This is a genomic window from Clostridium arbusti SL206, from assembly GCF_000246895.1.
Classification (GTDB): Bacteria; Bacillota; Clostridia; order Clostridiales; family Clostridiaceae; genus Clostridium_I; species Clostridium_I arbusti.
In genome coordinates, this window is record NZ_BAEV01000007.1 from 1 (window position 1) to 57,671 (window position 57,671).

General features: G+C 30.7%; 50 protein-coding genes (1 of these 50 running past the window's edge). 18 read left to right on the top strand and 32 right to left on the bottom strand.

From position 1 onward, the window contains the following. The first annotated feature begins 121 nt into the window (after positions 1–121). Both RH99_RS02400 and RH99_RS02405 read left to right on the top strand, forming a co-directional pair. On the top strand, positions 122–2,353 hold the full coding sequence (locus RH99_RS02400; protein WP_010233601.1) for an ABC transporter substrate binding protein: 2,232 nt from the start codon (positions 122–124) through the stop codon (positions 2,351–2,353). A 304-nt stretch (positions 2,354–2,657) separates the two neighbouring features. Continuing rightward, positions 2,658–5,087 carry a hypothetical protein gene (locus RH99_RS02405; RefSeq protein WP_010233602.1) on the top strand — a complete coding sequence of 810 codons (2,430 nt, stop codon included), beginning with the start codon at positions 2,658–2,660 and terminating at the stop codon, positions 5,085–5,087. Between the two features lie 243 nt (positions 5,088–5,330). Here the strand turns inward: RH99_RS02405 and RH99_RS02410 are convergent, their stop codons facing one another. The 4 genes from RH99_RS02410 to RH99_RS02425 all read right to left on the bottom strand — a co-directional run bounded on the left by RH99_RS02410 (position 5,331) and on the right by RH99_RS02425 (position 8,287). Beyond that, the gene (locus RH99_RS02410; protein WP_010233603.1) at positions 5,331–5,900 is read right to left on the bottom strand and encodes a Uma2 family endonuclease; all 570 of its coding nucleotides are present in this window, start codon (positions 5,898–5,900) and stop codon (positions 5,331–5,333) included. A gap of 164 nt (positions 5,901–6,064) precedes the next feature. Then, the gene (gene mntA / locus RH99_RS02415; protein ID WP_010233604.1) at positions 6,065–6,463 is read right to left on the bottom strand and encodes a type VII toxin-antitoxin system MntA family adenylyltransferase antitoxin; all 399 of its coding nucleotides are present in this window, start codon (positions 6,461–6,463) and stop codon (positions 6,065–6,067) included. Positions 6,464–6,492: 29 nt separating this feature from the next. Further along, positions 6,493–6,975 carry a type VII toxin-antitoxin system HepT family RNase toxin gene (gene hepT / locus RH99_RS02420; protein ID WP_010233605.1) on the bottom strand — a complete coding sequence of 161 codons (483 nt, stop codon included), beginning with the start codon at positions 6,973–6,975 and terminating at the stop codon, positions 6,493–6,495. 409 nt (positions 6,976–7,384) lie between these two features. Further along, entirely contained in the window at positions 7,385–8,287 is a 903-nt protein-coding gene (locus tag RH99_RS02425; protein ID WP_010233606.1) for a DMT family transporter, read from the bottom strand. A gap of 42 nt (positions 8,288–8,329) precedes the next feature. Here RH99_RS02425 and RH99_RS18445 point away from each other — a divergent pair, with 42 nt between their 5' ends. Then, the gene (locus RH99_RS18445) at positions 8,330–8,512 is read left to right on the top strand and encodes a helix-turn-helix domain-containing protein (protein WP_279373122.1); all 183 of its coding nucleotides are present in this window, start codon (positions 8,330–8,332) and stop codon (positions 8,510–8,512) included. Positions 8,513–8,541: 29 nt separating this feature from the next. On the opposite strand, the gene RH99_RS02430 is transcribed toward RH99_RS18445, so the two are convergent. Then, on the bottom strand, positions 8,542–9,585 hold the full coding sequence (locus tag RH99_RS02430) for a DNA polymerase IV (RefSeq protein WP_010233607.1): 1,044 nt from the start codon (positions 9,583–9,585) through the stop codon (positions 8,542–8,544). A 251-nt stretch (positions 9,586–9,836) separates the two neighbouring features. Between RH99_RS02430 and RH99_RS02435 the strand changes: the two genes are divergently transcribed. Then, complete coding sequence (locus RH99_RS02435; protein WP_010233608.1) at positions 9,837–10,784, top strand: AEC family transporter; 948 nt, start codon at positions 9,837–9,839, stop codon at positions 10,782–10,784. Positions 10,785–10,945: 161 nt separating this feature from the next. On the opposite strand, the gene RH99_RS02440 is transcribed toward RH99_RS02435, so the two are convergent. After that, positions 10,946–14,155, bottom strand: coding sequence for a GH32 C-terminal domain-containing protein (locus tag RH99_RS02440; protein WP_010233609.1), 3,210 nt, complete (start codon positions 14,153–14,155; stop codon positions 10,946–10,948). A 606-nt stretch (positions 14,156–14,761) separates the two neighbouring features. On the opposite strand from RH99_RS02440, the gene RH99_RS02445 reads away from it, so the two are divergent. Together RH99_RS02445 and RH99_RS02450 are read left to right on the top strand one after the other, a co-directional pair. Further along, complete coding sequence (locus tag RH99_RS02445; protein WP_010233610.1) at positions 14,762–15,148, top strand: DsrE family protein; 387 nt, start codon at positions 14,762–14,764, stop codon at positions 15,146–15,148. 497 nt (positions 15,149–15,645) lie between these two features. Further along, entirely contained in the window at positions 15,646–15,999 is a 354-nt protein-coding gene (locus RH99_RS02450; protein ID WP_010233611.1) for a DsrE family protein, read from the top strand. A 153-nt stretch (positions 16,000–16,152) separates the two neighbouring features. On the opposite strand, the gene RH99_RS02455 is transcribed toward RH99_RS02450, so the two are convergent. From RH99_RS02455 to RH99_RS02485, 7 genes are all read right to left on the bottom strand, one after another. Beyond that, positions 16,153–16,926: a TIGR03915 family putative DNA repair protein gene (locus tag RH99_RS02455; RefSeq protein ID WP_010233612.1), complete on the bottom strand. Its 774-nt coding sequence runs from the start codon at positions 16,924–16,926 to the stop codon at positions 16,153–16,155. A 50-nt stretch (positions 16,927–16,976) separates the two neighbouring features. Next, a complete protein-coding gene (locus RH99_RS02460) occupies positions 16,977–18,260 on the bottom strand; it encodes a putative DNA modification/repair radical SAM protein (RefSeq protein WP_010233613.1) in 1,284 nt (427 codons plus the stop codon). Positions 18,261–18,604: 344 nt separating this feature from the next. After that, complete coding sequence (locus tag RH99_RS02465; protein WP_010233614.1) at positions 18,605–19,066, bottom strand: hypothetical protein; 462 nt, start codon at positions 19,064–19,066, stop codon at positions 18,605–18,607. Between the two features lie 437 nt (positions 19,067–19,503). Next, on the bottom strand, positions 19,504–19,782 hold the full coding sequence (locus RH99_RS02470) for a hypothetical protein (RefSeq protein ID WP_010233615.1): 279 nt from the start codon (positions 19,780–19,782) through the stop codon (positions 19,504–19,506). A gap of 235 nt (positions 19,783–20,017) precedes the next feature. Beyond that, positions 20,018–20,236, bottom strand: coding sequence for a hypothetical protein (locus tag RH99_RS02475; protein WP_010233616.1), 219 nt, complete (start codon positions 20,234–20,236; stop codon positions 20,018–20,020). A gap of 487 nt (positions 20,237–20,723) precedes the next feature. Further along, positions 20,724–21,188, bottom strand: a complete 465-nt coding sequence (locus RH99_RS02480) for a hypothetical protein (protein WP_010233617.1) — start codon at positions 21,186–21,188, stop codon at positions 20,724–20,726. Positions 21,189–21,326: 138 nt separating this feature from the next. Further along, entirely contained in the window at positions 21,327–21,563 is a 237-nt protein-coding gene (locus RH99_RS02485; RefSeq protein WP_010233618.1) for a hypothetical protein, read from the bottom strand. 579 nt (positions 21,564–22,142) lie between these two features. Between RH99_RS02485 and RH99_RS02490 the strand changes: the two genes are divergently transcribed. The 3 genes from RH99_RS02490 to tatC all read left to right on the top strand — a co-directional run bounded on the left by RH99_RS02490 (position 22,143) and on the right by tatC (position 23,517). Beyond that, positions 22,143–22,454: a twin-arginine translocase TatA/TatE family subunit gene (locus tag RH99_RS02490; protein WP_010233619.1), complete on the top strand. Its 312-nt coding sequence runs from the start codon at positions 22,143–22,145 to the stop codon at positions 22,452–22,454. A 114-nt stretch (positions 22,455–22,568) separates the two neighbouring features. Then, positions 22,569–22,757, top strand: coding sequence for a twin-arginine translocase TatA/TatE family subunit (locus RH99_RS02495; protein ID WP_010233620.1), 189 nt, complete (start codon positions 22,569–22,571; stop codon positions 22,755–22,757). After that, positions 22,738–23,517: a twin-arginine translocase subunit TatC gene (tatC, locus tag RH99_RS02500; RefSeq protein WP_010233621.1), complete on the top strand. Its 780-nt coding sequence runs from the start codon at positions 22,738–22,740 to the stop codon at positions 23,515–23,517. The genes RH99_RS02495 and tatC overlap by 20 nt, the downstream gene beginning before the upstream one ends. Positions 23,518–23,843: 326 nt before the next feature. Here the strand turns inward: tatC and RH99_RS02505 are convergent, their stop codons facing one another. After that, the gene (locus tag RH99_RS02505) at positions 23,844–25,172 is read right to left on the bottom strand and encodes a radical SAM protein (protein ID WP_010233622.1); all 1,329 of its coding nucleotides are present in this window, start codon (positions 25,170–25,172) and stop codon (positions 23,844–23,846) included. A 530-nt stretch (positions 25,173–25,702) separates the two neighbouring features. On the opposite strand from RH99_RS02505, the gene RH99_RS02510 reads away from it, so the two are divergent. Beyond that, complete coding sequence (locus RH99_RS02510; protein WP_010233623.1) at positions 25,703–26,884, top strand: 4Fe-4S binding protein; 1,182 nt, start codon at positions 25,703–25,705, stop codon at positions 26,882–26,884. A gap of 312 nt (positions 26,885–27,196) precedes the next feature. Here the strand turns inward: RH99_RS02510 and RH99_RS02515 are convergent, their stop codons facing one another. The 12 genes from RH99_RS02515 to RH99_RS02570 form a co-directional block, all read right to left on the bottom strand. Further along, the gene (locus tag RH99_RS02515; RefSeq protein WP_010233624.1) at positions 27,197–27,625 is read right to left on the bottom strand and encodes an MOSC domain-containing protein; all 429 of its coding nucleotides are present in this window, start codon (positions 27,623–27,625) and stop codon (positions 27,197–27,199) included. Positions 27,626–27,773: 148 nt separating this feature from the next. After that, a complete protein-coding gene (locus RH99_RS02520) occupies positions 27,774–29,750 on the bottom strand; it encodes a molybdopterin biosynthesis protein (RefSeq protein ID WP_010233625.1) in 1,977 nt (658 codons plus the stop codon). Positions 29,751–29,755: 5 nt separating this feature from the next. Beyond that, positions 29,756–30,988 (bottom strand): molybdopterin molybdotransferase MoeA, encoded by a 1,233-nt coding sequence (locus RH99_RS02525; RefSeq protein WP_010233626.1) that lies wholly within the window; start codon positions 30,986–30,988, stop codon positions 29,756–29,758. Between the two features lie 88 nt (positions 30,989–31,076). Next, a complete protein-coding gene (locus RH99_RS02530; RefSeq protein WP_010233627.1) occupies positions 31,077–31,526 on the bottom strand; it encodes an MOSC domain-containing protein in 450 nt (149 codons plus the stop codon). Between the two features lies 1 nt (position 31,527). Continuing rightward, positions 31,528–32,502, bottom strand: coding sequence for a GTP 3',8-cyclase MoaA (moaA, locus tag RH99_RS02535; protein ID WP_010233628.1), 975 nt, complete (start codon positions 32,500–32,502; stop codon positions 31,528–31,530). A 51-nt stretch (positions 32,503–32,553) separates the two neighbouring features. After that, complete coding sequence (locus tag RH99_RS02540) at positions 32,554–33,624, bottom strand: 4Fe-4S dicluster domain-containing protein (RefSeq protein ID WP_010233629.1); 1,071 nt, start codon at positions 33,622–33,624, stop codon at positions 32,554–32,556. A gap of 64 nt (positions 33,625–33,688) precedes the next feature. Then, positions 33,689–34,396: a TorD/DmsD family molecular chaperone gene (locus RH99_RS02545; protein ID WP_010233630.1), complete on the bottom strand. Its 708-nt coding sequence runs from the start codon at positions 34,394–34,396 to the stop codon at positions 33,689–33,691. A gap of 1 nt (position 34,397) precedes the next feature. After that, positions 34,398–35,387, bottom strand: coding sequence for a dimethyl sulfoxide reductase anchor subunit family protein (locus tag RH99_RS02550; protein WP_010233631.1), 990 nt, complete (start codon positions 35,385–35,387; stop codon positions 34,398–34,400). A 5-nt stretch (positions 35,388–35,392) separates the two neighbouring features. Then, positions 35,393–35,974, bottom strand: coding sequence for a DMSO/selenate family reductase complex B subunit (locus RH99_RS02555; protein WP_010233632.1), 582 nt, complete (start codon positions 35,972–35,974; stop codon positions 35,393–35,395). Between the two features lie 18 nt (positions 35,975–35,992). Continuing rightward, positions 35,993–38,662, bottom strand: a complete 2,670-nt coding sequence (locus tag RH99_RS02560; RefSeq protein ID WP_026038369.1) for a molybdopterin-dependent oxidoreductase — start codon at positions 38,660–38,662, stop codon at positions 35,993–35,995. A gap of 428 nt (positions 38,663–39,090) precedes the next feature. Then, a complete protein-coding gene (locus RH99_RS02565) occupies positions 39,091–40,527 on the bottom strand; it encodes a DHA2 family efflux MFS transporter permease subunit (RefSeq protein WP_010233634.1) in 1,437 nt (478 codons plus the stop codon). 21 nt (positions 40,528–40,548) lie between these two features. Continuing rightward, positions 40,549–41,415 (bottom strand): TetR/AcrR family transcriptional regulator, encoded by an 867-nt coding sequence (locus RH99_RS02570; protein ID WP_010233635.1) that lies wholly within the window; start codon positions 41,413–41,415, stop codon positions 40,549–40,551. Positions 41,416–41,833: 418 nt separating this feature from the next. Here RH99_RS02570 and RH99_RS18450 point away from each other — a divergent pair, with 418 nt between their 5' ends. After that, positions 41,834–43,885 carry an Ig-like domain-containing protein gene (locus RH99_RS18450; RefSeq protein ID WP_010233636.1) on the top strand — a complete coding sequence of 684 codons (2,052 nt, stop codon included), beginning with the start codon at positions 41,834–41,836 and terminating at the stop codon, positions 43,883–43,885. A gap of 100 nt (positions 43,886–43,985) precedes the next feature. On the opposite strand, the gene RH99_RS19460 is transcribed toward RH99_RS18450, so the two are convergent. The 5 genes from RH99_RS19460 to RH99_RS02610 form a co-directional block, all read right to left on the bottom strand. Further along, positions 43,986–45,059 carry an N-acetylmuramoyl-L-alanine amidase gene (locus tag RH99_RS19460; protein ID WP_010233637.1) on the bottom strand — a complete coding sequence of 358 codons (1,074 nt, stop codon included), beginning with the start codon at positions 45,057–45,059 and terminating at the stop codon, positions 43,986–43,988. A gap of 457 nt (positions 45,060–45,516) precedes the next feature. Continuing rightward, a complete protein-coding gene (locus RH99_RS02595) occupies positions 45,517–45,981 on the bottom strand; it encodes a hypothetical protein (RefSeq protein WP_010233638.1) in 465 nt (154 codons plus the stop codon). Between the two features lie 321 nt (positions 45,982–46,302). Next, complete coding sequence (locus RH99_RS02600; protein WP_010233639.1) at positions 46,303–46,590, bottom strand: hypothetical protein; 288 nt, start codon at positions 46,588–46,590, stop codon at positions 46,303–46,305. A 163-nt stretch (positions 46,591–46,753) separates the two neighbouring features. Beyond that, on the bottom strand, positions 46,754–47,575 hold the full coding sequence (locus tag RH99_RS02605) for an alpha/beta fold hydrolase (protein ID WP_010233640.1): 822 nt from the start codon (positions 47,573–47,575) through the stop codon (positions 46,754–46,756). A 343-nt stretch (positions 47,576–47,918) separates the two neighbouring features. Further along, the gene (locus RH99_RS02610; protein WP_243441436.1) at positions 47,919–48,833 is read right to left on the bottom strand and encodes a DUF4351 domain-containing protein; all 915 of its coding nucleotides are present in this window, start codon (positions 48,831–48,833) and stop codon (positions 47,919–47,921) included. A gap of 287 nt (positions 48,834–49,120) precedes the next feature. On the opposite strand from RH99_RS02610, the gene RH99_RS02615 reads away from it, so the two are divergent. The 6 genes from RH99_RS02615 to RH99_RS02640 all read left to right on the top strand — a co-directional run bounded on the left by RH99_RS02615 (position 49,121) and on the right by RH99_RS02640 (position 54,813). Then, positions 49,121–49,759 carry an ABC transporter permease gene (locus RH99_RS02615; protein ID WP_010233642.1) on the top strand — a complete coding sequence of 213 codons (639 nt, stop codon included), beginning with the start codon at positions 49,121–49,123 and terminating at the stop codon, positions 49,757–49,759. A gap of 102 nt (positions 49,760–49,861) precedes the next feature. Then, positions 49,862–50,788, top strand: coding sequence for a glycine betaine ABC transporter substrate-binding protein (locus RH99_RS02620; RefSeq protein WP_010233643.1), 927 nt, complete (start codon positions 49,862–49,864; stop codon positions 50,786–50,788). A 32-nt stretch (positions 50,789–50,820) separates the two neighbouring features. Further along, on the top strand, positions 50,821–51,843 hold the full coding sequence (locus tag RH99_RS02625; protein ID WP_373854696.1) for an ABC transporter ATP-binding protein: 1,023 nt from the start codon (positions 50,821–50,823) through the stop codon (positions 51,841–51,843). After that, entirely contained in the window at positions 51,818–52,495 is a 678-nt protein-coding gene (locus RH99_RS02630) for an ABC transporter permease (protein WP_010233645.1), read from the top strand. Before RH99_RS02625 ends, RH99_RS02630 begins: the two co-directional genes overlap by 26 nt. 83 nt (positions 52,496–52,578) lie before the next feature. After that, entirely contained in the window at positions 52,579–53,496 is a 918-nt protein-coding gene (locus tag RH99_RS02635) for a 4Fe-4S binding protein (RefSeq protein ID WP_010233646.1), read from the top strand. Positions 53,497–53,526: 30 nt separating this feature from the next. After that, positions 53,527–54,813: an O-acetylhomoserine aminocarboxypropyltransferase/cysteine synthase family protein gene (locus RH99_RS02640; RefSeq protein WP_010233647.1), complete on the top strand. Its 1,287-nt coding sequence runs from the start codon at positions 53,527–53,529 to the stop codon at positions 54,811–54,813. Between the two features lie 182 nt (positions 54,814–54,995). Here the strand turns inward: RH99_RS02640 and RH99_RS02645 are convergent, their stop codons facing one another. After that, positions 54,996–56,339, bottom strand: a complete 1,344-nt coding sequence (locus tag RH99_RS02645; RefSeq protein WP_010233648.1) for a gluconate:H+ symporter — start codon at positions 56,337–56,339, stop codon at positions 54,996–54,998. A gap of 875 nt (positions 56,340–57,214) precedes the next feature. On the opposite strand from RH99_RS02645, the gene RH99_RS18455 reads away from it, so the two are divergent. Beyond that, positions 57,215–57,671, top strand: partial view of an Ig-like domain-containing protein gene (locus RH99_RS18455; protein ID WP_010233649.1) — the start only. It continues 1,685 nt past the right edge of the window; the window shows 457 of its 2,142 coding nt (coding positions 1–457); the start codon lies at positions 57,215–57,217; its stop codon lies beyond the right edge, outside the window.

Genomic DNA, 57,671 nt, shown 5'->3' on the forward strand with positions numbered 1-57,671 from the left:
TTATTATCTTTGTTAATTTATTTCAAAATACTGTTTATGCAAAAGGTAATGAAATTGAAAAAACATATTAATTATAAGTTCAAATGAAAACTATGGTAGTTTTATAGGTGGCAATAAATCAATGTCCTGGGAGAATTCAATTATATCATCTATAGATTCAGTTTTTATAGATAGTAAACAAAATATAAATGTAAGTATTCAATATTTGGATTTTAATAATATTTCTCAAGATACATATTCTAAGGATATTTATAATTTATATAAAAACAAATATAAAAATAACAAATTTGATGCTGTTATTACTTTAGATGATTTGAATGATAGTGCCTTTAAATTTATGCTTAAATATGGAAATGAATTATTTCCAAATACCCCTGTTATATTTGGTGGAGTATCTTCTTTTGATAAATCCATGCTTAAGGACCATCCACTTTTTACAGGAATAACAAAGAACCAGGATATCAAAAGTACTATTGACGTTGCCTTAAAACTTCATCCAAAAACAAAAAATGTATTTGTAATTACAGATAAAAGTACATATGGAGTTTCTAGTAAAAATATTGTTAAAAATTTAATACCTCTATACAAAAACAAAGTGAACTTTTTATTTTCTGATGAAAGCGATATATATAAAATGAAAAAAGAAATAAACAGTCTACCTATAGATACTATTGTTTATTTGGGTGCAGCCTTTAAAGATAGTAATGGTAAACAGGTTTCAGCTACATCAGCCACAGATATACTATTTAAAGATTCTAATATACCTGTGTATTCAAGAGAAGACTTATCTATAGACAAACAGAGTGTAGGTGGAATGATGACCTATCCTGATAGCTATGGAAATAGTATAGGTAAATTAGCTTTGAGAATATTAAATGGTGAAAAGCCTTCAAGCATACCTGTTACGGAAGATACCTCACATAACTATGCATTTAATTACGATCAGCTACAAAAATTTCACATTGACACAAAGTCTTTACCTAAAGGATCAAAAATAGTCAATGAACCTGAAAAATATTTTAATCTATATAAAACTATGATTATACGTATTTTTATTCTTATTATTATATTTGTAATAGCTTTAGCAATATTTCTTATACTTCTTAATATATACAAGCGTAAACTTGCCGAAAAGCTATTAGCTGATAATGAAAGTTTACTGCAAACGCTTATAAATTCTACTCCTGACATAATTTATTTTAAAAGTACTCAAAATAAATTTTTCGGAATGAATGATGCAACTTTAAGCCTATTAAACATTACTAGAAAAGCTTATAAAAATATGAATAGAAACAAACTAAATAAGATATCTGATTTTACTAAAGAACTACTTTTAAAATTTGAAGAAAATGATAAAAAGACCTGGCAATTAGGTACTATATATAGAACGGAAGAAATTATACTAGATCAAGTTAATGACATAAATAAAATTTATGATACCTTAAGAGTACCTTTATACAATAAAGATGGAAGCCCTAAAGGCTTGATATTATTAGGTCGTGATATAACAAAGCACAAGCAAAATGAGAGAAATGAGAAACTTATCAAAGAATTAAGATACTATGATGAATTAAAAACCAACTTTTTTTCTAATATTTCTCATGAACTTAAAACTCCACTAAATTTAATATTTAGTGCTCTTCAAGTTATAGAATTAAAAAATAGAACTACTAATAAAGATAAGGATTTAGAAAAATACACTGCTATAATGAGACAAAACTGCTATAGATTACTTAGAATCATTAATAATCTTATAGACATAACAAAAATTAATTCAGGTACTTTTTTTATGCACTATCGAAATAAAGATATGGTATTTACAGTAGAAAATATTGTAATGTCTATTGTGGATTATGTAGAAAATAAGGGTATTAACATAACCTTTGATACAGACGTTGAAGAAAAAATTATGGCCTTTGATTTAGATTCCATGGAAAGAATTATACTGAATTTATTATCTAATGCAATAAAATTTACACCTAAAGGTGGAACCATAGAAGTTAATATACATGATAGGAAAGATGCTGTAGTTATTTCTGTAAAAGATAACGGAATAGGAATAGCTAAGAATAGACAAGCTTCAATATTTAAAAAATTTATTCAAGTTGACAAATCTTTATCCAGAAATAATGAAGGCAGTGGCATAGGTCTTTCTTTAGTAAAAGAATTAGTAGCTTTGCATAATGGATATGTTGAATTGGAAAGTACTCCCAATAAGGGTAGTGAATTCAAAATAATTCTTCCTGTAAGATCTTTAAAAGAAGATGATACCTATACCGAAGATAAAAATATTGAAGATGATAGCAAAATAGAAAGAATTAAAATAGAGTTTTCAGATATATATGATTATTAATGACAGCCTTCTTTTAAAATGTAACTATACCAAAGAGTAATACATATACTAACAGTAATGAGATTGCACACTGATAAAGATAACCTTTTAAGAGTATATTAGGCATATTCAAATAAATAACTAGTCAGTATGCTAGCCTATTTTGAATCCTACTGCGTCAGCAGAACCCTCAGATAGCCAAACTATCTTCGGAACCTGCTTCCTTGTTGGATTCAAAATATTCGTCGCATCTTTGGCTTACTATTTATTTTCACATGCCTTAGAGCTTTTCATTATACAAAATGCCATATGAGAGGTGAAGATTATGTCGTTTATAAACTCACTAAGAAAACTGACAGTTTTAAAAAACATATTTTTGTTAATTAAAAATATAAAGCCAAGATCATTAGTTTCTTTAGAAGATTTAATACCTGCGTATTGTTATCCTGTAAACTCTTATTATAATGAAGGATATATTGAAAAGAGTTTACCAATATATTTTAGTAAACATGAAAAGAAAAACCCTACTCGAAAAATCATTTTTACTGATAAAGATTTATTACCATTAATTGAATCTCCTGAAACTAATAAAAAGAAACACAAAAGTAAAAATAGACACCATGTTCATAGAAGAATTCATAAGGATAAAAATCTAGTAATACCTATTCAAATTCCTGAAACTATTAAAAGTAAAGATAAAAATGAAGATAGCAATTTAATAGTACCTACTGAAATTATTAAAAACGAAAATGGAATCAATATACCTATAGAAAAAAACGCAGATAATAATATTGTCCCTTTAATTGAAGCTCCTATAACTGATGTACCTAGTAAAAATTATCATTTTTGCACTACTGCTGGCAAGGAATATATACTGAAAGTATTAGCTCTTCATCACTCTCTAGAAAATTTAACTAAAGATTTTAATCTTTGGATATGTTGTATGGATGAATTAACTTATTCAACTTTATCCAAATTAAAACTATATAATGTCTACCTTCTTAGATTGGAAACAATAGAAGATAATGAACTTCTATCAGTTAAATCTTCTAGAAAGATTAATGAATACTGCTGGACATTAAAGGCTCCACTAATCAAATATGTATTAGATAATTATAAAGTACCTGATGTTATATATTGTGACTCGGATTTATACTTCTTCTCTGATCCTAAAGTAATTTATGATGAATGGAGTAATAATGATGTTTTTCTGTGTCCTCAAAGAGACATTCAATGGGTTGAAGATACCTATGGAAAGTATCAAGCAGGCTTGATTGGGTTTAAAAACACTGACAATGCTATGAAATGTCTTAACTTTTGGCGTAGTAAATGTATTGAATGGTGCTCTTCAAATCCTGAACCTTCAATGGATAGATTTGGAGACCAAAAATATTTAGATAAACTCCCTGATTTATTTCAAGGCATAAAAATATCCTATAACCTAGGAGTAAATGCAGCACCTTGGAATTGTGTTTATAATCCTAATAATAATTATAATATTTATGAAAAAGATGATTATACCTATATAAATACAGATAAGCTGGTTGCATTTCATTTTGCCACAATAAATATTTATAATGATTCTGAGTTTGACTTATGGTCTTTTAATTATGTACCTATAAGAAGAACAATAAAGGACAAAATTTATCTTCCCTATTTAAATACAATAAGGAAATGTATTGATAAAGTAAAATCAGTTGAGTACAATAATTTAAGTTTATTATTCAGTCAAAGACCTTTAAGTGAAGCACAAACATATTATAGATATCTACCTTCAAAGTTTAGAATTAAAGCAGATGACGATACCAAATATTTTTGTACTATAACAACTGCAAAATACTTGATAAGAGGATTAGCCTTTTACAACTCATTAAAGACACATGCACGTGACTTTCATCTATGGATATATTGTGTTGATGAAACCAGTTACCATATACTGAATAAGATGAAACTTGAAAATGTTACACTTCTACCTTTAGCTGTTTTAGAAGATGATGATATAAAAAGATGTAAGAAAAGCAGAAAAATAAATGAGTTCTGCTGGACACTAAAAGCCCCTTTGGTACAGTATGTACTTTCAAACTATGATGTAGATTATGTCATATACTGCGATGCTGATATATTCTTCTTTGAAGATCTATCTATAGTTTTGAAAAACTGGGTAGGCTATTATTTCTATATTTGCACACAAAGAGATGATCCTGAGTTTGAAAAAATTCACGGACGTCTACAAGCTGGCTTTATAGGATTTAAAAAAGAAAAAGAATCTCTTAGAATACTAGAATGGTGGCGCCAAAAATGTATAGAGTGGTGTTTGGATGAGCCTCAGCCTGAACTTGAGAGATGGGGAGATCAAAAATATCTTGATAAGGTCCCTCTACAATTTGTTGGAATCATGATTGAAAATAACCTTGGAATTAATGCAGCTCCATGGAATATTGTTTTAAATAACCATTTTATGGTTCATAATCTAAATGGAAAGGTATATGTAGCAAATGATATGCTCATATTCTATCATTTTGGAAGTATGGTTTTCTATAATGAATCCGAGTATGATTTGTGGAAGTTAAAACCTGTTGATTTCAATGATAGTGTAATAAATAATATTTATGTTCCATATCTTAATGCAGTGAAAGATGCCCTAAAAGAAGTTGCCCCTTATCTAAAAAATAATTTAAAAAATATGTTTACTGATAAAGATGAAAAACCTCCTATTAACTATTTTAATATAGAGGAATATAGGAAAAATCATTGACGAGGAATATGCCTTAGCTATAATCCAATATAAAAATACACTCATTTTTAGGGTGTATTTTTATAACTTTTAATGTGATTTTTTCTTACTTGATAAATCTTCAAACTTATCTAATAATACATAAACTCAGTAAATTCAGAAGACAGCTTTAAGTTTATGATAGATGATTTTATTTTTTCCCTTTCAAGAAAATAAAAAAACAGAGCATTACTCTGCTCCGTTTTCTTATTTTACTTATATTTTTTATGAAGGACTAACTCCTTTTTGAAATATATTTTCCAATTCAATTTTTAAATCTTTGTAAACTGTACTTGTATATATATCTTTAGAAGAAAATATTCTTGGAGTGCCATAAGTTCCGTTAACTAAATTGTATTGAGTTATTGACCCACTTTGTTCTACTATATTATATTCTAATACACCAAATTTTTGATATATGCGGGCCTTGATAAAATAATCATTATCAGAATATTTTTCAGATACTACTTCAAAAATAACCTTTGGTGATGAAATGAATCTTTCACCTAAAGTTTTAGCATCCTTACACATAACAAAAATATCTGGCAAAAAATTATATTGTTCATTTTCATTTTTAAATATAACTTCTATTTGCTCTGAAAAAGGCTCACATTCACTTCCATCAAAATATAAATCTAACTTTGATAATATCTTTCTTATTATTCTATTATGCCTTTGAGATGTCCTAGAACTAAATAATATCTCTCCATTTAGATATTCACAGATACCATCATATTTACTTTGAATTTCTTCAAATTCTTTTGGTGTAATAAATACATTTCTAATAGGTTCCATCTCATCATTTCCCACCTTTTATAAAGCTCTTATATTTCTATTATATATATATTCTTTCCATTTATCAATTTTTAATAATCATCAAGAACAGCGTCAATATTAGCATATCCTTCATTTAATTGACCACCTTTTATATATCCTAGATTTTAACTAGGTAGCATTCTCTAAAAACTACTAAAATAATCTTTCTCAAATTGATCTAAATAATATTTTTTATCTCCATAACTGTTTATTACATATTCTATATAATCGCACACTTTTATATAATCCGCTTCATACAAAGTTCTGCCTTCCTTTATAGTTTTAAATTGAAGAGTAATAGGTGCTTTTTTTAAATTTATAATATCGATATTTTCTATTTTAAGTATTTCTGTAATGTCACAAGCAAATTTCATTTCTTCTAAATCTTTTATATCTTTTTCATAAAGTATAGAAAAATCAATATCGCTATCTTCTCTTTGATATTCAGTTCCATAAGAACCTATTATCCATGCCCCTAAAATATTAGGCTGCTCACTAAAATACTTTTTTAAGCTTTCTATTTTATTTTCTATATTTAGCATATTATCCCCTCCAGAGCCTTTTTATTTTCTTAAAGATTCATTGATATAGTTTTAATAAAAGCTTCAAAATCTCCTAAATTATTTTGATTTATTTCGTAAATCATTTCATCATTAACATTAAAATACATATGAACAATTCTATTTCTAAATTTAGCCATAGCAAAGTAAGTATTTACATATTTTTCTTCAATAATATTTTTACTTGCTAGTATTTCAAAGCTTTCCTTATTAGTTTCTGGTTTTCCCCATCTATTTCTAGCTATTATGTGATTACTTATGTCTAACATAGCCTCAATTGTTACCTGTAATAAATACTTAGCACTATCTACATTTCTAAAATCTTCTATAAATATATCTTTAGAAATATTTTGTAACTTCTTTAACTTATCCAAGTTGCCTTGCATAAAAATTAATTTTTGTTTTATTTTAGGTAAATCTATATTATTTATAATAATACACCACCCCCACATAACTCTTGCTGTACCAGTTAGTAATTTTTCTAAAAAAATCAATCAGAAACTAGAAACTGTCTAATTCTCTTCCGATTATTACTCAAACTCTCGTATATACTACTATTTATATTATATCCAATTTATATAGAAACTTCATTACTTAGGCATATGAAAATAAATAATAAGTCAAAGATACGACGTATATTTTGAATCTTACAAGGAAACAGGTCCTGATGATAGTGGTGCTATCAGAGGGTTCTGTTAACGTAGTATGATTCATAATAGACTAGTATACTGACTAGTTATTTATTTGAACATGACTTAATGTTTTTAAACTTTTACTATTACTGAAATTGGAAAAATTATATCCTTGGGGTGTAAATATTAGTAACATGCATACAACTCTGCACTGTTTATCTTTTCATGTATTAAAGTTCACTGATCTTACTTTTATACATTTAAAATTAAATTATAATTTTTTATTTTTTACACGAGACAAAATTATAATTGTAACTATAATACATACTGTTCCTAAGCATTCCGGCATACCAAAGGGAATATGTAACCATAATACAGATAAAAAGGCTGCAGATAAAGGTTCCACAGAAGATAGTACGCTTGTTTCCGTTGGTTGTATATATTTTAAACTTTCTAAATAACAATAAAAAGCAATGAGAGTTCCAAATAATACTACAAATATAACACCAAATATTGAAGTATTAGACCATTGACCTGTAAAATTCCAAGGCTGATGGATAAAACTAAAAGTTACCCCACCAACAAGCATTCCCCACCCAACTACAAGTGTAGAACCCCATTTATTAAGAAGAGAGTGAGGTTGCAATGTGTAGAACGCTGCTGCAAAAGCCGAACTAATTCCCCAGAATAATGCTAACTTAGAAATAGATATACTATGAATATTACCTTTGGTAATTATAAAAAATGTACCTAACATGGCTAAGCCAACAGCTATAATCTCTTGTGAATTTGGAATCTTTTTACGGCGAATAGCTAAATAACAAGCAATTATCACTGGTGATAAATATTGCAGTATTGTGGCTGTTGCTGCATTTCCATATTTAATAGCAGCAAAATATGTATACTGCACACCTAACATACCTAAAACACTAAAAAATATAAGACTCAAGCTATCACGTTTAGAACTCCATATCTTCCATACATTTTGCTTATCTTTTATAAAATCATATAGTAATAAAATTAGACCTGATATTAGTAAACGAATTACAACAAGCCATTCTGGACTAAAATCTTTTTTCTGAAACAAGTATTGAGCAACAGTACCTGATATTCCCCATAACATAGCTCCTATGATTACAAGCATTATTCCTTTTATCCTTCGTTGAAATTTCACTATATTTTCACTCCTTTTTGCTATAATTATGCTAAATAAATCATAACACCTTTTGACTATTTAATAGAATATAGAATTTCAAAAGCTTCAGAATTGCTTTTAAAAAGTAAAGAACCTATTTCTAACATTGCATTTGATGTAGGATTTAATGGAATAAGTTATTTCGGAAAAGTATTTAGAAAATATATGAATTGCACACCTTCTGAGTATAGAAAAAAATATTAGAAGAAATAAATAACCTTTAAGGTAGGAATCTAAAATAAGCACAATTGCTCAATTCTCTTTTCTTTAAAGGATGAAATTGATAGTCCAATTAATCTTATTTTTTCTTCTAGTTTTAACTTTTCTAAAATACTACAAGCTTCCTTGTATATATCTTCTTCACTATTTATGTAATGTGTTAAAGTTTTGCTTTTAGTATGATTAATAAAAGATGAGGTTTTTATTTTTATAGTAATATTTTTTCCACTTAGATTCTTACTTTCCATAATATTTGCAATAGAACTAGCGAAACTTTTAATATATGGTTTTATATCTTCTTTATCATCAGTATCATTAATTAATGTAGTTTCCTTGCCAATAGATTTTCTTTCTCTAAGAATTTTAACTTCCCTATTATCAATTCCTCGTATTCTATCATATATTTCAGGCCCAAATTTCCCAAATAAATCAATTAAAAAATTTACTGGAAGCTTATATAATTCTTCTACAGTAAAGATACCAATATCATTAAGCTTTTTTACAGATTTTTTTCCTAAACCATGAACTTTATCTATAGATAAGGGAAATAGAATCTCTGGAACATCACTTTTTTTTATTACTTTAAGACCATTTGGTTTATTCCAATCTGAAGCTAATTTGGCTAAAAACTTATTATAGGATAAGCCTATAGAAATGTTGAGTCCAGTTTCTTTTTTTATTCTATTTTTTATAAAACTTGCTATGTATAGGGAATCTTTATTTACGTGAGTTAGATCTAAATAGGCTTCATCTATACTTAATGGTTCTATAAGAGGGGTTATTTCATTAAAAATATTAAATACTTTATTGGATATTTCCCTGTATCTTTCATGCCTAACCGGAAGAAAAATTCCATTAGGACATTTAGCTTTAGCCATGTAAATGGGCATTGCACTCCTTACTCCAAAAGCTCTTGCTTCATAGGAACAGGTGGCGACCACACCTCTTTCAGATATGCCTCCAACTATTACAGGTTTTCCTCTAAGACTTCTATTATCCATTACTTCAACCGATGCAAAAAAAGCATCCATATCCACATGCATTATAACTTTATCCACTGAAATTTCCTCCATTAGAACTTTTATATAAATAATTCTTGCAGCCTATATGAAAAATATGAATTAATTTTATTCACTACCTTCTATTTATAAATAGAATAGCAAACATGTGTTCTTATGTCAAATTATTCTTATGATTAGCTTAATTAAGAAAACATTATAATGGCAATTTATATATTAGACAATTTTTGTTATAATGTAACATGATACTAGAATATGAGCTTATGCTTTAGAAAGGTGAAAATGAAAAAATGGATAGTTTAATATACAGTTTAAATGCTACTATGCCAATATTTTTTGTTATGGTAATAGGCTATGTACTGAAACAGACAGGTATGCTGAATGATACTTTTATAGAAACAGCCAACAAATTCAACTTTAAAGTTACTTTACCCTTACTATTATGTACTGATATAGGATCAACTAATATAATTAAGAATTTTGATGCAAAATATGTATTGTTTTGTGCCGTGGTCACATCAATTTGTTTTTGGTCAATCTGGTTCTTTACCAAAAAATTTATGAAAGATTCCTATATGACAGGAGCCTTTGTACAAGCTTCTTTTCGTGGAAGTGCCGCCATTCTTGGAATTGCTTTTATTCAAAATATCTACGGAAATTCAGGTATGGCACCCATGATGATCATAGGTGCCGTGCCTCTTTATAACATATATTCTGTTATTGTGCTTACCTTTGAAGGTGGAAACAGTAAGCATGGCAGCGGTAACATAAAAAAAGCATGTATAAACATTATAAAAAACCCCATAATTATTGGAATTTTACTGGGGATGTTAGTATCCTTATTAAATATTAAATTCCCCCAGATGGTTGATAAAACATTGAAAAGTTTTGCAGTTATGGCATCGCCTCTAGCTTTGGTTACTATTGGGGCTGGTTTTCAAGGAAGAAAAGCACTGGCAAAAATAAAGCCAACTTTAGTGGCTTCCATTCTCAAGCTGGTAGTTCAAGCAGCTATATTTTTGCCTATAGCAGTATATTTTGGGTTTAGAGATCAAAAACTTGTTGCCTTGATTATCATGCTTGGTTCTCCAACTACAGTAAGTTGCTATATTATGGCAAAGAATATGAATAATGATGGAGTTTTAACTTCTAGCATTATTGTAGTGACAACTTTATTATCGGCTTTGACTCTGACATTCTGCATTTTTGTATTAAGAGTTTTTGGACTTATTATTTAATTAAAATAAAGCACCTTGAGTATGCATACTAAAAATCTATGCATACTCAAGGTGCTTAAACTTATTTATCTTTTCTAAAAATTACACCCCTGGGGTGAAAATTTTTTTATTTATGAAAATTTTCACCCATAGAGTCATAATTCAGTCATTTTTTATTGTTTTTACTTTAAAATCTTTACATTCACAGTCTGATCACCTTTTGTTAAATCTACATTTTGACTCCAGCTTTCATCAAGTTTATATCCTTTTGGAGCCTTTGTTTCCTTTATTACATATTGACCTGGTGCTAATTTTTTTACAGTAGCCTGTCCCTTTGAATCAGTTTTAATTGGGCTAGTTCCTATAGCATTTCCATTGGTATCATAGAGTTTAAATTCTGCTCCTTCTAATAACTTTTGGCTGTTAGAAGCATCTACTGCATTTACCTTTAATGCAGTTGCTCCACTTTTCCAAATACTATTGATTGGATATAGAGTAATATTAGCTTTTGAATTTCCACCTTTTGAATACGTTTGCATTCCTGTGCTTGTATCATCTGGGAATATAAGTGAAGCACCTGTGACTTCCCCAGCATTGCCAAACACCTCTATGGAAGACCAATCAAGGAAAATTCTAAGTTTAATTTTACCATCTTTCGTCATGCTCATATCTCCAGTTTCTACAGCTTTAAACAGATCACTTTCATAGTATCTATTGCCATTTTCCGTTGGTATCTTTCCAGATTTACTTCTATCAATTGATACCTTTTTACTAGCTATATTGTAATTCACAACAGTTTCTTGACTATTGCCTACTCTAAGCTTAAAGCCTACATCTGTAGTACTTGTACCCGGAGTAAATTCAGCATCAATTTCTGTCTGTTTACCTGTAACTCCTTGAAGTACATTTCCTGTTCCGTTAACAGTGGCATTGTTTATTACTGTAGGCGCTAAGCGCAAGCTGTTATACTCTTTTATAGGTTCTTGAACTAATCTAACCTGTCCATTTGAGTTCTTCTTCAATTTTAATTCATGCTGTAAAGTGAAAGAACCGTTATATGGATCTGTAATAGCTGATAATGCATTACAATAGTTATCCCAAGTATTCATCCAGTTAATCATAATCGTTCTGCCATCAGGAGTATTATTGTAGGTCTGTGCTGCATAGGAATCCTTACCAAAATTCATTGAAATTCTATCAGATTCCGGTACAAATGTCCATTTACCATTCACCTGTTTGAAATCACCAATTCTATAGTACCTTCCGCCTTCACTTAGTACCCATTTTGACTCATTTGTTCCCTCTACCTTAAGCTGAAAGATATCAGGACATTCAGTTTGTATTTCTGGCTGCATTGCCTCTGCTTTCCAAGTTTTAAGATCTGAAGATGAGAAGAATCTAAGAGGACCGCCGGCTGCTACCATGATCCATTTTTTAGCATCTTTATCCCAGAATACCTTTGGATCCCTGAAAGCACCATTGGCACTATCTTTTAAAGGATCGTCTGCAGTTTTTATAACAGGATTTCCAGTATATTTTGTCCAAGTTCTTCCCTTGTCTGTGCTGTAGGCAATATTCTGCTGCTGAACTCCATTATTGTCAGTAGTATAAATTGCAACTAAACCCTTTTTCTCTGGTGTATTAGTAAAGAATCCTGTAGTATTATTTTCATCTACTACTGCAGAGCCAGAGTAGATATTTCCAATGGCATCTGGATAAAGTGCAATAGGAAGCTCAGTCCAGTGAACTAAATCTGTACTCACAGCATGTCCCCAATGCATAGGACCCCACTCCTTGCCATAAGGATAATATTGATAGAATAGATGATATTCTCCTTCATAATAAACCATGCCATTAGGATCGTTTACCCAATTTTCCTTTGCAGAATAATGGAACTGTGGTCTATACTCTTCTGAGTAATAGGAGCTTGGATCCTGCTCTCTCTTAACCTGTACTAAATATGTGCTTTCATTATTATCTGCATCCTTAGCAGTTATATAAACTTTATTTATGCCAGTTGGAATAGCAATTTCAGTAAAGTCATTGTTTTGCACTGCATTATTGAAAACTTCAGTGCCCTTACTGTCCAAAACTCTTACATTTATACTGCTAAAATTAGCTGCAGTTGGTTTTATCTTTATTTTATCTGTTGTGTAACCTACAGTAGTATTATATACGTATACGTTTTCATTAAAAGCAGGTTCTAAATTTGCTCCATCAATCTGGAGACCTGTCATCTTTGGATAAGTTGAAGCATTTATATCAGTTTTATTTAAATTTTGATAAATCTCTGCTCCACTATAGTTTAATAATCCAAATTTACCAGAGCTAAAAGAACTATCATCACAGCTTGCCACAAGAGAACCATCAATATAATATTCTATATGAGATCCAATTGCTTTAACCTTTAAATTATAAGTATCCTTTATGGTAGCTAATTTAAATTCACTAAAAACCTGTGCTGAACCATTTTGAAACTTAAATAATTTTCCCATGCCAGCACCTTTGTCCACATTAGCCACATAGGAACTAGAGCCGTTGTCATTTGATCTAAACACTAAAGATGCTGCTCCTGTGGAAGGAAGCGTTACATTACTTTCATAAGTGAAATCTGATCCTGTAGTCTGTGATATGGCAAAATTATCTCCCCTTCCCTGTGAATATAAACCCTCATTGGTTTTGTTCCAAGTTCCTCCACCTAAGCCCTGAATATTTGTTAAATTAGTTAAAAATCCATTCTCATCATTATCTACTGCATCATCACTAAATTTAACATTACTAAAGGAAGCCTTTGTATTAAAACTTAAAATACCCAGGTTTCCCCCAGTCCAAGTAGGATCGTTTTCAATAAGTACAAGATTTCCATCCAAATAGAATTTAATATTCTTATTACTATCCACAGTTACTTTATAATGGAAAGTATTTTTTGCCTTTTGAGCATCAGTAAGTGGTACTGCCTTGTTAATTCCAAGTGGTTGTCCAGGAACAACCTTAAATAGTCTAATCACTCCAGTTACATTGTCATTCTGTGAATATGAATATCCTTCTGTTTTGTTAACGTTAACAGCATACCATACTCCGCTAGATGGGTTGTCCTTATTTGCTACACCAAAAGTTAGCGCCGCGGAAGGTCCATCTTCAAGGTTTACATCTGCCTCATAGGTGAATTTGGTTGCGTATGTACTAGTAACCGCAGGATTATCACCATCTTTTTTTGAAAGTTCCAATTCATTGTCTGTATTTTCAAATTCACCGTTTATAAAATCTTGTCTAGTAAAAGATTTAGTAGTTGTTTCTGCACTTGCTGATATAGGTGCTGCTGTAATGCAGGTAGTTAACAACATTGTAAAGCACACAAAAAAACTAAATATGCTCTTTCCCTTTTTTTTCATTAGAAAATTCCCCCTTTATTCATATATTAAGCCATATTAACATAAACGTTTACACTTAATCGATATCACCACCTTAAATTTATTCTTTACATAAATAAAGGAGCAATTCCCATGCCATAAAACTGTATCAAAATTATTTCAAGCAAAATCAACAATATTCTGAATCTTTTTTACACTGTCAATACACTCTATTCACTTTTTAATACATTTTTTTATATTTTTAATACAATTTCACCAATATTTCTTGGATTTTAATACATATAATATTGAAGGTATGGACTCATCACTCTTTATCATAGTGAATCTTCACCAGAAATCTATATTCCTTCTATAATAATTGAAAAAAACGGAGCAAATCATTCTGCATTGTATATGGACTTCCCCACAAATAGATAAATTCATAATATATATCACATTTATAATGCAATTATATAAATAACGTGGTATAATATTTATAAATCCATAAAAATAACACTAATACATTATCATTTTATTATCCAACTTAATGATTAGTGTTCATAAATCGCTTTTTCTCTTGAACGGTGGAATATTACAGCGATTTATTTGAATGTGCCTAAAACAAAAAACTATAAGGGGGAGTTTATTATGCAAGAGCATAAAATTATATTTCATATTGATGAACTTGATAAATGGGATTTATTATTAAAAGATGTTAGTATTTTAGTAGATGCATTAAGTGCTAAAAAATTTAATATTGAGGTTTTAGCTACTTCAGAAGCTTTTAAGTTCTATGATCTTAATGAGAATTCATATGCAAATATTAATTTAATGAAAGATTTAAACAAAAAAGGTGTAAAATTTGTTGTAGGCAAGAATCACTTAATGGCTCATAATATAAATTCTAATAACCTATTCCATTTTGTAGATACAGTTCCCGTTGAATCTTTGGAACTTATAAATAAACAAAGCGATGGATACATTTATTTAAAAGCTTGGGAACCTTTTGTAAACAACACTAGCTATTCTGCTTAGTACTAATGCTATTATATTTTTATAAACTTTACTTTTCAAATATACACTTATCTCTAAATTAAGTAAAATAAATTTTTAATGTTTTTATTATCACTAAACAGCACTCTATTTAGTGATAATACTTTAGATTTATTGTTTTATTTAAGGGATAAATACCTGTCTTTACATATCATTAGAAACATTTTCATAAATTTAAAAATATTCTTCAATAAATTTCCTATTTGTAATTGATTTCACAACAAAGTATAGTATAATTTTCATATAAGGCATGTGAAAATAAATAACAAGTCAAAGATGCGACGTCTATTTTGAATTATACAAGGAAACAGGTTCTGATGATAGTGGTGCTATCAGAAGGTTCTGTTGACGTAGTATAATTCATAATAGACTAGTATACTGACTAGTTATTTATTTGAAGATGCCCAAGGTAATAAAGATATTTTACATTTTGTTATTCTTGTAGTACTAGTTATAAAAATTATATAGGGGGAGTTATTATGCAGCAACATAAAGTTATATTTCATATTGATGAACTTGATAAATGGGAATTATTATTAAAAGATGTGAGCATTTTAATAGATGTTTACAGTGACGATGATTTTCACATTGATGTTTTAGCTACTTCAGAAGCAGTTAAATTTTACAATTCTAAAGACATTTCATACACACATATGGATTTTATAGAATATTTAAAAAAGAAAGGCGTAAACTTTATTGCAGGTAAAAATGATTTGATTGATTATAAGGTAAATGAAGATGACTTAATCCATTTTGTAAATATTGTCCCTGTAGCAACTTTAGAACTTATAAACAAACAAGGTGATGGATATATTTACTTAAAAGCATGGTAATTTTTGTTGTACTGACTGGTCTGTCCAGTTATTCATTTCACCCCAGAGTGTATCATTCTATTTCCAAAATTTACACCCCTGGGGTGAAAGTTTTTACATAGGGTTCTGTTGACGCGTTGGGATTCAAAATAGACTAGCATACTGACTAGTTATTTATTTGAATGTGCCTAACTCTTGTTCAGAACCAAACTCCGTCATATACTTCCAGTAACGCTTTGGCATATGACTCATCCGACATTTAAGATTACGACGCTCTTTAATTTCAATAGTATTATAAAAGAGTTTCCAAAGTTTCCTAAAATACTGCTCCTTTTCATCTGGTTCTGGCATTTGCAAGTCCTCAATGGAAATAATAGCTGATTTATAAGGTTCATATACTAGTGCCATACCATGAGTTTTATCATGAATTAAAAAATGTTCTTCAGGATATCTCTGACAAAAGTGATGCATAATTAGGGGTAATATATAATTTTTAGGCTCAATTTGAGATATAAGAGCATTATTGAAAATGGAAAAACGGAGAAATCCCTTTGTTAGATGGCTTTCATTAGTTAAATGCTTTACAGCTTTAAAGAGCATATTAACTACATTGTCTGCCAGCATAGTCATAACTCTTGGACCATAATGATATCCTCTACGCAAAAATAGAAGTATGTATAATTCTTTTTGTGGCATACAGGTTAAAAATGCATATTGCACAAAGTTTAGTGCTGGCTCTCCTATTTTCTTTGGTATAGAGTGAAGTACTCTCCCTGATTTCTGTAAATCGGTTGTAACTTCCCTTGAAGGAAGGAGGGTGGTTTGCAGCACCATCGGTGAAATGATATCCATGGGAATTTCCCTTTTATAATAGCTTTCAAATACGCAGCACATAAGTCCATCAAAGCTTCCATCATATTTATAAATTATATTAGATTTATTAGCCATTTTCACCCCTCCTATAGCAGTACCCCCTTTAAGATAGTTTCATTTTATCATCACAATAATAAGTTATTAAAAAAAGATAGCTGCTCATAGTTAGGATTAGAATTGAAATTGTTATAATATCTGTGTACTGCACTTTCAGACATTAGGGCTCTAATCACCCCATCCTGACTTATCTTCAGTCCCTCAACTACCTTACCAGAGCAAATAATAAAATACTGTGCCCTTTTCAGTACAACTCCCATCTTTTTAAGACTGTTAAAATTGAGTAGAAAATTACGACGCACAGTTACAATTCGTTTGGCAGTAGTTACTCCAATACCAGGTACCCTTAGTAAATCCTCATAGGGTGCATAATTTACATCTATAGGAAAATGATCCATATGGTTCAAAGCCCAGTTGCACTTAGGATCTATATAAGGATTAAAACTCTGGTTATTCTCATCTAGAATCTCATTTGCCCTAAATCCATAATATCTAATTAGCCAATCCGCCTGATAAAGACGATGCTCTCTTAAAATGGTAGGCTTAGTATTCACCTGCGGCAGTAGAGAGTCCTTAGAAATTGGTACATAAGCAGAGAAAAAAACTCTCTTTAACTTGTACTTTTTATAGAGCCCTTCTGTTAAATTCAAAATCTGAAAATCTGTATCTGGAGTAGCTCCTACAATCATTTGAGTACTTTGACCTGCTGGAACAAATTTAGGTGCATTACGATATTTTATGATATCCGTGGAGTTTTCCTGTATGCGATTTTTAATGTATCCCATAGGTGCCAAAATAGAATGCTTTGACTTGTCCGGTGCTAAAAGATTCAAACTGTTTTGGGAAGGCAGTTCGATATTAACGCTCATCCTGTCCCCTAGCATTCCAAGACGACTAATGAGATTACTGTCCGCACCAGGAATAGCCTTTGCGTGAATATATCCGAAGAACCTGTATTCCTCTCTTAGAATTCTAAGAGTTTCAATCATTCTCTCACAAGTATAATCAGGATTCTTAAGAACTGCTGAACTTAAAAAAAGACCCTCTATGTAATTACGCCTGTAAAAATTCATAGTGAGATCTGCCAGTTCACGGGGTGTAAATGATGCCCGAAGCACATCATTGGAACGACGATTAACGCAGTATTTACAATCATAGGCACAGGCATTTGTCATTAAAACCTTTAATAGAGAAATACACCGTCCATCTGCCGAAAAGCTGTGACATATACCACAGGCCTCAGAGCTGCCTATTCCACCAGCCTTGGCCTTCTTGTTAACTCCGCTTGAGGTACAAGCCACATCATACTTTGCCGCATCAGTGAGAATCTTTAGTTTATCAAAGACATCCACGAAATCATCTCCTTATTGCCTTATAATACCATAGAACATATGTTCTTGTAAAGTATGATGTACCCCCTTGGCATTAAAAAACAAAAAACAGAGCAAATCACGCCTACCCTGTTTACTAATCTGATTTTATTTTTGTGTGAATCACTTTCGCAGAGTGCAAGCAGACAAAACAAAATTTACATCCCTAGGATACTGCAACAAATTAAAAAATCTGTATAAACTCCATTATTACAAAGTTTACACAGATTTTTTTAGTTTTATCCATACTTTTTTCCAAAATAGAATAAAGTGTGGATAAATTAATTTATAAGTATTCTAAAATAAAATTATATGTCTATTGCAAATTAGCAGCAGCAAACTGGAGTATTGTTCATGCACATTACAGCATTGCATCCACATTCCATCATGCTCATCATGCAGTCACAACATCGTTGAATCATAGAACACATCATTTCATCGCCACTAGTCCAAGTCATGCACATTCCGTCCGCAGTCATTTCGCATTTGCACATTCCCATCATCATGTTACATTCCATCATTTTCATTCCGTTCATCATCATGCACATACTAGTCATTCCACCGCTTAACATTGAGCAAAGATTTTGCATCATTGCAACTGCTGTTCCATCTTTTGACATGCACATCATTTTCATTCCATTTTCACATTTTTCCATTTTCATTTCCATACGTGGAATCATCATCATGTTCATTTGTGTCATAGGCATATCCATCATACCCATACCGTTATTCATCATACCTTTACCCATCATCATATTCATGTTAGAACCCATCATTGTTGTTTGCATTTTACATCCTCCTAAAATTTTAAAAATTTATAATATTGATTTAGTAATCCGCCTCTAGTTTACTAGTTAGCCTATACTTCTAGTTTATTCAGTAAGCCTTACCTCTGCTATATACAGTAAGTAATACCTATGTCTAGTAAGTTTACACTTCTCCTCTGGTTTATCCAGTAAGTTTACACCTCTAGTTTACCTAGTAAGTTACGCCTCTAGTCTATCTAGTCAGCCCTATGCCTCCAGTTTTCTGGTCAGCATATTAGGCATCTTCAAATAAATAACTAGTCAGTATACTAGTCTATTATGAATTATACTACGTTAACAGAACCTTCTGATAGCATCACTATCATCAGAACCTGTTTCCTTGTATAATTCAAAATATTCGTCGCATCTTTGACTTGTTATTTATTTTCACATGCCTTAATCATTATTTTTTTAATATTTTAGGCACAAAAAACTACAGCAGTATTTACAAAATATTTCATAAATAACCCTGTAGTTCTATATTTAACATATTCATTATTTTTATTCATCATTTTACATAAACAACTACATAACATGCTCATTTTATTTACCATACAACAACAGCAACAACATAAGCAAGACATAATCTTGCAACATACAAGACACATAGTGTTAATACATTTATCCATAGCTATAGAAGGGAATAATTCATTAATTATTAAATTTTTATTTAATAAATTTACTTTTAATAATTTCATCTTTATACCCTCCTTAGCCTCATAAGCTTTCACATTGATTACATTTTATCCCACATCAATATTGATGTCAAGTATTAAATTAAATATTATATTGAAGCAAGTTCTTAATTCAGGTGGGGATTCTTTTACCCCATGTGAATTTTAGAACTGCGAATGCATGGCTTACTTGGCGTTGGACTCCCACTTTCACAGAGTGCGTGGGAGACTTACACCAAGTTAGTCAGGTTAAAATTTTTTATATTCCACTTCCATTAAAGAAATCATTATATTTATTTTTCTTAACCTGCTCCACTGCCTTTGCATAGGCTCTACTGTAAAGTTCCTGCATAGCAGAAATTTCTTTCTCAGATAAGTTGTTATAAAGAGCTTTAGGACAAATAGTAAATGCTTCTTCCTGTTTAGAATTTTCAAAGTTGTCATTAAAAATATTTAAATATCTGTTTCCAATATCCATTCAAAATCCCTCCATTTATATAAAGTTTGAATTATTATAACTTAAAAACCCATTTTTCACATTGAAAAAATAGGTTTCTGGTTATAAAAAAACTTATGTACTAATATCGCATTTCCCATCTTCCAAAATAATCACACTCTTTAGCAATTGACAACTATATATTTAAAGTCATGCTTCAAAGAATCAGCCATTCCATTACTTCTGACAATAATTAAAAATGCTGAGTTTTCAAAATATTTCATCAACTAACTATTTCTAATATGATAACATTATATGCAGTTTAGTGTCAATAGATAATTGATTTATTTTATTTTAAAATATTTTCTTACAAAGATAAAATTTAAAAATTACAGATTATAAAAAAATCTGTGCAAACTCCATTATCTACATGAAGTTTACACAGATTTTTTACAACTTGATATATTTACATATTTTATAAGTCCATAAGTATCATAAGTAACGTTATGTGTTTATTATAAATCATAAATTAGCAGCAGCAAACTGGAGTATTGTTCATGCACATTATAGCATTGCATCCGCATTCCATCATGCTCATCATGCAATCACAACAATTTTGAATCATAGAGCACATCATGTCATCACCACTAGTCCAAGTCATGCACATTCCATCTGTAGCCATTTCGCATTTACACATTCCCATCATCATGTTGCATTCCATCATTTTCATTCCATTCATCATCATGCACATGCTAGTCATTCCACCGCTTAACATTGAGCAAAGATTTTGCATCATTGAAGCAGCTGTTTCATCTTTTGACATGCACATCATTTTCATTCCATTTTCACATTTTTCCATTTTCATTTCCATACGTGGAATCATCATCATGTTCATTTGTGTCATAGGCATATCCATCATACCCATACCGTTATTCATCATCATACCTTTACCCATCATCTTATTCATGTTAGAACCCATCATTGTTGTTTGCATTTTGTACCCTCCTAAAATTTATAATAATAATTTACATCTGGTTTGCCCAGCAAGCTATGCCTTCACTTCTCATGTCAACAATGTTAATTAATTATGTCTTTATATTTTCATATAAAAAGCTACAGTAGTATTTATAAATCATTTCATAAATAACACTGTAGCTCCATATTTAACATATTTACAATTTTTATTCACCATTTCACATATACATCTGCATATTATATTCATTTTCTTTTTCATACAACAACATAAACATGATATACGCTTGCAACCTGCAAAACACATAGTATTCATAATATTACCTACAGCTATAGCAGAGATTTTATCATTAATTATTGTATTTTCATTCAATAAATTTATTCTTAATGACTTCATTTTTATACCCTCCTTAACCAACAGTCTTTCACATTGATTACATTTTATTCCATAGGAATATTAATGTCAAGTTTTAATTTAAATATTGTATATAGGTTGCAATTAAAATTATACATTAATAGTAGATGAGTTCTAAACAAACTAGCAATTTTATGATGGATATAATTTATATTTTGTTTTATACTTTAAATAATTTAACCCTTTCTCATTTGTATATGAAATATATGGCATTCCTGCGAACACAAGAATGACTATGGTTATTGTCGCTAAGAGTATAGTTACTAATTTTAATCAATCTTCATTTTTAAATATTTTTTATTATCGTATTGACATAAGATAAAAAAATAACGATAATATAACTATATTAAACAAATAAGGATAATATGGAATATAAAAATAAAATTGTAATAATATTGTGGTTGACTAGAAAAACTAGAGGCTAATCTTTTCTTAAAATATTTTAAGGAAAAATTAGCCTTTTTATGTTGTTTAAATTTAAACAATGTGAAAATATATCTTGTAATATTGTTTTTTATTTATAAAATCAGTTTTTATACACGTAAGAATGGAGGAATTATTATGTTTAACATTGGCTTAGGTGAATTGATTTTAATTTTATTAATTGCTTTTATTGTGGTTGGTCCTCAGGATTTGCCTAAAGTTGCCAGAGCACTTGCCAGAACCTTGAAATATTTTCATGGCATTATGGATGAAGTAAAGCAATCTGTAAATTTGAATTCAGAATTAACTGAAATTAATGATGTGAAAAAAGAAATTGAACAAGCAGTAGAAACTGTAAATCCTTTAAATAATATTAACAATGAAATAAAAGATATAAAAAAAGATATAAAATCAACTGAAAAAGGACTTAAAGACTCTAGCAATTTTTAATAGAAACAAGATTTTCTATATGGAAATCATTGACAAGATATGTTTTAAAAAATTAATGCTTACGAAATTTCGCAAGTAATTAAATAAATATATTATAAAAAAGGAGAAAAATTTATGAGATTAGGAAAAACAGAAATTTTATTACTTTTAGCTCTTGCACTAATATTTTTCGGTGGCGGAAAACTAGGGGATGTTGGTAAATCTCTTGGAAAAAGCATTAAAGATTTTAAAGAAGAAATAAAGAAAGATGATAACAAAGAAACGGTTAAGAAGGCTGAACCTAATGATAAAGAAAAAGCATAATTTACAAAAACATATCCATATTTATAAGGACAAGCTTAATAGCAATGAATTAGGAACACCAAAAACAATATTAAATCATTTAAAAGATTTACGTAAAATGTTATTAATAATTTCTATTTCTATAGGTATTGCTTTTAATGTAATCCTTATTTTTTTTGTAACTTATATAATGGACTTTATTACTAAGCCACTAAAAAGCATGCATATTGAAATTATTTATACCGGATTGTCAGAATCCTTTTCTTCACAAGTTAAAGTTTCTTTAATTGCTAGTGTAATTGTAGTATCACCAATTATTTTTTGGCAGATTTGGTCTTTCTTAAAGCCAGCTCTTTATCAAAAAGAACAGTTGATATTTGGTAGTTTATTTATTTTAGGCATTTTCCTGTTTATTTTAGGTGTAGTATTTGCCTATATAGTTGTACTTCATTTATCTATTAATTTTTTTGTCTATACAAGTGGTACTTCGGCAACACCTATGATTTCCATAAGTAAATATGTTGACTTTTTATTTAGCTTTCTACTACCCTTTGGAATAATGTTTGAAATTCCCATAGCAATTATTATTTTAACACGCTTAGGTATAATTACTATTAATCAGCTTACAAAATCTAGAAAATACGTTATATTTGCCATATTCATTATCGCAGCTATATTAACTCCACCAGATGTAATTTCTCAAATTTCAATGGCTATACCCCTTATTATTTTATATGAAATTAGTATTCTGGCATGTAAATTAGTAAAGAAAAGAGCATAAAATTTTTGAAATTAATCAAGGTATAATATTGACCCCTTTATTTTAAACAAGGAACTGTCTTAAAGAAAATAAATACTTATTAAATTTGAGAATATCTTCATTTAATTACTAGAAATCATATTTTAATAATTATTTTTAGTATTAAAATACCAAAAGGACTGTCTCATAATGCATAGATATGCATTATGAGACAGCTCTTTTGCTATTTAAAATAAAAGGGTTAAAATTCATTATTTTAATTTAATACTATAGTTGTACTCCGTTCCTAATTTATACTTCTACTTGAGATGTGCTTTAAATCAATAAATTCAGTGAAAATTTGAGATTTATATATCCTTTAAACTAAATGTTTCTGGTGTTGTATAATCAACTTTTACTTCACGTAAATAAAAAGTATTATCTCTTTCCTCTGTAACATTGTAAGAAATGGCCACTTCTATTCCAGTATTTTTTAAATATTTAATTTTCTCTGGTTGAAACTGAATAAAATCATAATCTATATTTTCTTCATAATCCTCTATTCCATTTTTACGAAATTCTAGAATTGCTCTTGCAGTATCTTTTCCAAATACCTTTGCTGTTTTTAAATAGTAATCTTTGTTTGAAAAAACTATATTTTTTGACGTAAATTTAGAAGTTGTATTTTGTTTATATATCTGACCAGTGTTTTTATTTTCCAATGAACAATAGTGGGCACCTAGTTTTAAATGGTTGTCCAATATAAATTCTAATAATTTTAAACTTAAAAGTTCACTTTCAGATACGGCCAAACCACCAGAATACCAATAATTATAAAGTACTTTGAATGGTGGATACTTTAATTTAAATCCTCTTTTTACATATTCTTTAACGTTATTGTACGGAAAACAAAACTCCAAAAGATTAATTCCATCTACTTTTAATTCTTCTAAATCAAATAATAACTGTTTCATTCTTTCAAAGGTTCCTGGAATAACAGGCATTTCTACTATTACCTTAGGTATATAACCACGTGCAAGTTCTATTTTTTTCAATACTGTTTTATATAATTCTAAATTATCTTCTAATTTAACACTGAAGCGTATTTCTTTTAACCCTGCTTCACATAACTCTCTAGCAAGTTTTTCATCCAATAAATCCCCAGATGTATATAATCTTGTATGTACATTTTTTAGATTTTGTTGAATATATTGAAAATAGTCAAGAGTATCTTCTTTATGTAACAGCGGTTCTCCTCCAGAAAGAGCAAGGTAATCAATATCTGTTCCTATTTTTATCATATTTTCTAATTGTTCTTTCCAATCCCTTTTATTATTATTAAATAATCCATACTCCTCCTGATTTGCATTAAAACAATAATAGCAATTCCTATGGCACATTAAAGAAATATACATAGTTACACTTCCAATTGCTTTTGCACAGGCTTCACATGCAGGGGATATAAAATTATTATAAATGCTTTTATTATCATTTCGAAAAATAGCTTGTTTTTGATATAGACGATTTAATACTTCTTTTGTTTCTGACTCTATATATGCATTTTTATCAAAGGATATTCCAAACTGCTCAACCTGTTGAATAAAATTTTTTAAAATATCCAAATAAGAATATGCATATTCTTTAAATACTGAATTTTTAATTAATTTTATTGTATTTTCATTAATATCTGTTAACATAAAATTTCTCCCTTCGTTTTTAAATTTCACATTTTATATTAAATCTTAGTATTTACTATTAAAAAAATTTGTTATACTTAAAAGGATTATAATGGAATTATGTAGTAAAAGTCAATAAAAGGAAGTGATTGATAGTACTTAGAATAAATTTTAAATAAATGTTAATTTTTCTCACAATTGTATTGACATAAAATAAAAAAATAACGATAATATAACTATATTAAACAAATAAGAATAATATGGAATATTAAAATAGAATTGTAACAATATTATAGTTGACTAGAAAACTAGAGGCTAATTTTTTTCTTAAAAAATTTCAAGAAAAAATTAGCCTCTTTATGTTGTTTAAATTCAAGTAATTTTTAAATTTTTTACTATAGAACTTAATGCTGATTAACTCTCGTCGGCATTAAAATATATTATACGAAGAGGAGAGAAATTTATGGGATTAGAAACAACACAAAAAATTTCAAGTTGACTAGTAATTAATTTATATGTGAAAAATTATGAATCTAAAAGGAGTTGTAAACATGACAAAAAAAATAAAAGAAATACAAATTTTTAGGCACATCATGCAGTTAGTTTTATTTTTTCTACTGCCTGGTATATACATATTAGCCTTCAGTGAATTAAAATCAATTTTTAAAATGATTCTTAAAGGAGATTTTAAGTTTATTCAGGCTTTTCCAGGATTAATTGAATTTACAGTAGCAATTATTTTTACTATTTTAATGGGAAGATTTTTCTGTGGATGGTTTTGTGCCTTCGGAACCTTTAATGACTGGGTTCATATGATATCAAAAAGAATTTTCAAAACTAATTTCAAAGTCAATCAACGACTTGATTTTATACTTAGATATGTAAAATATATAATTTTATTTTTAATTCTAATTTTTACATTTAAGGGTGGAGATAATATTTTAGCTGGTACAAGTCCTTGGGATGCTTTTGCACAAATAACTAAAATCCCCACTGTGTTCTCCTCTTTAGCTATTGGATTTATACTTTTAGTTTTAATAACTATAGGAAATATTTTTGTTGAAAGATTTTTTTGCAGATATTTATGCCCTCTAGGTGCTGTATTTTCTTTAATATCTAAGATAAGCATATTGAAAATCAATAAGCCCAATGAAAAATGCGGAAAATGCAGAATATGTACAAATAATTGCTCAATGGGTTTAAATCTTTATAGTGTAAATAGTGTTCGCGGTGGTGAATGCATAAATTGTTTAAAGTGCATAGAAGTCTGCCATAGAAAAAATCCTCATGTAAATATACTAAATACAGATGTTAATTCAGCAACGGCAAGCTCTTTTGTTGTAGCTATTTTTGCTGGCATATACGGCTTAACTAATTTTGGAGGTACAGTCTCAATTGAAACAGGATTAGCTTCTTCAAACAGCGTAATGACTAGCAGTACTAATACTTTGCAAAGAATTAAATATAAGGATGGAAACTACATGGGAACCGGCACGGGATTTAATGGAGGTACAACAAAGGTTTCCATCAGTATAAAGAATGGTAAAATTAATACCATCAAGACAGTATCAACAGAGGATGATCAAGCATTTTATAAAAATGTGGAAAATATTATACCTAATAAAATAATTTCAGCTCAATCAACAAGCTCAATTGATACTGTATCTGGAGCAACTTATAGTAGCAAAGGTCTTATTGATGCAACTCAAAATGCATTGAATAAAGCTAAATAAATATCCACTAAATTTATTGCTGCTTTATTTGTAAAAATAATTGTTGGAGCAGTATAGAAGATACATTTATCTATAAGGTGAATTTCACTTGTGCTAAATTAGCAAAATGAGCTCAAAGCCTTAATACATAAGGCTCTGAGCTCGTTTTTTATTTTAAAAAAGTTAATTCAGAAAAATTAATTCAATATAATATAATAAAATAATATGTTATGTTTTACAGGTAGATTTTTCAGTAAATAAACCCTTATAGGATTTAAATAATTTTACTTTAAATAATTTACCGATTAAATTTACTAATTAAATGGCTTAAATCTATAATTCAATTTCATCCCCTGGTTTTATCCATCCATCATTTAATACTCTGGCAAATATAACTTCTTTTGACATAATACAAGTATCTATTGAATTTCTCATTTTACATCCTTTATAACATTCCTTACCTATCTGAGTAATCTCTAAAATTACTTCTCCAATCTTAAGATTTTTTCCCACAGAAAGTTCATTAAAAGCTATTCCTTCACTAGTAAGATTCTCTACAAATTTAACATTGCAAAATCCCTTTAACTCTAATTCTTTTATTTTATCCATACTCTCTTGTCCAAATAAACTTACCTGTCTACGCCCACTTCCAGCATGTACATCTCCTAATAAGCCATAATTAACTTTGAAATATCCTTTTTTAATAGCATGCTTTACAGTTCCCTTTTTCTCACTTATATTTAATGCAACAATGCTAGCCATTACTGAACCAACCCCCTTTAAAGTTAACTATCTGCCTTTCACAATTTCACATTTGATAATATCTGCCACTTATTTTTCACTCTTTAATGTTTAACTATATATCTTTTACAACGCCATTATCCTACTTTATTTAGGATATAGAAAAGCTTTAAACTCTATCAATAACTTTTAGAATATCCTCTTTATCTATTTCCTTTACAGAAATTAGCTTTTGATCATTATGTGTTATTATTTCCCCAATATTTGAATAATCGTAACCTCCAAGCCTATCAAGTTCTTTTAAAAACACATCACTTTTCATAACATTAATTAATTCTTTAATTGTTTCCATTTTCAAATATTCCTCTGGTACTGCAAAGTCATATTCCTCATTGCACACTGGAATAAAATCAAGTCCCATCATTTCTGCTGCTGAATATACTCCAAGACCACAATCTACATCCCCACTAGCTACTGCTGCTGCTACAGATAGATGGGTAAATTCTTCTCTTTCATATCCATTAATATCACTTGGGGAAATATCTAATTTCTTTAAATAATAGTCTAGTAGTAATCTTGTACCTGCTCCTCTTTGTCTATTTACAAAGCGCACACCTTTTTTTGATATGTCTGAAATTTCTTTAAGTGACAATGGATTGCCTTTTTGAACCATAAGTCCTTGAATTCTATTTACTACTCTTATTAAAGCTATATCCTTATCTTTTAAGTATTTATTAATATAGGAAATATTGTATTCACCACTTTCCATGTCCAATAGATGTATTGGAGCAATATGCGTTTCTCCATTTTTTAGTGCCATTATTCCCCCCATGCTTCCAGTGTGAGCTGAAGATAAATAATAGTCAGAATTCTTTATATGAAGTAAGTCAGAAAGTGTATCTAATATAGGATCATGGCTGCCTATGCAAACAATAGTATTTTTAATTTCATCTATATTTTTCATAAGACTTATTTGCACTCTGGTTCCAGCTTCAATGCCTTCTACGTTTTGAGGAACTTCTAATATTCCATCTGCCCTCACCAGTGACATTGTAGATCCTGCCCCTCTTGAAAGTGGTGTGGCAATGAGTTTATCTCCTACATATCCTAGCTTCATTCTTATAAATTCTAAATACTTTAGCGAAGACATGACTCTTCTCGATAGAATTGCCTCTACTTTTTGTGTTTTTTCAGGATTCATTCCCTGATATCCCTCTATAATTCTTCTAAGCACCTTATCCATTACAAAATAGGCTGAAACCGGATATCCAGGTATTCCAAGCACTGGTTTACTATCAATTTTCCCCATAATAACAGGTTTGCCTGGTTTTATAGATATACCGTGTACATAAACTTCTCCTAAGTCAGAAATCACATCACTTGTGTAGTCCTCTCTTCCTGCAGAAGATCCAGCATTTATTATAACTATGTCACATTCTAAAACAGCTTTTTCTAAAACAGCTTTTAAAGTTTCATAATTATCCTTTACTATTCCATATCTTCTGGGTATTCCTCCATATTGAACAATTTGAGCACTAAATACTCTTGAGTTGAAATCAATTATATCACCTATTTTAAGACTACTACCTGGATCTACAAGCTCGGTACCAGTTGGAATAACACCTACCAAAGGCTTTTTATAAACTTTAATAGTATTTACTCCTCCAGCGAGCATTGCCCCCATATCTACTGGCCTTACAACATGACCAGAAGGTACAATAAGCTGATTTTCAACTATATCTTCACCCAGTGGCCTTATGTGCTGCCAGGGTGCTGCACTTTTATATATTTTAATTTTATCTTCATCTATTTTAACTATATCTTCCACCATTATTACACAATCATATTCTCTAGGAATTGGATCTCCTGTATCTACCACTAAATAATCCTTGCCTTCCTCTAGTATAATAGGCTTCTTTTCAGAAGCTCCTATAGTATTTGAGCTTTGAAGAGCAATACCGTCCATAGCAGAACAATTATAAAATGGAGAGGATATTTTTGAATAAACTGCTTCTGAAGTAACTCTTCCTAAGCATTCCTCCGTACTTACCAATTCCTTATTCAAAAATGAATGCTCTATTTTTTCCAAATATTCTTTTAATGCTTCTTTTAATTCATAATTTGATAAATATACTTTTTGTGCCATAATAATCACCTCTGAAATTTATAAACATATACTTTTTCATATTTAGAAATTCCCTCTATATTTTTATTAATCTTTATGTAACCCCATGCCTTTGTAAATCCGCTGATAGCTGCTGATTTAGTCAGAATAGGCGTAGCTATATATTCTCCTTCTGTATTATCAATAGTAACTGGAAGATATTCTTCTCTTCCTTTGGCTTTATGATAATTCATACTGAATTTGCATGGAATAGGATAGTCTTCCTCTTGAAATCCAATCATTGTATGCATAAGATATCTAACTAATATTCTGTAAACTACTGCACAAGAAAGGGGATGACCTGGAAGTCCAAATATAGGTTTATCTTTTACTTTTCCAAGTATAGTAGGCTTACCTGGTTTTATAGACATCCCATGAAAAAGTATTCCCGGCTTTCCAAGCTCATCAATAACTCTTGCAGTTTCATCTTTCTTTCCTACAGAACTGCCTCCAGACACAAGCACTAAATCACACTCATCCATGGCCTTTCTAACAGTTGTAAATAATGCTTCATAATTATCTCTAATGACTCCATATAATATAGGTTGTCCACCATCTTCAATAACTGAAGAATAAATAAGATAGGAGTTAATGTCTCTAATTTCACCAGGCTGCGGCTGTTTTTCAGGGGATACAATTTCATCTCCTGTTGAAATTATTCCAACTCTTGGTTTACAAAATACTGGCACCTTAGTAATTCCTAAACTTGATAGCATACTTATACTATAAGGTCTCAGAAGTGTTCCCTGTTTAAGCACAGTTTCTCCTAGTTCTACATCTTCATCTTCATTTAATACATTTTCTCCAAATGAAATCGATTTATTGGCAAGTACAGTTATATCATCCATTTTGTCAATATATTCTATCATAATCACACTATCAGTTCCTTCAGGAAGCATTCCTCCCGTTGGTATATACATACATTCCCCTGGAAATTCCAGTGATTTAACAGGCATTTTACCCATTTTAACTTCACCTTTTAAATCAAGCATAGAAGGCATACTTTCACTGGCACCCTGTAGATCTCTAAACTTAACGGCATAGCCATCTACCATAGATCTTTTAAAACCAGGAATGTTTAAAGGTGATACAACGTCCCTTGACAATACTCTACCGTTACATTCTTTAATATCTACTAATTCTGTTCCTAAATTTAATTTAAAATTACAGTTTATCACATCCTTTGCTTCCTCTACAGATACTACTTTATAAAATTTCATATTATCCTCCTATCCTTCATATTCACAATCTCTACCTTTTTTAATTCACATATATAATTGTACTTAACTTATCTATTAATTTTTTTGTCTATACCAGCGCAATTTCAGAAATACCAATTACCATTTCATCTCCTGCTTCAATTATTCCACCATGAATTACCTGTGCAAATACCCCCTGCGTTGGCATAATACATTCACCCATCTTATAATAAATCTTACAATGAGTATGACACTCTTTCCCAATCTGCGTCATCTTGAGTATTACATCATTACATTTTAAAATAGTACCTACCGGAAGATTTCTAAAATCAAATCCTTCTACTATGAGGTTTTCACCAAAAGCCCCAGGGATTACATTAGCACCCTTCCCATTAAATTCATCTATTTTTTCTTTTGATAACAAGCTCACCTGTCTATGCCATTTTCCAGCATGAGCATCTCCAACTATTCCCCAATCAGCTTTAAATTCTGCTTTATTTATATTTTTCTTTTGTACTCCACGTTTTTCACTAATACAAACAGCTTTTACAATTCCCATTTTATCCTCCTATTTGAGCCATACTTTTAACTTCTACTTTATTTTCATCCTCTAAACGATAAAATTTATGTTCCTTTGGTTTATTGATAATTGCCCCTTTAATTGCCTCTTTTATTGATTCATCATCTGCTCCACTTCGAATCATACTACGCAAATCAATACCATAATTAAAGTACAGACACGATTTCAAATAACCTTCTGAAGTCAAACGAATGCGATTGCAGGTATCACAGAATTTATGATTTACTGCATCAATAAAGCCAATACATCCTTTCATAGATGGACTTTTAAAATATCTGGCTGGTCCATTTCCACGTTTTTCTTTAACCTCATACAAATCACTGTATTCATTTTGTAGCAGTTTAAAAATTTCTACACCTTTAATTGACTTAAATTGTTTTCCATATCCAATAGGCATCATCTCAATAAAGCGGATATCTATATTTTTTTTCTCACATAATTTAAAGAAATCAATAAATTCATCATCATTAAATCCTCCAATTGATACACAATTAAGCTTAATTCTTATATCAGTATCCAATGCCGCTTCAATAGAGTCCCAAACTTTCTTAAAATTATCTCTTCCAGTGATTTCTTTATACTTCTCTGCATTCAATGTATCTAAACTGATGTTAATTCCATCTAAATCGATTGCTTGAAAATCATGTAATTTTTCCTGTAACAATACAGCATTTGTCGTTATAGTTACCTTTTCAATAAGAGGTAATGACTTAATTCTTCTAATTAAATTTTCGCTATCTAAACGTACAAGTGGCTCTCCCCCAGTAATTTTAATTTTTTTTATTCCTAATTCTGAAACGCATTTACAAATACGAAGTATTTCCTCATAAGTTAAAATGTCAGAATGATTTACATTTTTTATGCCGTAAGGAGTGCAGTACTTACATCTTAAATTACATCTATCTGTAATAGAAACTCTCATATAATCTATATTACGACCATATAAATCTTTCATAATTTTCTCCTTTCCAATTTATCAGATGACTAGCCTCTGTAATACTTTTTTCTACTTTCCACCATTTACTGAATTCTTTTTATGATAGCAAGTCATACAAAGTTCTTCTCCATCTTTTGGTTTTACAGGTGCACCACATTGTTTACAAATCCCTGATTTGATTTTTGTTCTAATTGGCATAAATACATTATCAACATATACTACTTTCATTCCTTCAATTGCTTTATCCATACAGACAGTTTCACATACTCCGCAGCCATCACATTTCCAAGCAGTATGATTCATAATGCCATTACCTTTTTCTCCTTTCGAAATATGAATTGCTTTTTGAGGACATACTCTCTCACAAATTCCACACCCCCAGCATCGGCTCCCGAAAATCGGTGTACGCCACCCAAACTTTCTTTGCTTAATATTTAGATATTCAACATTTTTCAATCTATTTGCTAGTAATTTTCTATAAACCATTCCATCTAATTTAATGCTTGTATCTTCTGGAAGCATAGTACTAATTGCAGACCTTGATTTTTTGAACATAAATGCAAACATTTCTCGTCTAGAAAAATGTTTTTCCGGTATTGGAAGCATATTATCATTAATGATAATACGTTTATTGTACAATTCCTCTCCAAGAAATTCTTTTACGCGTTTCAGGTTTAATTCTATTAATCCTTCATTAGTACACTGTTCTTTACAATTGTCACAATTTCTTCTCACAATTATTACTGGCTTTTCTAAGGCTAGACATGCTAATGCCTCCCAAGGACACGCAGCTATACAATACAATTTTACATCACTGTATGTTTGTTCCTGATTGCAGTTTAAAATAATTTCTTCACCTTTTATCTCATAAGCACTTAAAATTTTGTTCATAGCACCATAAGAAGAACGAATTGTTCTAGAAGGACATGAGGAAACACAAATATTACAATTTATACATTTATACCAATCAATCTTTTTTAAATTTACAGACTTTATTATTCCTCTCTGACAAGCCTCTTCACATGCTGTACATAATTTTTTTCTCTGCTTTTCATTGATACAACGCTCATATTCAATAGTTGGATGATTTTCATCTATTAACTTATTGAATACATATTGTGTTAATAAATCGTCTAACATAGTACTACCTCTATTTTTTCTGGTTTTACAATATTCACTTCAAAATTTATTTCTGCCACTTTATCTAAGCATTAATGGCAGGCACTATATTTTTTATATTATCTAATATTTCAATAATAGTATCATAATCAATACGTAAAAACTCCTTTAGAATATCTGCCATCTCTGGATAATATAATTTTGAATTTGACTTTTGCATTTGCTTTGCAAAATCAGGAATCCATATTTGAAGATGATATTGTAAGAAATCTTTTTGCTCATTTAAAAGCTCAATTACTCTTTCCATATTTTCATTTTCAAATGCTTCTTGTATTTTCATACTTAAGATATACATAAAATCTAATTCAAGTGCAATATGATCATCTGCTACATGAAGATATCTAGTTGGAACAATTCCATACTTCATGTAAATTTTACGAACTTCTAAAGTACTTTCTCGGAATAAAATGCGTTCTTTTGTTATATATACAGATTCCCAAGGAGGAGCCGGCATTTTTTCTGGTCCAATAAGTAATTTTGTATACTCTGTTTTAATCTTTTCAATGAAATCATCATTTAATCCATAAGCAATAGACTTCAGATATTCTGCTGCATTGACCATGGCATGATTATCTTTTGTATCCAATAATTTCAAGGCATTTATAGTAACATTAGCAGTCACTACTTTCAATTGCTTTTCACTTGGATCAGTGCCAAATACATTCTGAAATATCCTATATAAATACGTTCTGTTTGCAATAAGTATTTCAATACTTTCTTTTTCATTCATCATATTAAATTCTCCCAATCTTAGTAGATATAAATATTGTATAGAATAAATATTTGCTTATAATTGCTGATATTATTATGAATGCAACAGATAAAATTCTTGACTCATTTCCAATCTTTATTAAAACTCTACTTTTACCTGATTTCTCTCTAATTTCTTTCCAGAAAAAGAATGTAACTCCTGCAATCTCAAATAAATATTTTAATACAACTAATGCACTTTTTTCATTAAGTAATTTTGCACTTTCTGATCCTGCTAATCCTAAGGTAGATAAATTAACACTATAGAAAATTCCACTTATAATTTGTACTATTAATGCCAATAATATTGCTCCACCGATAATTTTCCTGAAATTTTCTGTTTGATCTTTATAATCAAATGCATAATATAATATTCCTCCGATCAAAACTACATTTGTATAAAAATCTATAAACGTTTTTGCTCCATCCCAGGAAGGAACACTTGCAAATGTATAAACATTCCCCATAATAGCCACATCTATAAGTCCTATGACCACTACTGACCAGATAAGTATATTCTGTGCTAACTTTGAAGAAGGTTTCACAAATGTAATAATGGCATTTACTACAATCAACACTATTAATATTCCAAAAAATAGAATTTCTTTAGACAACCATGAAAGTCCTATGACCACGGCTAACAAAGTGAGTATACTCTGTACTAACCTTGCAGAAGGCTTCACAAATGTAATAATGGCATTTAGCACAATTAATACTGCTAATATCTCAGAAAATAAAATCCCCCTTGAAAGCCATGAATTTCTAATATTTCTTAAAACGTACAATACTTTAAGCGGCTGACCTAAATATAACAGATATGCAAGTATACCAATAATTATAAATGCTGCTGCTACAATAACAGGAAGTTTCTTAACACTATCTTTGTTTTTTAATTTATTAATAGCTAAAAATAATATAATTCCCACTGATGATTCAATTCCTATGGAAAATATCAACAATCCCAGTTCTGACATACACACTATACCTCTCTTTCCACATAAATCTTTGAATATGCATTTTTCCTTGGCTTAATCAATACTGATGGATTTGTTATAGAAGCTGATGGTAAAATCGGAAGTTCACTCACCACATCTTCTCCATATTTTCTCTTTAAATCATCCAGTTCACCAAAATCAATGCATCGCATAATACATGAATCTACACAGACAGGATTTTTCCCTTTAGCCACCAAATCCTTACATGCATCACATTTGTTTATAATGCCTTTCTCCTCTATATACTGTGGTACTTCATAAGGACAATTCCAAATACAATACTTGCACCCAATACAAATATTAGGATCATAATCTACAATGCCATTTGCTTCTAATTTGTGCATAGCTCCAGTTGGACATCCTTCTACACATTTTGGATTTTTACAATGGTTACAAGTAGTAGAAAGGTGATAAATACCTGGACTTGGGAAACTACCCGTTTCAAATGTTTTCACCTCACGGAAGAGAGTCCCCACTTCTAAACGATTTTTATCTTTACATGCAATCTGACAAGTACGACATCCAATACATTTTGTCATATCAAAATAAAATCCATATTGACTCATTCTATCTCACACCTTTCTTTAAAATATAATTCTTTGTGGAACATCTGTATCGGCTGGTAATGGAGTGCCTGTCCATTTCTCTAAGTTTACATTTTGCGTATTCCATCCTGAAACTCCCCCACCAGTAGAAATATTCCCACACAAATAATTATCTGCACCTGCTTTATCAATGCCATTGGATTCATCTAAATCTGCCCAGGCACCATGTGGAAGTCCAATAACACCTGGAGCAATACGTTCTGTTACGTAAGCGTGACGAAGAGTTTTGCCATAAGCACTTGTAATTAAAACAGTATCTCCATTCTTAATTCCCTTTTCATCAGCACTCCTTTTTGAAATATAGGCTGGCTGCTTCAAAGCTTCGCGAAGCCATGGCACATTATCATAAATAGAATGGGAACGTCTTATATAATGAGGATTAATTAACTGGTATGGATACTTTCCTTTAGCCTTATCCCCAAAATTTGAATATGTGCTTTCATAACCATCCCTTGGAGGTACATATTTTGGTAATGGTGAAACTTCATTATAACCCTGACTATATAAAATATCAGCTTTTGTCTGAGAATAAATTTCAATTAAGCCAGTTGCTGAATTCAAAGGATTTTTCACAGGATCCTTTCTAAATTTTTCATAAGCAATATTCCCATAGTTATCTCCATCATGCCTTTCTACTTGATAAATACCATCTTCTAAGAACTTATTCAAAGGAACTTTACCTTGCTGCGGCTTACCAGTACAACCAAATTCTGCAATATCTTTAGCTGTAATCTCTACCAATGGTTCATAACCTGTTCCTTCCTTATTTATTACAGTGGAGTTTACTAATTTATTAAAGAATCTTTGTTTTTGGCTGATTGGATACATATCTTTTTCTGGAACATCTAACAATTTACCAAGCTCAATGTTTATCCAATCATCATCCTTTGCTTCATAAATTGGTTTTATAACATTGCTGTATACCAGCATAATATCACGGTTACATCCAGATGAAGGGAAATTACCTTCACGTTCCCACCATGTAGTAATAGGAAGAACAATATCCGCATATTTTGAATTTGTAGTTAAAAATGAAGACTGACTTAATACAAATTCTACTTTACGATGCACCTGAATTCCTTCTTTCATACCTTCACGTGTTTGAAGAATTGCACTTCCACTATGCCATATCATCTGAATATTAATTGGTTTTTTCTCAATTTTCTTTTTTAAATCTACTTTTGATACTACCTTTTTCCAATCAGCTGGTTTCCCATTAATAGAAGGAAAAACGCCAGAAGGATTATAACTCCCACTTGAAATTGCTTTCCACCCTTCTGTATCATTTAAGTAAAGAGGTGTATAGGTCTTTGCCTTTGATACCATCCCATCGCTGCCTGAAACCACCAATGCTTTTCCAAAGTTTGCAGCATTATTCCAGCAGGAAGTACCTGTAGCATGTCCAGATTTACCAATATGACCACCCATAGCACCTAATGTTATAAATAATTGAGGCATTGAATCACTATTATGAGTACGTGCAGGTGCCCAAGTAGTTAATAGTGCAGTCTTTGTATTTTTTCCTATTCGCCTTGCTAACTTCCGAATTGTATCAGCTGGCACACCAGAAATTTCTTCTGCCCACTCAGGTGTTTTAGGAGCATTATCGTATTTTCCAAGCAAATAGTCTTTAAAATTTTCATTTTCTCTTGCATCTGGAGGCATGTGCTCTGCATCAAAGCCATAAGTATAGTGATTTAAAAAATCCCAATCAATTAACGGGTTTGTTACCGGATCATCTTCTTTTAGCATTGTATATGCCAGTGCTAATTGAAGTGTCATATCCGTTCCAGGTCTAATTGGAATCCATTCTGCCTCTAAAGTTGCTGCTGTATCTGTATATACTGGATCAATAATTACGAATTTACATCCTTTTTTCTTCATCTCCAAATAAAAATGCGTTGAATTTCCCATGGCAGACCAAGCTGGATTTAAACCAAATCCCACAACCAGCTCTGACTTTTGCAAATCAAATCTATCATTTACTGCATCTCGTACTAAAATTCCATCTCCTATTCCTAAAATATGGGGCACTGCATACCATGCGCCATAAGAGCTAGTCCCCCAATGAGAAACATAAGACCCTAACTTATTTAATAAAGGACCAGGCTCACCACTTGTAGAATAAATAGATTCTACTCCATACTTATCTTTAATACGTGTGATTTCATCTGCTATGTATTTTAATGCCTCATTCCATGAAATTCTTTCCCATTCATCTTTTCCACGAAGTGATTTATCTCCCCCACCTGGTTTCCAGTTTTTACGCTTCATAGGATATTTCAAGCGATCAGCTCCCTGTGCTTCAAATTGCTCTGCTCTCCCCCTTAAACAAGCTCTTTGCTGCGGATTATCGTCAGTATCTTCTCTTAAATCATCTGTTTTTTGACGCACCACTACTCCGTCAACTACTAATGCTTTGACTAAACATTTTCCTCCACAATTATGCCAGCATGCTGCTGAAACCCACTTTCCGGCATTAGTATTAATATGAGCTATATCTGCTTCTTTTAAACTTGCTTCTTTCAATGTGTTGTCATAACCTGCTAAAGGCAAACTTGCAACAGCTGCTGTTACAGCAGCACTACCTTTTAGAAATTTCCTTCGATCTACCTTAGTATTTACTAATTTATTTATAAAGTTACTCATACCCACAATATATCCTCCTCATCTTTGAAATTTTAAAATAATCATTAATATTACTGAAGCTAATTTTTCCATATTTTCTTTACCTATGCTTAAATCTAAACAATACAAAAAGACTAATTCTTCTTAAATTACTTCAAGAAAAATTAGCCTCTAGTTTTCTAGTCAACTACAACATTGTTATTAATTATTATAATTTAACTTTAATATTTCAAAATCCAATAATATATTATCCCTATATGTTTAATATAAATATATTATCCTTATTTTTTTATCCTATGTCAATACAATATTGACAATTTTAGCATTTATTTAGAATTTATATTATTTAATTGTAATTTTCCTATATTTTATGATTAAAATAAAAAATTAGTCAGTATCCCTTAATATCTTCCTATACAATCTAATCCCTGTTAATTAAATATAAAAAATTAACCTTCCTTTACCTCTTGAAGCACTTCTTCATTCTCTGTTGTATTTTTATCACTCTTCAATAAGAAAACAAGTAATAATCCAAGGAAGGATACAACAGCAGCTATAACAAATGCTGAATTCATTCCAGCTATCTGAGCATTTAGTGGATTAGTGTATTTCCCACTTTTAGCCACATTACTCATTACAGTTATTAATACCGCCGTTCCAATTGAGCCACCAACTTGACGGAAGGTATTATTCATAGCAGTAGCATGTGCTATAAGCCTATTTGGAAGAGCGTTAATACCAGCAGTTACTAATGGCATCATTACCATTGATACGCCAGCCATACGCACTGCATACACAATTACAATAAAGGTAATTGATGTATCTAATTTTAAATAAGACAAGAGAAAAGTTGTAATAGTTATAATGGTAAGGCCAATAATAGCCAATAATTTACTTCCTATTTTATCAAAAATTATACCTGCTATAGGTGACATACCTGCCATTACAATAGCGCCTGGAAGCAGCATTAATCCAGAATGTAAAGCAGATATTCCACGCATATTTTGTGTATACAGAGGCAACATAGTTTCTATTGCCATCATAAGTGCAAATATAAGCATACTAAGCACAGTAGTTAAAGCAAATGTTCTATTTTTAAATACTCTAAACTCAAGTATTGGAGAATCAATTTTTAGTTGTCTTATTACAAATAGTACTAAACTAACTGCACCAACAACAATTGTTCCAATTACCCAAGGATCCGTCCATCCATCTGAACCAGCAGTGCTGAATCCATATAATATTCCACCAAATCCCAAAACTGATAGAATAACAGATAAAATATCTAAATTAGCTTCTTTTGGCTCTGTTACATTCTTTAGTATAAATAAAGCCACAACCAAATCAATTACAGCAATAGGTAAAATAATATAGAATAAATAGTTCCAAGAAAAACTATCTACAATCCAACCGCTTAAGGTAGGACCTATGGCTGGTGCAAATGAAATTACAAGACCAATCATTCCCATTGCTGCTCCACGCTTTTCTTTTGGGAAAATAACCAAAAATACTGTCTGCATAAGCGGCATAAGAGCACCAGCTCCAACTGCCTGCAGAATACGGGCAATTAATAAAATTGAAAAATTAGGTGACAAAGCAGCTACTAAAGTACCCACAGCAAAAATACCCATTGAAAAAATAAATAAAGCACGTGTTGAATACCTTTCAATTAAAAAAGCTGTTATCGGAATAAATATTCCATTTGTAAGCATAAAGGCCGTAGTAAGCCACTGTGCTTTATCTGCTGTAATATTAAAACTTCTCATAATATGTGGCAGTGCTGTAACAAGTAGAGTTTGATTTAAAATTGCTACGAAAGCACCAATAATAAATACTATAACAATTGCATTACGATTACTTGCTTTTAAAGATGTTGTATTATCCATAAAAATTTTCTCCTTCTATATCTATATAAGTGTTCTCAATCGACTGATTAATGGTTTAAGATTATCAATTTGATTTAAGTAACCTAGTAAAGAATCTACTAAATAATTTACTCTTGTTTTTTTTGAAAGTTCCTGATGAAGATGGTTTAAGGCAGCTAAAAATTCTTTTTTCAAAGGATCATTATCTGAAATATCATTTAATACATCTTTAATATCCTCTAAACATTTTTCAATAGTATCCTCTTCAATTCTATCTTTATTTTCTATACAATTGAATCTGCTATTCATCTCTTGGTCTATTAATAGTGGCGGCCTATTTTGTTTGTCTTTAACTAGTGCATCTAAAATGCTCTTTATTTCTTCAATGACTTGTTTTGTGTTCACTGTTGATTTATTATCTATCATCACACCAACAAACATATTGATAAGTGCATTAGTTATAAAGGTTAAATCCCATACAATATTTTTAATGTCCTCTCTATAGTACTTAAGTAAATTATCTTTATTCCATTTCATAATTGTATATCTAATAAATTGTACATGTTTTTTTATCTCTACACATTCAACAGAAGTGGATGTAAACATAAGCATTTTAGAAAGCTCTTTATTGGCTTTGTAGGATTCAATTTCATAATAAATTTTTGCTTTAAATTTTTCTTCATCACTGATATCCTCTTTGGAATCAATAATTGAAGATTCATGAATCATCTGGTGAAGATTGTATTCAAGTAACTCCCTTAACAATTCATTTTTAGATGCAAACAATTTATAAATTGATGCCTTTGATATACTGCAAACTTCAGCTATACATTGCATTGACACATTATTATATCCATGCTTTGAAAAAAGTTTTTTTGCTGCCAAAATAATCTTTGTACGTTTCTCCATATATATTTTCCTCTCTGAAAACTATAGAGTTTTTATAAAACCCATCAGTTCCTCCGTAGATTATTATAACTTCTATTTAATATAAAATCAATACAAATTTTGTCCTAAAAATTTAATTAAATCATTAAGGCATGTGAAAATAAATAACAAGTCAAAGATGCGACGTCTATTTTGAATTATACAAGGAAACAGGTCCTGATAATAGTGGTGCTATCAGAGGGTTCTGCTGACGCAGTAGAATTCAAAATAGGCTAGCATACCGACTAGTTATTTATTTGAATGTGCCTAATACTTAATAAAAATTTAATAAAATTTAATTTTCTTTATAAAATTGATATAAAATTGTGATAATATATAATTATAATTGCCAATGAAATGCTTTTAATGTCAATTTAATATTATATAGAAGGGGGATAATATGAATAGAAAGAAAATATCAGTAATGATCTTAGCTTTTATTATAGGAAGCACATTGTTCATGCCAAAATCTTATTTACCAATAGCATCGAATAGAGTCTATGCGGCAACTATCAATGAAAATCTTCCAGTGATGTCAAATATGCAATCTAAGTCTATTGATCCAGTAATACAATATTTGACAATAAAAGCTATAGGTACTGATCATATATCAAATTCAAATACAACAAATATGAATAGGCTTTTGCCTTTAATATGTATAGATAGTCCAATCAGTAAAACTTATATTACGAATAAAATCATCATATCAGGATGGTCCTTAAATTCTTCAAGGGTATCCAGTGTTGATATTCTTATAGATGGAAATAAAGTAGGAAACGCAATTTTAGGTATAGCAAGACCAGATGTAAAAAAAACATTTCCAATTTATAATGATATAACAAGTGGTTTTATTTATACTTTAGATACAAGTAAATTATCTCCTACTTCCCATAAAATAACCATAGTATCTAATGGTAATGATGGAAGCTATGCTGATCAAAGCATTACATTAAATAAATCTGAAAGTTCACCTTCTACAACTGCTTCAGAAAATAAGCAGTCAATAGGAAAAACTGATATTACTCTTGCAGACTGGGCACTTAATCCTTCTAGAGTTAATCATATTAAAATATTAGTAGATAATCCAAAGGTAAACGCAGCTCCTTCTGGGAATCTAACGGCAGATGCAAATAGAACCTATTCTGATCATAGTAAGGACACTGCTGCACTAGCTATAGCTGGTACAGAAAATAATAAAGACACAATACCTGGAGATAAGAAACAAAAGCCACAAGGCAAAGCACCGGAAGATAATACACAAAAAGCTAATACACCAGCGGTGAATAATAAATCCTTAGTTTCTATAACATCATTGATTCTAAATGAAAATACATATAATTTAACAGTAGGAGATACAAATACCTTAACAGCAAATATAGCTCCAATAAATGCTTCAAATAAAGCTTTAAGTTGGACATCCTCAGATAACGCTGTGGCAGAAGTAACTGATACCGGAAAAGTAACTGCTGTGGGTGCTGGAACAGCTAAAATTACTGCAACCACTAAGGACGGAAGCAAAACTTCAAGCTGCGCTGTCACTGTTAATACTAAAAAAGGCTATGTATATAATCCCGAGCTTGAAATTGACCTTAATGTAAGATCAGCTCCAAATTTAGATAGCAAAGCTTTAGGATTTATGTATAATTATGAGAGATTTGATATTTTAGGAAGTACTGTTGATGGTGATGGAAATGTATGGGATAAAATAATTTATAATGGTAATACAGGCTATATATCCGATGCCTATGTGCAGAAATATACTTCTCCACCGGATAATGTAGTTAAAATAGCAAGTAATATAACTAAAACCTTCAGTGAAATTACTGGAAACACTGATGATACAAGTTTATCCCCAGGATATATTAAGCAAAGTTTAAGCCAAGGAACTCTTCAGCCCCTTCTTAATAGAATGGACAGACAGTATAATGATGAACTTAAAAGTATTTTTGGGACAAACTATGATGCTCTGCACAATATGATACTTGACACACCAAAGAATCAATCTGAGTGGGCTGACAGCATTAGTGATTCCTCCAATAAAATTATTGAACCTTGGTACTCACAGCTTAGTGATTTATTTGGCAATAAAGATTTCATAAACATTAAATCAGATGCACAGGTATACACAGTAAAACAGGCCATGATTATATGTGATAAATACAATTTAAAGACATCACGCGGCTTTACCCTTGCCTTTGATATTTCAATGCAAAATGGAGGTATAACCTCAGATGCTGAAAAAATTATTGATGGAGCTATTCACCATAATCCTGATATACCTGAAAAAGAACTTCTTCAGGTTATTGCAAATGCCACGGCAAACACTGCAGTAAGTGATCCTGATTATATTAGAGAAAGAGAAACAGCTATAATTAATGGACAAGGAAATGTTCATGGAAATATGCTTTATCTTGATAGTGATTATGGTTTGAGTGATAAATTGTGGAGATAAAAAATAGGGCAGATTAATCTGTCCTATTTTCTCTTTACATAATATTTATACATCATCAGTAAGTGCATCAATCTATAAACCTTTGTAAACTTACTATTTTCTAATTTGAACTGCTAATTATACCTTTAACAATAGCATTTGCAATATTTTCTGGATTGTATTTATCCATATCGCCATTTGAATCAACAAAGCAAGTTTCTACTAGCACTGCTGGCATCACTGTGTTATTTAGTACATATAAATGTTGTCCATCTACTCCCTGTACTTTAACACCTCTATTATTATATCCCAGTGCAATCATGTTATTTTCAATATTATGAGCAAGTTCTATGGACTTAGCACTTCCGCCGGCCCACACTTCAGTACCCTTACCACCACCAGCATTTGCATGAATACTTACAAATAATTCTGCATCACCATTATTGGCTGCATCAACTCTTTGCTGCAATGAATCTTCAACACTGCTTGCAGTATCTGGTTTAGTAGAGATTACATTGTATCCTTCTTCTTTTAGTTTATTTATAACTCTTTGTCCAACATCCATAGTTATTGTATCTTCTTGTCTAATTCCAGTAGCACCAGAATCATAAGCTACATTATGTCCTATGTCTATAGCTACGGCAATTGTCTTAGCCTTACTTTGTAGTTGTGCTGCCTGCTGATCCTTCACAATTTTTACCCTAATTGCTTCGGCTCTTAAGGATTTACCAACAGTTCCAGCAACTTGTCCATCTTGTACCCAATCCATCCAGCCTATATTTTGAACGTGCACTTGATACTGAACATGATAACCGGCAGGTGCATTATTTAACTTAATTTTTATAGCCTCAAGCCGTAAAGATCTTCCTTGAGTTCCTGCCATTTGTGAATTAGTAACCCAATCCATCCAACCCACATTTTGAACGTGAGCCTGATAAGTAATGCTCATTCCCGATACATTACCTGATAGATTGATTTTAACAGCTTCCAGTCTTAAAGATCTTCCCTCAGTTCCTGACGTTTCACCATCATTTACCTGTCCTTGCCAACCTATATTTTGCACATGACTCTGATAATTTATATGTACATCATTAGTCTCCGCTTTTACAACATTATACGAGCCGAAAACCACTAATAAACTACTGATTATTATAAGTATACGTAAACTAAATTTCATTTTTTTCATTACATTCATTCTTTCACCTCCCTTCTATTATATTATTCGTAATTTTACGTGAAAATTTTATAGTGTACTTAATAGTATATATTTATGTTATTATACTATTCGTTATTTTTCAACATTATATTCCAAATATTGTGGGTTTATTTGAAAAATTATGTAGAATTTTGATTTATAACTACTTATCTTTTCATGCATTAAAGGTTAATACCTCCACCTCTAAGCTAAGCGTAGGTGGGACTTTCAATCAGATGGGGTAGAGTCCCCACCTGATTTCCCCATGTTTCACTTTGCTGAAACCAGTTCACTTAACTTAATTATATTTTTTTATTTAAGTTTATAATTATTAAATATCAAAAAAAATCTGTGTAACCCTCCATTATCTTCATGAAGTTTACACAGATTTTTTACAACTTTATATGTTTTTATAAGTCTATAAGTATCATAACTAAAGTTATATGTTTATTGCAAATTAGCAGCAGCAAACTGGAGTATTGTTCATACACATTACAGCATTACATCCACATTCCATCATGCTCATCATGCAGTCACAACATCGATGAATCATAGAAGACATCATTTCATCACCACTAGTCCAAGTCATGCACATTCCATCTGTAGCCATTTCGCATTTACACATTCCCATCATCATGTTGCATTCCATCATTTTCATTCCATTCATCATCATGCACATGCTAGTCATTCCACCGCTTAACATTGAGCAAAGATTTTGCATCATTGAAGCAGCTGTTTCATCTTTTGACATGCACATCATTTTCATTCCATTTTCACATTTTTCCATTTTCATTTCCATACGTGGAATCATCATCATGTTCATTTGTGTCATAGGCATATCCATCATACCCATACCGTTATTCATCATCATACCTTTACCCATCATCTTATTCATGTTAGAACCCATGATTTTTGTTTGCATTTTACATCCTCCTAAAATTTAAAAAATTTATAATATTGATTTAGTAATCCGCCTCTAGTTTACTAGTTGGCCTACACCTCTAGTTTATTTAATAAGCCTTACCTCTGATATATACAGTAAGCAGTACCTATTCTAGTAGTTACACCTCTGGTTTATCCAGTAAGTTTATCTAATAAGTTACGCCTCTAGTCTATCTAGTGAGCTATCCTATGCCTCCAGTTTTCTGGTCAGCATATTAGGCATCTTCAAATAAATAGCTAGTCAGTATACTAGTCTATTTTGACTTGTTATTTATTTTCACATGCCTTAATTATTAATTTTTTAACATTTTAGGCACAAAAAAACTACAGCAGTATTTATAAAATATTTCATAAATAACTCTGTAGTTCTATACTTAACATATTTATAATTTTTATTCATTATTTTACATAAACAACTGCATGCCATGCCCATTTTATTTACCATACAGCAGCAACAACAGCATAAACAAGACATAATCTTACAACATACAAAACACATAGCATTCATACATTTACCCGTAGCTATAGAAGAGAATATTTCATTAATTATTAAATTTTTATTCAATAAATTTACTTTTAATAATTTCATTTTTACGCTCTCCTTCGCATCATAAGTTTTTACATTAATTACATTTTATACCGCACCAATATTTATGTCAAGTATTAAATTAAATATTTTATATTCCACTTCCATTAAAGAAATCATTATATTTATTTTTCTTAACCTGCTCCATTAACTTGCATAAGCTCTACTATAAAGCTTCTGATAGAAACTCATCAAGCAAGTTATTAAATTTATCAGGATATTCCCAGAACATCATATGACGCCCTAAAACAAACACCTTAGTATTAGGAAAATACCTATTCATAAATGGGACTCCTACTCCTGCCCTAGGTTCTGAAATAAACATACATGATGGTATTGATTGATCTACTAATTTTGCTGCTTTAGTTTTATTTAAAAACATACCACTGGCATACAACTCCCGTGCTATATAATAAGGTGTACGTATTGAGTACTTTATTATTTCATTTATTTCTTCTTTAGAAAGCTCACGTTCAACCATAAATTCAGTAGTAAAAGGAAGCATAAAACGTCTTAAGCTTCTATTAGAATTCATATTATATGTATAATTATTTGATATTTCATCGATTTCTCCACCTACCCAGTCATCCTTATTTATAGATAATTGTTTTGGTGTAATATCAATATTTACTAATGCTTTTACATTTGATAATCCTAATTCCTCAATATATCCCCATGTTACTAAACCACCAAAGGACCATCCAACTAAAATTATATTTTCTAACTGAAGATAATTTAAGAGCTTCACAAGGTCTTTTATATGGGTATTATAATCATTTCCCTGTAAGGCTATTGTAGATTTACCATAGCTTCTTGGGTCAATGGCAATAACTCTATAGTTTTTAGAATAATAATCAATTTGATATTGAAAAACATCTGAAGTGAATGTCCATCCTGGTACAAAAACCAAGGGTATTCCTTTCCCCCTATCTATATAATACATATCTATATTAGGTTCAATTTCAAAATAGTTATCATTTTTCAACAATTATCATCATCTCCATTTTGATAAATAAGAGAGGCTGTATTTCATCTATGATGAAATACAGCCTCTAGTTATCTAGTCAGCAATAATATTATTAAAGTGTAGTACTAAAAAAGGCTGAATCTTATCCTTAAAATAAAGAATAAAATTCAGCCTCTAGTCTCTCTAGTAAGCTAATTCATAAGATACACGGTATACTAACTCCGAAATTATATATTAATAATTCAATTACCAACTATTAATATATCTTTCCTACGAGTATAATCATATTTTTAGAAAATGTCAATATATTTTTACATCAATATAGTGAATCACTTTCACAGAGTGCGGTGGAGTCTTACAGCCTCTAGTTATCGGATAAATATTTTTTTACATCATCTAAAATTTCAAATCCAAATACATCTCCTACTATAACTTCCAAATCTGAATAATCACTTTTTTCTATTTTATTCTTAATTTCCTTTGGCAAAATACCAAACTTTTTAGTTAATAGTTGTACAATAGTTTTAATTAATTCTTGCCTTTTTCCTTCTTTTATTCCCTCTTTTATTCCCTCTTCCCTACCTTTTTCATAAGGTTCTTTATAAAGTTCAGATGCCATATAAATCTCCTCCTTTATATAATTTTCTAAAACTTCAAATTTATATAGTCGTTTGCTTAATTCCACTGTCAGGTAATAATAGTCTTTATCTTCAAGCTCTTCTACAACTTTAAGACATTCTTTAATATGCTCCTCATCATTTTCATTACCATGCTGCATAAATATCCTTAGAGGATACAATACTAATTTATCACTGTTTAGTACTTCATACTTATTCATATCATATACTTTTACCACTTTGTAGCTGTATTCTAATACTTTTTCACCTTGTACAATCATTTCAATTTTATTATTAATATTTTTAGTACTTTGTGGTGATTTTAATATTATTAACACCTGATATATAGGTAAATTATCATACCAATTTATACTACTAAGATATCTGAGCATTCTCTTATTCATTGCCCTGTTACTACTATAATTTGATTCAAATTCCATATGAAGTATAAATTTTTCATCATTCATTTCAACCTTTGCTAGATAATCAGCTCTCTTCATATCCGACATTGATAACTCACTAAACTCTAAATGCAATTCTTCTGCATTTTCTATTTCTGGCATTCCTATTGTTCCTAGTGTCTTAGCATCCTTTTTCTCAAGTGCCTTTATTGTTTCATCAAAAATATGTTTCCTTGTTTTATCCTTAGAATTATTACTCATATTTTTCCCTTTCATCAACTAACACTCTATTACTTATATTATATCCAATTTCCATAAAAACTTCATCATCTATTTAGATTTCTAGCTTATTGACAATATTTACTTCATATGATATGTTTATAAAAAGTAAGTTGATAAGAATACTAGGTAAAATTGACTGATCAGCTAAACTGTAGGCCAAGTTTGTATTTTAAAATACAAATTTGGTCTTTTTTATAAATATTTAAGATACTTATATCATATTATCTAATTGATAAAATTTTTAGAAAGGAAAGGTATTAATATCAATGTTAAATGACATTATTAAATTTTTACTAAGCAATATTAATCAGTATTATCAAGCCGTCATTATCCATATATCCATAAGTATAACAGCAATACTTATAAGTATTACCCTAGCTGTTCCCCTTGGAATATTATGCTCAAGAAGTTCAAAAGTTCTGTATCCAGTAATGAATTTTTTTAATTTCCTGAGAATTATTCCTAGCCTTGCAATACTAGTTTTAGCATTGCCAATCCTTGGAACAGGCTTTGCTCCTGCACTAGTTGCTTTAATAATTCTTGCAGTACCACCAATACTTATAAATACCTATTTGGGTTTTAAAAATATTAGCCCATCAATTATTGAAAGTGCAAAGGGAATGGGTATGGATTATAAAGAATTGCTTTTTAAAATTCAAATTCCCCTGGCAATGCCTTTAATAATTACAGGTGTAAGAACTTCTTCCGTAGAGGTTATAGCCAGTGCTACTTTGGCATCTTATATAGGAGCTGGTGGCCTTGGTGATTTTATATTTACCGGATTAAGTATGAATGATTACACCATGCTGCTTGTAGGCGGAATATCCGTAGCAGCCTTATCTATTATTGCAGAAATAATATTATTCTTTTTACAACATGGAGTTACAAGGTATCAAAGAGATTAAAAATTACAGATTGCATTGATTATATGTAGTCTATGTATAAACAGCTATGGCAAGGGGCTTATAGCACCTTGTACATGAGATATTATAAGGAGAGTGTTAAATATGAAAAAGAAATTATTTATTTTACCATTATTAGCAGCAATGCTTACAGCGGTGGTATTTACAGGGTGTGGCAAAAGCACTGGTAGTACTACTAACACCGCTAATGGCTCTAGTTCTAAACCAACAATAAAAGTTGGATCTAAAGATTTCACAGAATCTCTAATTTTAGGTGAATTATATTCAGAAGCATTAGAGCATGCTGGGTATAAAGTTGATAGAAAATTAAATTTAGGTGATGCAGTAGTTCATACATCTTTAGTAAATGGCGATATAGATTTATACCCTGAATATACAGGTACAGGTCTATTATCAATTTTAAAAGAAAAACCAATATATGATTCAAAAGCAGTTTATGATGAAGTTTCTGCAAAGTATAAGGAAAAATTTAAGCTAATTTGGCTAAATCCATCTGAAGCAAATGATTCTCAAGGATTAGTTATTACTAAAAAAGCATCAGATCAGTATAATATACATACAATTTCTGATCTTCAAAAGAATGCAAGTAAATTGAGATATGCTTCACAAGGAGAATTTGATAAACGAGCAGATGGTTTACCAGCCCTTACAAAAGCCTATGGTCAATTTAATTTTAAAGATGAAAAAATATACAATACCGGTATTTTATACGATATACTCCATAGCGATAAAGCTGATGTTGCAGTTGCAGCTACAACTGATGGACAATTGAGTAAGGACGAATTTGTATTGCTTCAAGATGATAAACACGTATGGCCTCCATATAACCTTGCACCAGTAGTAAGACAGGACATTCTCACTAAGAATCCTGATATAAAAGACATTTTAAATAAAGTTACTGCTAAACTGGACAATAAAACTTTGATAAAATTAAATGCAGAAGTAGACATAGATAAAAAAGAATACAAAACTGTAGCAAAAGAATTTTATAATCAGGAATTTGGTAAATAAAATTAAAAATCTACGATTTTTAATAAAGGAAGGTGAATATATTGGCAGAGACAGCTATTAAATTCGTAAAGGTCAGTAAAAAATTTAATAAGGCTAAAGAGTATTCTGTTTCAGAAGTTAGTTTAGATATTGAAAAAGGAAGCTTTGTAACTATTTTAGGAACTTCTGGCTCTGGGAAAACCACATTATTGAAAATGATTAATAGAATATATGAAACTACTTCTGGTGAGATATTGTTCTTTGGTGAGAATATTAAAAACTTGGATATAGCCATCCATAGAAGAAAAATAGGTTATGTAATTCAGCAAATTGGATTATTTCCACACATGACCATTGAACAAAATATAGCAACAGTACCTAAAATACTACACTGGAATAAAAAAAAGATATCAGAACGCATTGATTATTTGTTGAATCTTGTAGGTCTTTCTGAAAATAACTTCAGAAAAAGATATCCAAGACAATTATCTGGAGGTCAGCAGCAGAGAGTTGGCCTAGCTAGAGCCATGGCTGCAGATCCTGAAATAATGTTAATGGATGAACCCTTTGGAGCTATTGATGCCATAACAAGGCAGAACCTTCAAGATGAATTAATTAATATACAAAAGAAACTTAACAAGACCATTGTCTTTGTAACTCATGATGTTAATGAAGCCTTTAAACTTGGGGACAAGGTTATTGTAATGAATAAAGGTGAGATTCAGCAATTTGATACTCCTTACAATATTTTATTTAACCCTGCAAATGATTTTGTTTCCCGTTTGGTTTCTTCAGAGGATGCTCTTCAAAAATTAAAATATTTAAAGGCGGAACTTGCTATGGTTCCTTTAGATTTACCAGTAAGCCCTAAATCTATAAGAGTAAAAAAAGAAGAGAGTCTATATGATATATTAACTGTTTTTCTAAATAATAATGTAAAGACAGTTATAGTTGAAGATGATGCTCATCATGCTGTAGGAAAAATAAACTGGAAGCAGCTAAATATTAAATCTGCAGAGAAAAAACAAGATATTTATGAGAAGTCGGGTGATGATTTTGATAAAATATCTATCTGAAAATTATGAGGATATGCTTCAATTGTTATTAGAGCATGTTCATCTGGTAGTAATAAGTGTTGCAATATCTTTAATTATTGCAATTACCTTCGCAATTTTAGTTTTACGTTCAAAATGGGCATCTATAGTTTTATTATCCCTATTTGGAGTATTGTATTCAATACCCAGCCTTGCAATGTTTGCATTTTTAATTCCAGTTTTAGGTCTAGGTGAAAAGACGGCTGTGGTGGTTCTCATAATATATAATCAATATATACTTGTAAGGAATATACTTATTGCCTTTCAATCCATAGATCCTTCAATTATTGAAGCTGCAAAGGGTATGGGATTAAACTCAAGACAATTATTTATAAACATTCAACTGCCTTTAGCTGCACCTATAATAATTGGTGGAACAAGAATAGCCATTGTATCAACTATAGGTATAGCAACTATTGCCTCTGTAGTTAATGCTGGAGGACTAGGCGTTATATTATTTGATGGACTGAGAATGAATTATATTATAAAAATTTTATGGGGTACCATCATGGCTGCCGGCCTGGCCTTAATAGCTAATCAGATATTGTTGTTTATAGAAAAAATTACTGATAGGAAAGCAAAGGGAGAATTCAGAAGCACCCCATCAGAAGCACCCCAGGGGTGTAAATTATAGGAAAACTGTAAAATTTTACACCCCTAGGGTGCAAAATTTTACTGCGGCTAGCCATCAGATAAAATGAATACAAGGAGAAATGTATGTCAAAACACACTGATATTGTAAAACTTTTAGATATTCCTAAAATTGTAATACCCTATTTAAATTTAATTTATACTGAGGATCAATTGGACCTCACAGCTGCTATTAAGAATAAACTATTATCTAAAGAGGAAATTCAAACTATCCTTGGAAAACCTGTAGAGGCTTTACTGGATAATGCCTATAAAGCAGCTGTAGTCGATAAGGTTATAGATGAGAAAATAATAAAATATAAAATCACTTCCCTAGCTAATAGACTTGATAAAATGGCAACCTTTGAAGCAGATAAATGGCACAGTATAAAATCAGAAGATAGAACTAAAATAGCAGATTGGCTCTTTAATGACTTTTTAGAAGCTAAAAGAAATAGCTCCCTAGAGAAAATAGCTGAAAATGGCAACAAAATACTACCTTTAAATGAAGCTATAGACTATTTAAATACTGTAGAAAATGATATATATGTTATGCCCTGTGACTGCAAAGCCATAACTGGAAATTGCAGTTTCGATAAAAATGTATGTATGAGTATGGGCAGTGGTTTAAATAGTTCTTCTGATAGAGGTCATGGTAAAAAATTAACTAAGGAAGAAGCTGTAGAACTGTTAAAACATGCAGATAAAGAAGGACTTATTCATTCAGTAGAAAAAGGCGCTATTTGTAATTGTTGCAGTTGCTGTTGTTATCCTCTAAGAGCTTCAAAGGAACTAGGCCTTCAAGGCAAATGGCCGCTGGTAACTTATGTTGCGGTTATGGACAAGGATAAATGCATAAACTGTGGTATATGCACTAAAAGGTGTCAATTACAGGTATTTGAAAAAATAGATGGCGTTATTCATATGGATGATTCAAAATGTGTAGGCTGCGGGTTATGTGTAAATACCTGCCCAAAGAAAGCTTTACATTTAGAAAAATTATAAACTACATTGTTTAAAGGAGTGAATACATAAATGTCACATAAGGAATACGGATTTGAAACATTACAGATAAGAGCAGGTTATGATCCAAAAGAACACAATTATGCTTCATCTGTGCCAATTTATCAGACAACTGCCTTTAATTTTGGAGATACTGACAGGTTAGAAAAATTATATTCACTTAAAGAAGGTGGTTTCTATTATACTAGGATAGGTAATCCTACATCAGATGTACTTGAAAAAAGAATAGCAGCTCTAGAGGGAGGCACTGCAGCAGTGGCAGTAGCTTCTGGTATGGCAGCAATAACTTATTCATTGCTCAATGTAGCAGAAGGTGGAGGCGAAATTGCAGCAGTAAACACTTTATATTCTGGGTCCTTCAATCTCTTTAATCATATTTTGCCTCAGTTTGGCATAAAGGTAAACTGGATTGATGACCCCTACGATCTGGATTCCTTTAGAAAAGCTATTACACCTAATACAAGAGCAATATTTGCTGAATCCGTAGGAAATCCATTGATTAATGTACTGGATATAGAGGGGGTTGCAAAAATAGCTCATGAGAATGACATTCCCCTTATAATTGATAATACCTTCCCTACTCCCCATCTTCTAAATCCTATTCAGTATGGAGCAGATATAGTTGTCCATTCTGCTACAAAGGCATTAGGTGGACATGGAACAGCAATCGGAGGATTAATTATTGAAAGTGGTAAATTCAATTGGGGAAATGGTAAATTTCCTCACTTTACTGCACCTGATTATGGTGCTAAGAACCAAAATTTATATGAGCTGCTGCCTACCTCAGTTTTTACAACAAGGATAAGACTTAGATATTTAAGTGACTTTGGAGCAGCTATAAGCCCTTTTAATTCATTTTTAATACTTCAAGGCATAGAAACTCTATCAGTAAGAATAAATGAAGAAGTTAAAACTACAGAAAAAATAGTAAAATATCTATCAGGCCATCCAAAGGTGTCCTGGGTTAATTATCCCAGTGTAAAGGGAAATAGAAACAATAAACTAGCAGAAAAGTATCTTTCTCATGGTTATGGTACTATATTCACTTTTGGCTTTAAAGGAGATCAAGAGGATATTAATAAGTTTATAAATAGCTTAGAACTATTCAGTTTTCTTGCTAACATAGGAGATAGTAAATCCCTACTGGTTCAACCCTGCGTTGCAACCCACGGCTCTTTAAGTGTAGAAAATAGAAATAAAGCAGGCGCCTTTCCAGAGGCACTAAGATTATCTATAGGTCTAGAAAAAGCTGAGGATTTAATTGCAGACTTAGACCAAGCCTTTTCCAAGGTGAATTAACCTTTTTTATCACCCCATTTTTTATCACCCCATTTTTTATCACCCCTGGGGTGTAAATTTTTACAGTTATCCTATTTTTTACACCCCAGGGGTAATTAATAAAGACCGGATTTGTATTTAAAAATACAAATCTGGTCTTTTTATAGATATTTTTTTACGTCATCTAAATTTTCCAATCAAATTCAACTAATAAAAATACTCAAAACTAATACCATACACAATTGAACTACAGAGTTAGTTAATTCAAGAAGTCCCCAAGTCTTAAAGGTGTCTTTTATGGAAAGATTAAAGTATCCCTTAAAAAGCCAAAAGGCCGCATCATTTAAATGAGATAAGGTATTACTTCCTGCAGCAGTTGCTAAAACCATCAGTGCAGGATTTATGTGAAAAGTTCCTACTAAAGGCCCAACGATTCCAGCAGCTGTAATAGCCGAAACAGCGCCTGTTCCGGTAGCAAGTCTTAAAAGAACAGTTATAGCCCATGCCATTATAAGTGGAGAAGCTGACGAGTTTTGCATTAATACAGCAATATATTTACCTAAACCTGTATCCAAAATTATTTGCTTAAAGGCTCCCCCAGAACCCATAATTAAAATAATCATAGCAACACCTTCAATAGCGCTGGAAAATGATTGCATAATCTCTGGCATCTTCTTATTTAGTTTTATACCAAATACATATATGCCAACAATTACAGCTATTAACATACTGATTTCAGCACTACCAAAGAAACTAAGAATTTTAAAAAGCATACTTTTTGGATCTATCCAAACTTTTATTATAGTTGCGCTACTAATTATAATTGCTGGAATAAGAGGTACTATTAAGCTTACCCAAAACTTAGGCATTTCTTCTTCAGTAAATTCTTTGGGCTTTTTTAACAAAGGTGGAATTGGATGCTCTAAATTCCCTAGAAATTTTGGAAGAATAATTCCCGATGCTATAATAGTTGGAATAACAACTATTATTCCTAAAATATATACCATACCCATATCAGCGTGATATGCAGATATAAGTGCTACAGATCCCGGCTGAGGTGGAAATGTGCTATGAGCAGTTGTAGCTGCTGCTACCATGGCAATTCCAAGACGCAAATAAGGTACTTTTGCTTCTATAGCTATACTAATAATAAGTGGGGCTAATATCATAAAAGCCACTTCGTAGAACATTGATATACCAAAAAGAAAGCCTATCAATAAAATACCCCATTGTACATATTTTACACCAAATTTATTTATGACTGTTGTAGCAATTCTTTGTGCTGCTCCAGAATCAACCATAAACTTCCCAAGTACACTACCGAAAGCTACAATAATGGCTAAAGTACCTAAGGTACCACCAAACCCATTTTTAATGGAACCAATTACTTTATCCAGTGGCAATCCCTCTAGAATACCAACTAAAATGGCCACAATTAGTAAAGCTACCATACTATTTAATTTACATTTAATATTTAAAAATAACATTAAGGCTATACCAAAAACTAACCATATTATAGGTGAATTTTGTATCAAAAATCTTATCATAATTATTCCCCTTCCATATTGAAATATTATCTGTCGCAAGCTTTTCCTATTGTATATTCGTATTTTATATGTTTATATTATTCTTTAGTAATCGTTATCATCCCTTTCATTATAAATGCGTTACTCAAGATACACTAACTATCCTTATCATGGAATCATTTAGGAACAAGCACTAATTTATTCACCCCTGGGGTGTAATTTTTTTCTTTTTTACAGTTGGATTTATTTTTGTAAATGTTTTCATGAAGTATGTGCTTGTACAATAAAATAGATCTACTAGAGAATGCCAAGAAGTAAAAATATAGTTAATCAAACTTCAGTGTAAAATTTTAAGTAACATATAAAGTTAATGGTAAATTATTTTATATATACAAATTAATATGTACATTTATTTAAATTATGTGTTAAATATTGTTTTCGTTATTTACTTTTATGCTTTTTGATACCGTTGCTGCATAAACTTTGTTGTTGAATAGAATAATTTTTATAACCTACTATTCTTTTAATCCAAACTACTAATTATGCCCTTAACAATAGCTTTTGCAATAGCATTTAGGTTATTAATCTGTATAAATCTTAACCTTTTTTTAATAAAATTGTTATAACTTTGTGATAATCTATACTTATAATTAACATTATGTGTGTAAAATACCAATTCATTTTTAAAAAAAGGGGGAAATATGGATAAAAATAAAATATCAGCAATAAATTTGACTTTCGCCATAGACGGTATAGATACTTATAGATGGACAATTTAAAGGTAATGCTAATATATGTAGGACAAGCCCTGACATTCAGCGTGTATTTCCAAAATACAGACAAGCTATTAATGGCTATTCCCATACTATAAATTTTAGTTCGGAGGAAATAATATTATGACAATAAAAAAAATAATAATATCACTATCAATGACTGCTATTGTAAGTTTTATACCAACTTTAACAACTACAATAGTAAAAGCTGATACTGTTAATCAGGTTGGAGTTCAATATCAAGCACAAGTACAAAATATTGGGTGGCAAAAATCTGTTTCAAATGGAGCTGAAGCGGGAACAGATGGGAAATCTTTAAGAGTTGAAACATTAAAACTTAACTTATTAAATGCTCCAACAGGAGCTAAAATAGATTATCAAACTCATGTTCAAAGTATAGGATGGCAAAATGCCGTAGAAGATGGTGCAGAAGCAGGTACGGTTGGTAAATCGTTAAGAGTTGAAGCCATCAAAATATCATTAAAGAATTTGCCAGGATATTCTGTACAGTATAGAGTTCATGTACAACATATAGGCTGGATGGATTGGGTATCAGATGGACAAGTTGCAGGAACTACAG

Coding starts and splice junctions, on each gene's coding strand:
- RH99_RS02400 (WP_010233601.1), top strand. CDS start 122: ATGTCCTGGGAGAATTCAATTATATCATCTATAGATTCAGTTTTTATA.
- RH99_RS02405 (WP_010233602.1), top strand. CDS start 2,658: ATGTCGTTTATAAACTCACTAAGAAAACTGACAGTTTTAAAAAACATA.
- RH99_RS02410 (WP_010233603.1), bottom strand. CDS start 5,900: ATGGAACCTATTAGAAATGTATTTATTACACCAAAAGAATTTGAAGAA.
- mntA (WP_010233604.1), bottom strand. CDS start 6,463: ATGCTAAATATAGAAAATAAAATAGAAAGCTTAAAAAAGTATTTTAGT.
- RH99_RS02435 (WP_010233608.1), top strand. CDS start 9,837: ATGGATAGTTTAATATACAGTTTAAATGCTACTATGCCAATATTTTTT.
- RH99_RS02440 (WP_010233609.1), bottom strand. CDS start 14,155: ATGAAAAAAAAGGGAAAGAGCATATTTAGTTTTTTTGTGTGCTTTACA.
- RH99_RS02445 (WP_010233610.1), top strand. CDS start 14,762: ATGCAAGAGCATAAAATTATATTTCATATTGATGAACTTGATAAATGG.
- RH99_RS02450 (WP_010233611.1), top strand. CDS start 15,646: ATGCAGCAACATAAAGTTATATTTCATATTGATGAACTTGATAAATGG.
- RH99_RS02455 (WP_010233612.1), bottom strand. CDS start 16,926: ATGGCTAATAAATCTAATATAATTTATAAATATGATGGAAGCTTTGAT.
- RH99_RS02465 (WP_010233614.1), bottom strand. CDS start 19,066: ATGCAAACAACAATGATGGGTTCTAACATGAATATGATGATGGGTAAA.
- RH99_RS02470 (WP_010233615.1), bottom strand. CDS start 19,782: ATGAAATTATTAAAAGTAAATTTATTAAATAAAAATTTAATAATTAAT.
- RH99_RS02475 (WP_010233616.1), bottom strand. CDS start 20,236: ATGGATATTGGAAACAGATATTTAAATATTTTTAATGACAACTTTGAA.
- RH99_RS02480 (WP_010233617.1), bottom strand. CDS start 21,188: ATGCAAACAACAATGATGGGTTCTAACATGAATAAGATGATGGGTAAA.
- RH99_RS02485 (WP_010233618.1), bottom strand. CDS start 21,563: ATGAAGTCATTAAGAATAAATTTATTGAATGAAAATACAATAATTAAT.
- RH99_RS02490 (WP_010233619.1), top strand. CDS start 22,143: ATGTTTAACATTGGCTTAGGTGAATTGATTTTAATTTTATTAATTGCT.
- RH99_RS02495 (WP_010233620.1), top strand. CDS start 22,569: ATGAGATTAGGAAAAACAGAAATTTTATTACTTTTAGCTCTTGCACTA.
- tatC (WP_010233621.1), top strand. CDS start 22,738: ATGATAAAGAAAAAGCATAATTTACAAAAACATATCCATATTTATAAG.
- RH99_RS02505 (WP_010233622.1), bottom strand. CDS start 25,172: ATGTTAACAGATATTAATGAAAATACAATAAAATTAATTAAAAATTCA.
- RH99_RS02510 (WP_010233623.1), top strand. CDS start 25,703: ATGACAAAAAAAATAAAAGAAATACAAATTTTTAGGCACATCATGCAG.
- RH99_RS02515 (WP_010233624.1), bottom strand. CDS start 27,625: ATGGCTAGCATTGTTGCATTAAATATAAGTGAGAAAAAGGGAACTGTA.
- RH99_RS02520 (WP_010233625.1), bottom strand. CDS start 29,750: ATGGCACAAAAAGTATATTTATCAAATTATGAATTAAAAGAAGCATTA.
- RH99_RS02525 (WP_010233626.1), bottom strand. CDS start 30,988: ATGAAATTTTATAAAGTAGTATCTGTAGAGGAAGCAAAGGATGTGATA.
- RH99_RS02530 (WP_010233627.1), bottom strand. CDS start 31,526: ATGGGAATTGTAAAAGCTGTTTGTATTAGTGAAAAACGTGGAGTACAA.
- moaA (WP_010233628.1), bottom strand. CDS start 32,502: ATGAAAGATTTATATGGTCGTAATATAGATTATATGAGAGTTTCTATT.
- RH99_RS02540 (WP_010233629.1), bottom strand. CDS start 33,624: ATGTTAGACGATTTATTAACACAATATGTATTCAATAAGTTAATAGAT.
- RH99_RS02545 (WP_010233630.1), bottom strand. CDS start 34,396: ATGATGAATGAAAAAGAAAGTATTGAAATACTTATTGCAAACAGAACG.
- RH99_RS02550 (WP_010233631.1), bottom strand. CDS start 35,387: ATGTCAGAACTGGGATTGTTGATATTTTCCATAGGAATTGAATCATCA.
- RH99_RS02555 (WP_010233632.1), bottom strand. CDS start 35,974: ATGAGTCAATATGGATTTTATTTTGATATGACAAAATGTATTGGATGT.
- RH99_RS02560 (WP_026038369.1), bottom strand. CDS start 38,662: ATGAGTAACTTTATAAATAAATTAGTAAATACTAAGGTAGATCGAAGG.
- RH99_RS02565 (WP_010233634.1), bottom strand. CDS start 40,527: ATGGATAATACAACATCTTTAAAAGCAAGTAATCGTAATGCAATTGTT.
- RH99_RS02570 (WP_010233635.1), bottom strand. CDS start 41,415: ATGGAGAAACGTACAAAGATTATTTTGGCAGCAAAAAAACTTTTTTCA.
- RH99_RS18450 (WP_010233636.1), top strand. CDS start 41,834: ATGAATAGAAAGAAAATATCAGTAATGATCTTAGCTTTTATTATAGGA.
- RH99_RS19460 (WP_010233637.1), bottom strand. CDS start 45,059: ATGAATGTAATGAAAAAAATGAAATTTAGTTTACGTATACTTATAATA.
- RH99_RS02595 (WP_010233638.1), bottom strand. CDS start 45,981: ATGCAAACAAAAATCATGGGTTCTAACATGAATAAGATGATGGGTAAA.
- RH99_RS02600 (WP_010233639.1), bottom strand. CDS start 46,590: ATGAAATTATTAAAAGTAAATTTATTGAATAAAAATTTAATAATTAAT.
- RH99_RS02610 (WP_243441436.1), bottom strand. CDS start 48,833: ATGAGTAATAATTCTAAGGATAAAACAAGGAAACATATTTTTGATGAA.
- RH99_RS02615 (WP_010233642.1), top strand. CDS start 49,121: ATGTTAAATGACATTATTAAATTTTTACTAAGCAATATTAATCAGTAT.
- RH99_RS02620 (WP_010233643.1), top strand. CDS start 49,862: ATGAAAAAGAAATTATTTATTTTACCATTATTAGCAGCAATGCTTACA.
- RH99_RS02630 (WP_010233645.1), top strand. CDS start 51,818: ATGATTTTGATAAAATATCTATCTGAAAATTATGAGGATATGCTTCAA.
- RH99_RS02635 (WP_010233646.1), top strand. CDS start 52,579: ATGTCAAAACACACTGATATTGTAAAACTTTTAGATATTCCTAAAATT.
- RH99_RS02640 (WP_010233647.1), top strand. CDS start 53,527: ATGTCACATAAGGAATACGGATTTGAAACATTACAGATAAGAGCAGGT.
- RH99_RS02645 (WP_010233648.1), bottom strand. CDS start 56,339: ATGATAAGATTTTTGATACAAAATTCACCTATAATATGGTTAGTTTTT.